The following is a 57,671-nucleotide window of genomic DNA, read 5'->3' as shown; positions in this document are numbered from 1 at the left end:
TAGGAATCCTAGTTGCAATCAGATGTGAATACAAAATAGGCTGGCGAACAACTTACAATCAATTTCACATTAGGTGAGGCTCAGAAGCTTTAAAAATACTATTTAATGATGTCAGCCTTGATAAAATTATCACTCCAAGTATGGTGCAACGTGACTGCACAATAATTATTTTGGAGATTGGTACTACGTCTCAGAGGATATTTAAAAAGTATTATTGCGAACAATACAACCTCGGAGACTAACCCCCTAACAAGCTTTCCTGACAAGAAAATAAGGGTTTCACAGCCTCTCACTCTTGCCATCAGTCTGCCGTTAGGCAAGCAAAAAGAGGAATGGCTGATGGGTGTTTGGTATACTCCAAGACTTTTTAAACATCCTCTAACCGAGATTGATAGAATGAAAATAGTAGGAATTTTCACCATCTAGCCATCGAGACTCATGCCCTCTGAAATTGCTGTCGAGAAAAAAAAGTTAAAAAATCCACCTTTGGAGCTTCATTATTTAGGCGATCGCGTGCTGCGTCAAGCTGCAAAACGGATTTCTAAGGTTGATAACGAACTTCGCCAAATGGTGCGCGAAATGCTGCAAACTATGTACAGCAAAGATGGCATTGGTTTGGCTGCACCCCAAGTGGGAATTCACAAACAACTAATTGTCATCGACCTGGAACCAGAGAACGCAGCTAATCAGCCTTTGGTGTTGATTAACCCCACTATTAAACAAGTCAGCCGCGACATCTCTGTTGCCCAAGAAGGATGCTTGAGCATTCCCAACGTATATCTAGACGTGAAGCGACCCGAAGTCGTAGAAATTGCCTATAAAGACGAATACGGTCGTCCTCGGACATTAAAGGCTAATGACCTTCTGGGACGCTGCATTCAGCACGAGATGGATCACCTTAACGGAGTGGTATTTGTAGACCGTGTAGAAAACTCCTTGACTTTAGCCCAGGAGCTATCTAAGAATGGCTTCTCGTATCAAGCGGTGAAACCAATAGCATAGGGGGGGCAATAGTGTATTTAACTCCAAAAAGCAGTTTATTTCTGGGTGGTTCTTGTGTAAGTGCGATCGCCGCCGTCGGTTCGATTTTTGAACTCGGTTACGGACAACCAGATTTTGGTGTCACAGCCACGGCAATTATCCTGGTATTGAGCATTCCACTCACAGGATTATTTTTCTTTGCCGCAGTTAAGGACGCAAGGGCTAACATGAAATAAGCATCAGGTACATAAAAAAGGTAAAAGGATGAAGGAAAAAGGCAAAATTCATTCTTTTACCTTTTATTTTTGCTCTCCATTTTCCACTGCCCCTAAAGCTTTGAGCGTCACTAACTGCGCTGTGGTTAACCCTGTAACTCCAGTGATATTCATTTTTTCATAGGGTCGTGGCGATCGTAGTGTTCTTACGCACTCGCCCGTCAATACATCCCAAAGCTTAATTGTCTCATCTTGGCTACCACTAATCAGGGTTTGACCATCAAGACTAAAGGCAACTGACTTTACCCAATTAGCCCCCTGCAAAGTTTTCAGGCATTTGCCATTATAGACATCCCATAATTTTATTGTTTGGTCTTCACTGGCACTAGCTAAAATTTGACCATCAGGACTAAAGGCAACTGACCAGATTCGATTAGTATGTTCTTGCAAGGTTGTCAAGCACTTGCCCATATAAACATCCCATAACTTCACTGTTTGGTCATCACTGCCACTAGCTAAAGTTTGACCATCGGGGCTGAAAGTAACTGACCTGATCCGATTGCTATGTCCTTCCAAAATATGGAGACATTTTCCTGTATAAATATTCCATAACCTGACTCTTTGGTTTTCACTACCACTAGCTAAAGTTTGACCATCGGGACTAAAGGCAACCGATCTTACCCAACTGGTATGCCCTTTCAAGGTTTGGAGACATTTTCCGGTGTAGGTATCCCATAATTTCACCGTTTGGTCGTCACTGCCGCTAGCCAAAATTTCACCATTGGGACTAAAAGCAACTGACCTAATTCGATTGGTATGTTCCTGCAATTTTTTTACGCATTGCCCCGTGTGAACATTCCATAATTTAATTGTGTGCTTTTCACTGCCGCTAGCTAAAATTTCACCATCAGGACTGAAGGCAATCGAACGTACCCAACTTTTATGCCCCTCCAAAATTTTGAGAAATTGATCGTTACGGACATCCCATAATTTAACTGTTTGCTTTTCACTGCCGCTAGCTAAAATTTGACCATCGGGACTGAAGGCAACTGACCGGACTCGATTGCTATGCCCCTGCAAGGTTGTCAAAGACTTACCATCTTGAACATTCCATAACTTCACTGTTTGGTTTTCACTACCACTAGCTAAAGTTTGACCATCGGGACTGAAAGCAACTGACCGTATCCGATTAGTATGTCCCTGGAAGGTTTTCAGGCAGTTACCATTACGGATATCCCATAACTTCACGGTTTGGTCGTCACCACCGCTAGCTAAAGTTTGACCATCGGGACTAAAGGCAACTGACCAAACCCGATTGGTATGTCCCTGCAAGGTTTTCAGACATTTACCATCACAAACATCCCATAGTTTTACGGTTTGGTCGTCACTGCCAGTAGCTAAAATTTCACCATCGGGACTAAAAGCAACTGATCTTACCCAACTGCTATGCCCCTGCAAGATTTTCAGGCATTTACCATCACGAACATCCCATAACTTCACTGTTTGCTTTTCACTGCCACTAGCTAAAGTTTGACCATCGGGACTGAAGGCAACTGACATAATTCGATTGGTATTTCCCTGCAAAGTTATCAGACATTTGCCGATGTGGACATTCCATAACTTCACTGTTTGGTCTTCACTGCCACTAGCTAAAGTTTGACCATCGGGACTGAAGGCAACTGACCTGACCCAATTGCTATGTTCCTGCAACGTTTTCAGGCATTTGCCGTCATGAACATCCCATAATTTCACTGTTTGGTCATCACTGCCACTAGCTAAAGTTTGACCATCGGGACTGAAGGCAACTGATTTTACCCAACTGCTATGTCCAATACAGGTAAAAAGTAGTTTTCCATCTTTAACTTGCCACAAGTAAGTCTTGCCATCAGCATCACCTGTAGCCAAAAGTTTTCCATCCGGGCTAAATGCTACTGACGAAATACTAACTAATGTTTCTGAAAAAACGCATTTAGCTAAATCAGCATTGGCAAAATTTACCCGATGCAGATTCACACTTTGCAAATATGCTTGCCAAATAGTCAGATTAGAAAAATCATAGCCGCTAAAATCAGTTTGTAGTTGACAAAGAATATTTAACAGATTTCCACCTGCATATCCTGCTGTTTGGGGAATCTGTCGCAGGGACAATAAAATTTGATATAGATGATGTTCAATATTTTTAGCATATCTAAAAATAGTTGATAACCTATCTATAATTGGTTTAAGAATCAGGGTAATCTGAGTGTTTCTAATATAATCTTTGGCCGTTGCTTCCATTAAAGCATGGCTCATAAATAATCTAATCTCACGAGTGGTAATTTCGTGACAAATTTGTTCAACCAGTCGGTCGGTCATGTATTCCATCACCACAGACTGGAGAGTGAACAGCGCTGTTCTTTGTTCAATTAGCGATCGCCTCCGTAGAGATTCTAGCGCTTCCATCACTTCCCTTTTAGGCAAGTTACGCACAATATCATTTAGCAATTCATCTAGAGAAACTAACTCGCGCTTGATTGCTAGCCAATAAATTATTTCTTTTTCGATCTCTGACAAGCGCTGAAATTGCTGGTCTAGTAAATTTCGGGTGTCGCCAAAAATGATCTCTCCTTCAGCCAGAAAAGCAGCGATATCACCATCAAATAACTCCCGAATTGGCTCAGAAACTAGCTTTAAGGCCAAAGGATTACCGGAATATTTCTCAACTAGTTTGGCCCATTCTTGTTGTGAGCCAAATAACCCTTTATCTTGGAGAATTTCTTGCCCTTCTGTTTTTTCTAAGCCAACTAATGATAATGTTCTAACTGGTGATGCTTTTCCCTCTAAAGAAGCAAATTCTTTTGGTTTTTCACGAGATGTTAGCACCAAGCAGCTTTGATGTGGTTCTTCCCCTACCCGCCTAAGTAGTTGACCATAATCTTTATATTCTTGTCTATATTGTCCAGCGCGATCGCCTTCTTGTAAAATTGTCTCTGTATTATCAAATATCACAAGACAACGATGCTCTCGTAAATAATTAATCAGCAGCGTTACTTTACCATCTACGCTTTCTGGCAAATTTGTTTCCCTCTGATCGGATAAAAACCCGATCAGGTTTGCTAACATCTCTGCGACGGGTGGCGCATTGCAAAGACTTCGCCAAATCAAATACTCAAAGTTTTCCTGAACTTCCTTTGCCAGTTTCACCGATAAAGCAGTTTTACCAATTCCGCCCATTCCCAATATTGCCACTAGTCGGCAATTATCCTCGATTAGCCACTGCGTTAGCCCAGACAATTCTGCTATGCGTCCGCGAAAAAAGCAGACACCAGGCGCTTCACCCCAATCTTGGCGGTTTTGGGTAATATTCAGCAAAGATGCTTGATACTCAGATTCTATAACTTGCTGTAACTTAGTGAGCTTACCTGGGCCGCTACCAGTAACATTAAATTTCTTGTAAACTTCGCTTAATCTTTTGCGTACTGCTTCGGCACTGATTGCCAATTTTTTTGCGATCGCATTTGGCGATTCTCCTTCAACAGCATATAAAAATACCTCTATCTCGCTGTTAGACAAGCAGCGTTTTTCGGCTAAAGCCAAAAGAACGTTTTCGGGAATGACACTCATACTCACACAAAGACACATTACAAAACAAACCAATGTTATCTCACATAGTGAGATAACATTACTGCCAATCTAGATCCCCTCAATATTTCGGGGTAAACATTTGCTGCTCTGGGAATGTTTTCTTGGGCTTTGTCGTTCTTTTTCTGACTTTTGACTTTTGACTTTTAACTTTTGACTTCCCCGTTCGCGCAGCGTCCCGTAGGGAAGGGGCTGACGGGATGGGCGATCGCACGGATGAGTTGAGTGTACCTCACTTAGATACATTAAGTCTACTTTCTTTGTGCAACTGGCTGCACGCGCAAACCCTCTGTCTCATCAACCGTAGGAGTGGCAATCAGCGATTCATTTCCTGTCAGACCTGATGTAATTTCTACTTCAGTACCATAATCTCGCCCAACGGCAACTTTTTAAATAATTTTCTCTACAATTTACCTTGACCTAAGTTACTTAGTTACTTTATAGTGAGTTAAATAGCAGAAACTACGGTTACTTAGTAAGGTTAAGGGTGAATTAAAAGAAACTTAGTGAGTAAGACATAAAGGCAAAGACTGGAACTGCAAATTCTGAAAAAGGCAATTTGTATACAAGTAGGACTTACGCAAAATATAACGAAAGTAGCGGTAATTCATGAATTACCGCTACGCAATAATCAGGTTTTCAGGCACATCTTGCGTAAGTCCTGACAAGTTACCTGTAGGAATTTCGAGGGTTCAATGTGCATAGTACGCCTTCTATGCGATTACGCGCGTTGAGCGCCTAATTTTTGATATCCAGATTGCCCTGGTAATTCATCAAAGAGCTTAATTTTTCATCAGCCACAAATATCAAAACCACCTTTGTTGGTATTCTCACTCCACTTAGGAGTAAGACTTTTGTCTACCTTGACTTGGTGGAAGCAAAACTGTGGAGATTCGCTGTTTCTTTAGTGTGGTCGGGGGAGCGCAAACTGCTACCTAGATTCAACTTTCAAAACAGGAAAAAAACTATGAAACCCAGTCTCAAAGATAACGATAATCTGTTGTTCAAGTGGTTTTGTATAGGACTCAAATATTTTCTGCTGGCGCTGCTGGGGCTGGGAATAGCCTTTGTTGTGTCTCACACTTTTGGGGCAAATGCAATAGTTGGGATGCTTTTATCCGCAAGTCTACGGTCATGGGTTGCGAGGATAGCGATTTTCCTAGTCTGTCTATTTGCGATCGCCATGATGTTCGAGTCTTGGGGTTAACAAAACAGGGTTACTATTCAAGGCTCATGCTCAAACTTAATAAATAGCCTTTGGCTAACTTCCACTCAGTCAAAGGCTTTATAACTTTTAATTTGGAGATTATATCATACCCAATAACAGCAACGGCTCTGGGAAAGAAACGCTTTCGCCGCTTTTACGGCTTCTGAAAATCCCACCTCAGCCGTTAGACCAGTGGGGGTGTTTACTCTTTCAATCAACGGTCATCACTCTCTTGCAGCTCTGGAACGATATTTGGGTATGACTGAGCCACAGAAAGAGAATGCCATCTCTGTCCTAGTGTTTTAAATTAGCAATTTGCCTACGAGTTACTAATTTAAAGCTGAAATTCTTGACTAGAGATGCATTGATATTAAAGACATTTTTTATTTTAAAAAATAAAAATAACCATTAAAAATCTAGTTAAATTGATAACATTTTCTGGAATACTATTCTGTGCATTTGTAGCTTTGTACAGATAGTAAGTAGTACCACCTAAAAAATATGTACATTAGTATTATCGATGATATAAAAAAGCATTTACTTTCATATATATTATGCCTTGCGTAATACGAAAATCAGCTAATACATATTAGAAATTAGCAAAAAATAACTTAAATTAAACTTTTGAATTTTCAATGGAGCCATAAATCATGAACCAAGAATCTGTATTTCTCTGCCATAACTCTCGAGATAAAAAATTTGTGGCAAGAGTTTATAAACATATCAACAAACACTTGTTTTTTAATATTTTTAAAATTGTAAAAATAACCCCTTGGCTGGACGAAGAAAAATTTATTGCTGGAAATCAAATCGATCAGATAATTTCTAAAGAAATTTCTTATTCCAGAATTGGTATTGTTTTTTTAAGCAAGCATGGTATAGGCAATTACCAAATAGATGAGATAATGCAATTTAAAGAGAGATACGATCAAAAAGAAAAATTTACACTAATTCCAATTCTTTTGCCTGGCATTCAAAAAATTGAAGATGTTCAAATGCCATTAATTGAAGATATTAAAAAGGTCTTAGTTAAAAAAAGCAAAGCTAGTATCAATAATATTGATGAGCGAGAAATAAAAAAAACAATTGAGGAAATTCAAAGCTTTTTAGGAATATATCATTGGATAAAAATTGATTTAGTTACTAAACTATTTTGGAAGAAACCATTCTTAAAGAAGTTAGAAGAAGCTATTAAAGAAGCTATTAGAGATAGTATTAAGGATAATATCTCTATAAAAGTACCTTATGCAGTATCTGGAGGAATTGTATTTGCAGGTGGTATTTTATTGGGAAGTATAGTTACAACAATTACCAGTCTTCCTTCTCTTCCTCCTCATTCTCCAACTCCCCTTCCGACATCTGCTGAATTTAAATTTGTTCTAAAACCAGGAAGAAAGGGTGATGGTAATTTTCATAATGGACTCGCAAGAGTAAGAATTAATGGTAAGGCAGGTTATATAGACAGAGAAGGTAAGACTCAAATTTTGCCAAACTTTGATGGAGTTTTAGACTTTTCTAAACCAGATAATTTATCATTAGCATGGAAATATGGAGAAAATAGAGGCTATATTAACAATCAAGGAAACTACCAAATTAAACCTAAGTATGGTTATAATATGGCTGGTCAGTTTTCTGAAGGTAAAGCATATGTATGCATTGTTTCTACTTGTGGATATATAGATAGTACTGGCAAGGAAGTTATTGAGCGGAAATTTACAGGTGCTGGTCGATTTTATGAAACACTTGCTCCAGTTAAAACTGATGGGAAGTGGGGTTACATCAATCAAGCTGGTACTTTTTCCATTCCTCCATCTTTCGAGGAAGCTTACCAATTTAGAGAAGGTCTAGCACCAATAAACAAAGATAATCAATGGATCTACATTGATAAAAACCAAAAACCTGTAATTCAAGAAAATTTTGATAAGATCAGTTACTTTTCAGAAGGTTTAGCTGCCGTAAAACATGATAACAAGTGGGGTTATATTGACCCTCAAGGTAATATCGTCATTCAACCACAATTTGATGAACCCAAAGATACCCCTCGACGATTTGACTGTGATGCCACAGACATCATCGGTAACAAGGCTGAGTGTAAATATCTAGATAATCGACACGACTTTTCAGAAGGTTTAGCTGCTATATACATGAATGGTAAGTGGGGTTATATTGACCGTCAAGGTAATCCTGTGATTCCACCACAGTTTTCTGAAGCTAATAATTTTTCAGAAAGATTGGCTTATGTATGTCAGGGTGAGGATAAGGATAAAAAATGTGGCTATATCTCTCATCCAATCAAAACTCTAATTACCAAAACATCAAATGGGTTTGTAAACTTGCGGGACACTCCAAGTGTTAAAGGAACTTTCCGAGAAAAAATACTAGACGGTAGGTCTATAACCATCCTAAGTGAAAAAACAAATTCCTCTAAAGAAACTTGGTATCAAGTCGAAGTAAACAATAAGGTTGGGTGGATTTACTCAGTTTTACTCAAGTAATTCAGGCTCTTTAAATTTACTTAAGGCACTTCCAAAAAACAAAATCAGCAATAAATAGGATGATAATCCATTTTAAAGGGAGGGAAGATTAGTAAATGGCTGCTCCTTATTACCCCAATACGGTTCAGTTAAGGAAATTTCTCCCTTGAGGCAGGCAGGGGGAGCAGGGGATGCAGGGGAAGCAGGGGGAGAAAAAAAAGCTTATCTGAACCGTATTGCTTATTACCCAAGTTGCCGTAAATTCAATTTATAGAAGGAATTCATGAGAAACTGATGTTATGAGTTGCAGATTATACAGCGTCTTCAAAGTTATTGAAGTACACAACGATTCGTCTCAAAGCCAGGTATAAAGTTTGTTTGACTTTTAACTTCTAAATTCTGAATTCTACTGTAATTTACTTCTAAAATGGAAGAATGCTGTCAACTCCCACTCAACTACTGCGACTGTCTCAAGGACAACTGAACTTACTAGAAGCTTGTCCGCGTAAATTTCAACATACCTATCTCGAAAAACTCAATTCTCCCTCAAATCCAGAACAAGAAGAACGGCTAACTTTGGGTAGTCGTTTTCACTTGCTAATGCAACAGCGAGAAATGGGTTTGCCAATTGATAGTTTCCTGGAAGCAGATGCTCAACTGCAAAGCTGGATGCTGGGTTTTGCTGATGCAGCGCCAGAAATCTTAACGGCTGCATCTGATAATCAAACTTTCCGTGAAAGCGAACACTACCGGACTCTACAAGTTCAGGACTATTTGCTGACGGTTGTCTATGATTTATTAATTGCAGATAACCAACAAGCCCAAATTCTCGACTGGAAAACTTATCCTAAACCACCCAATAAACGCAAGCTAGAATCCAACTGGCAAACACGGCTTTATCTGTATGTATTAGCAGAAACTAGCGACTATTTGCCAGAAAAGATTTCTATGACTTATTGGTTTGTCCAATCTGAGGGGAAACCACAAAATATTAAATTTAATTACAATACTGCTCAACATACACAAACAGCAAAGAGACTTAATCAACTATTAAATCAGTTAACTAATTGGCTGGAAAATTACCAAAATAACCAGCAGTTTCCCCAAGTGGTGGAGGGTAGCAAAACCTGCGATTCTTGTCAGTTTGCCAAACGTTGCGATGCCTACGGCGGTAAACTACGCATCCAAGCTTCTGAAGATGCAATGAAAGACTCATTGCCAAATTTTGACAGTATTCAAGAAGTCTCACTTTGATTTTATTGCCAGGATTTTGCTGCTAAAACAGATTCCTTATATCTGTAGAGTCTTGTGGAAAATAAAAAAGTAATGTAAAGTCCTTTTTTTAACTCTAAAGCATTTGAAAGCATTTTGATTAAAAGAGCTAGATTTGGTAAATGCTCTTTTTTTTTCATTCAACAACATATCTATGTAAATAAATCACAATTTATAAATTTATGTCAACTTTTGATGAAACTGAAGCAATTTATGTGCGCGAATTAGGAATTGATGACATTGCTCCCGTTTACCACTTGGGAGAAGGGTTATTTACCAGCGATTTATATCCTTATTTATACCGCACTTGGGACGAATGGGAAGTGATTGGACTTTACAACACCGATCCAGAATACTGTCTTGTGGCTGAAACAGATGGGGAATTAGCAGGATTTATTTTGGGAACCATCATCACCAAAGCATCTTGGACTTATGGATATATTTTATGGCTGGGAGTTAGCCCGAAGTATCAGCGTCGGGGAGTTGCAGACAAGTTGGTTGATAAAGTCGTCGCTCGGATGATTGAAGATGGAGCGCGGTTTATGCTGGTAGACACTGACCCCACCAATACTTCAGCATTAAAGTTTTTTAATCGCAAAGGTTTTGGCAATATCCGCCAGCATATTTTCTTGTCGATGAATTTAAGCAAGCATGAATATTATGGCAGATTAATTGATTACGAACACCAAAAAGCTGAAAGAGCAGGTTATAGGCGATCGCGTCCGGCAATTCGTGCCCGTAAGCCTGATAGCGTTGCTAATGAAGTCGTCCTTAATCCTCTAGTGAGTGAATCTCAAATAACTGAGGAGCAATCTCCAATTTAACAAAAGTTAGGAGTTTGGAGTTTGGAGTTTAGAGTTAGGAGTTAGGAGTTTGGATGTTCTCTTCTCAACTTTTAATACCACTCTTAGTATAGTAGAGGATTCATAATCGATAATCCAGATATCGATCGCCAGCAAGAGTGTTGACCGAAACAGACTCATGATACAGAGTAACTAAATTTATGGGGATTGTTAATCTTGAATTCGGAGCAAAGTGGCGTGATTTATGTCTATAGAATTTGGACGGGAAATTTGCGGCAATCTTGATATTGCTGAATCGCGGGAGTGGTTAGTTACTAACGGTATTGGTGGTTACGCCTCTGGGACTGTGGCTGGTTTATTGACTCGCCGCTATCACGGACTATTGGTAGCAGCATTGAAACCACCTCTGGGTCGTACTTTAATGCTGGCAAAACTAGATGAAACTGTATTGTATGATACCCGTTCTTATTCTCTAGACACTAATCGCTGGGCAGATGGTATTGTCAGTCCGCACGGTTATCAGCATATTGAACGTTTTTCTCTGGAAGGTACAATTCCTGTATGGTGTTTTGCTGTTGCTGATGCCTTATTAGAAAAACGGGTGTGGATGCAACAAGGCGCGAACACAACTTATGTCCAATATACTTTGCGTCGTGCCACTCAACCGCTAAAGTTGACGCTCAAAGCAATAGTCAACTACCGCGATTATCACAGCGACACTCAAAGCAATGGTTGGCAGATGTCTGTAGAGGAGGTGGAACAGGGGATTTGTGTAACTGCTTATCCGGGTGCTGTACCACTGTATGTGTTGAGTGATGCCTACGGCGGTAAACTACGCGGTAGTACATCTGTTGTCCACAATTGGTATCATGGCTTTGACTTAGCAATTGAACGCTATCGGGGATTGAGAGATAAAGAAGACCACCTCCACGCCGCCACTTTTGAAGTTACACTGAATCCTGGGGAAGCGAGCGCGTTTGTAGCCAGCACAGAAAAACAACCAAATCTCAATGGCGAAGCCACACTTAAGTTACGTCGCGCTCAAGAACAGAAGTTAACAGGATTTTGGAAAACTAATCAATCCCTCAACACTAAGGAATCACCTAACTGGATCAATCACTTAGTACTAGCAGCTGACCAGTTTATTGTCGAGCGCTCATTGCCAGAAGACCCCTACGGTAAAACCATCATTGCTGGTTATCACTGGTTTAGCGACTGGGGGCGCGACACCATGATTAGTCTACCTGGTTTGACAATTTCCACTGGTCGCCCAGAGGTAGCACGCTCAATTCTTCGCACTTTTGCCAGATATGTAAACCAGGGAATGTTACCTAATCGCTTTCCCGATGCGGGCGAGCAACCTGAATATAATACAGTCGATGCCACACTCTGGTACTTTGAAGCAGTCCGCGCCTACTACAGCGCTACAGATGATGATACTTTGCTTGCTGAACTCTTTCCCATACTTGCAGACATCATTGATTGGCACTGTCGCGGTACACGTTACAACATCCATCTCGATGCCGCCGATGGCTTACTTTATGCAGGCGTTGCTGGTGTACAACTGACCTGGATGGATGCCAAAGTTGACGATTGGGTAGTTACGCCCCGAATTGGCAAACCGATTGAAGTTAATGCTCTCTGGTATAATGCTTTACGGACAATGGCAAAGTTTGCCCGTCAGCTTGGTAAACCACACCAAGAATATGAAGCAATGGCAGACCGTGCTCAGTATAGATTTTCTCGCTTCTGGAATGACGAGACGAGTTATTGCTATGACGTTCTAGACAGTCCTGATGGTGATGATTCGTCGTTGCGTCCTAACCAAATATTTGCTGTGTCATTACCAGAAAGTCCGCTCACACCTACCCAGCAAAGAAGTGTGGTGTCAGCTTGCGGGCGATCGCTGCTGACTTCTCATGGGTTGCGATCGCTAGCCCCCGATCATTCCCAATACCAGGGTAAATACGGTGGTAATCAGTATCAACGTGATGGAGCTTACCACCAGGGAACCGTCTGGGGTTGGTTATTGGGGCCGTTCGTCTTAGCACACCTGCGCGTCTACAAAAATCCTGAGCAGGCTCGTCAATTTTTGCAACCAATAGCTAATCACCTCAACGCGCACGGTGTTGGAAATCTCAGCGAAATTTTTGATGGTGATGCCCCCATGACTCCACGGGGATGTATTGCCCAAGCGTGGACAGTGGCAGAGGTTTTGCGTGCTTGGTTGGCGACAGCTAGTTGATATGGAGAATCTCCTGTTTATCTGAACCCTGGTTTGTCTACAAAGTCGATTTTGTCAAGAATTTTTAAGAAATTAACATCTTTCAGAAAAGGAAAGACGTAATGCTGAAGTAATCTTCAAAAGTTGACAGACTACTAGTGTTAGGAGGAAATTATGGCGTCAGGAATGATGATCGAAGGCAAATGGACAACCGATGGGAATAAATCAGATCCCAGCGGTAAGTTCAATGAAACGCCGACAACGTTTCGCCTTCGCATAACCGCCGATGGTTCTAGTGGGTTTAAGGCAGAAGCGGGACGCTATCACCTCTATGTTTCTTTAGGCTGTCCGTGGGCGCATCGCACCTTAATTATGCGAGAAATCAAAGGTTTAAATGATGTAATCTCAGTCTCTATCGTCGATCCGATTATCAGCGACAAGGGATGGATGTTTACTCAAGCACCAGGAGCTATTCCTGACTGGGTGAATCACACTCAATATTTGCAAGAGATTTATCTGAAAGCCGATCCCAAATACACAGGACGAGTCACTGTTCCGGTGTTGTGGGATAAGCAAACTCTAACAATCATCAATAACGAATCTCGCGAAATCATGCGGATGTTTGATGTAGAGTTTGGGGAATTGGCAACACAAAAAATAGACTTATACCCACGCGATCTACAGCATAAGATTGATGAAACGATCAATGCAATCTATCTGCCAATCAATGCTGGTGTATATCGCGCTGGTTTTGCGACTTCGCAAGCAGCCTACGAAGATGCGGTAACAGAACTTTTCGAGAGTTTAGATCGATGGGAAACTATTCTGAACGAGCAGCGGTATTTATGTGGCAATCAACTCACCGAAGCCGATATTTGTATGTTTACAACTCTGTATCGCTTCGACTCAGTGTATTACGGTCACTTTAAGTGTAATTTGCGGCGAATTATCGACTATCCAAATCTCTGGAATTATCTACTAGACCTATATCAGCGTCCTGAGTTCAAAGCGACTTGCAATCTAGACTATACCAAGCGCGGCTATTACATGAGTATGACTGATATTAATCCAAATCGAATTGTGCCGAAAGGGCCGATTGTTGATTTTGACCAACGGCACGATCGCGATCGCTTCACTAAGGTTTAATTAGCTTAACGTACCCCTACTCTTAAGCAAGCTACGTGCAGCGTCTCGTAGAGAAGTTATCGCTGCCTATTCATAGAAAGGAAATTGCACAATCCAACTAGAGTAACACCATGAACCTTGTATCAGGTATCCACCATGTTGCAGTGGTGACAGCAGATATCGACCGATTTATCAACTTCTATACTGATGTATTCGAGATGCCAGTAATCTTTCAACAGACGACCCCAGCCTTTCGTCACGCACTTCTGCTAGCTGGATCGCAGAGCGTGCTTCACGCAGCAGAGATGCCTAATAATATTCATAGTTCTGGATTGCCGGATATGTTTGGACGAGGACACATCGACCACTTAGCTTTGAATGCCCCAACAGAATCAGCATTTCAGATTATCCGCCGCAAACTCATAGACCGAGGTGTGAGTGATGGTGCGATTGCCGACCTCGGCCCAGTACTTAACTTGTCATTTTCCGATCCTGATGGTATGCATATCGAAGTTTGCTTCATCGTCGATGCTTCACTTCAAGGTTTTCACCAACCGCGACCATATCTAGAGACTATCAACCAATAGGTTGAAGTTACCGTTAGCCCCTGTCCTACAGGTTCTGGTCACCCAATTTTAGATTTTGGATTTACGATAGCGAAGCGTTAGCGAGTCTGCGTACTCTGTAAGAGTTGCAAGCTACGCGCAGCGTCTCGTAGAGAGCGTATGCGTGGATTAACCTCTCCTTATAAAGAAGAGGCTTAAATATTGAAAATTTTTAAATTTTCTTCCCGACTTAAGTCGGGGGCTTGAAACCTTTTTTAGATTCTAGATTTCAATTTAATCCCAAATCCAAAATCTAAAATCTAAAATTGTCTCGGTCAAATGATGACACTTTGGGAAGTTGTATCAGAATTATCTCAAAGGTTAACTAGAATTTTCTTGAAAAATGACTCTGCTAAACGTCCTGTTTATGGTGGAATGCAAAAGTTGAAAAACGATCCACACTGGCAAAATTTGATTTTATTATATGAGTATTTTCATGGTGATAATGGAGCCGGAATAGGCGCTAGTCATCAAACTGACTGGACAGGTTTAGTTGCCAAATTAATCCAGCAATTTGGTGAATATGAAGCAAAGCATCAAGAACCAGAAATAGAGAAAGATAAAGACGCGATCGCTTTCACATAACAACATCCAAATCCAATTCTATCTCGCACTCATAAAAAAGGCTTGTTGTTACCACCCCCGTCTCAAAATCAATTTCGAGGATTAAAAATCTTAAGGTGATTCTCAGCAGAAATTAATTTAATTATTACTAAATGCATTTAGATTAGTCTTAGACAAGAATTTGCGGATTTGAGATGGCAATTAAATAAAAATATTTAGCAATTTTTTTAGAATGGATGCACTTTTCACTATAGGTATGCAACAGAGGTAAGTTAAAATCAGCTATAACTAAAGATGTAGCGGTTAACAGTAACTTTACATTTATCGGTCTGATTTTATTTTTAAAGCCTTATTAAACACCTAAAACGCAACCTAAACAGTGAAGCAAATCACAAAATTTGGAATAAATATAGATCCATTTTCCTTACAATCACGCCTCACAGTTGGTATTGCATCATTTTCAGCTTTAGTATTAGGTAGCCTCGCTACATGGACTAGTTGGAAAATGCAGCAAATTTTAGTTGATAGTCATAAATATAATATAGAACAAATTGCCAAGCGCTTGCCGCAAGATGTGCAAATTTATAGTGAAATGATGCAACCTGAAACGGGGTTGCAAAAGGCTATTAATAATTTGGCAAATACCAACATATTATTATGGCTAAAAAGTCCTGATAATAAAATTTTAGCAAAATCTACCACTTTGGATTTATTATCTGATACTACGGTAGCTGAATTAATGTCTTTGACTAAGATGCCGATTAAACCACAAGTTTACAAAGTGAACCAAAGCTACTTTGTTTTATGTGGTAGTTCTGTACGAGTACAGGGTAAGTTACTAGGCGAGTTATTTGTAGTCAAGGATATTACCCGCGAACAGAGAATGTTTGTAATAATGGTGCAGAGTTTAGGTATTACTAGTGTTTTAGCAATTTTTGTTTTAACTGCTGCGATCGCATTTTATATTAAGCGTTCTCTGCAACCTCTGCGCCAGCTAAATCAAATGGCTTCTGTGATTTCTGCTGAAGATTTAGGACAAGCACGGCTATATCTTGAGAATGCACCCAGCGAAGTCAAAGAATTAGCTCAAACTTTAACCATGCTGTTATCGCGCCTTTCCCAATCATGGGAGCAAGAGCGAGAATTTGTGAGTAATGTTTCTCACGAATTACGCACTCCTTTAACGATTGTACATGGTTATTTGCAAAGCGTCTTGCGAAGGCAGAATAACTTAACCCAAACTCAACAAGAAGCTTTAGAAACTGCGGCATCAGAAGCTGAACGCACTATCCGTCTGCTACAAGATTTACTTGATTTAGCACGTGCAGATAGCGGTTACTTATACTTTCAAATGAAATCTTATGTGCTGAATGACTTGGTTGAAGAAGTTGTGATGATGGCAAAAAAATATAGCGATCGCACAATTACAATCGAGTCAAAAATTTATCCAATTGAGATCAAAACAGATTATAGCCGCTTTAAACAAGTGTTACTAAATTTAATTGATAATGCCATTAAGTATTCTGATGCTGACACACCGATAATTTTTAAGTTAGATCGGCTTCAAGAACGGGCTATTATTCAAGTTTGTGACAAAGGTTATGGCATTCCTTTGCAACAGCAAGCACGGATATTTGAGAGATTTTATCGTGTAGATGAATCTCGCTCTCATACTACTGGGGGTTGTGGTTTGGGTTTATCAATTGTTAAGACTCTTGTAGAAGGTATGGGAGGTAGTGTAAGTGTAGAATCAAAGTTAGGAGAAGGAAGTATGTTTACAATCAGTTTACCTATATATAATACCTCTATCTGATTTTTGACACTCCTCAACCTAAAAATACGAGGATTCTTGTTTCAACCGTCCTCTCTAGATACTTGAATCCTTGGGATTTAAGTATCCCCGTTTGGATACGTCCACAAGCCCACACGGACTGCCCGACCGCGTTTGAAAAGGCTTTCAATTTTTTGTTTTTACTCCCACATTTGTGAGCCACTGCTCGACTAGGGTTTCCCGGCTTGTCCCTTGCGCGTCTCCCCTTCTCCCAAAGGGAGAGGCTAGCGCCAAGGGAGAAGCAAGTGGCGGTGCAAGATTTAGGATTTATACTACCTTGCCTCCTGCCCTCTGCCTTTCTTTGGTCAAGTTGATGATAGAGATACTTAACCCTTTGGGAATAATTTCGGTAAGCTGACTGTAACTTTAGTTCCTTGTCCCACTTCACTAGATAAGGTAATATCGCCACCATGTAACTCGACGCAGGCTTTAGCGATCGCCAGCCCTAAACCTGTACCAGGAATTGTGTCAACGTTACTTCCACGGCTGAAGGATTGAAACAAATTTTCTTGATCTGCCATCGGGATACCAATTCCCTGATCTTTAATGTAAAAGATTACTTCTGATTCTTTGCCGATCAGGTGGAATTCTACATTACCTCCATCTGGAGAGTACTTAATTGCATTGGATATTAAGTTAATAAAAATTTGCTGCAAAAGTCCGCGATCGCCCCAAAATTCCTGGTTATTCCCAGTTATTTTAAAAATCAATTCGTGGTGATCGCCTGCTGTTTCTCGCTCTTGTTCGATCAAGTCAGAAAAAAATTGTAGTAAATCGAGCGGGATTGGTTTAAACTTGGGTTTTTCCAGTTCCAATTGGTTAACTAGAAGCATATTATCCACGAGTTTGGACATATATCTTGCTTTTTGTTCAATAATTCCGAGAAATTTTTGCTGTTTATATTCATCCAATTGCTGGCTATGTTTTACCAAAGTTGATGCAGCCGCCAAAATTGAAGTTAGCGGTGTTCGATACTCATGGGAAACTGTTGCAATAATTTGGGATTTAAATACATTGAGTTGCTTTTCTTTAGCAAGGGCTGCTTGAGTTTGGGCTAGCAATTCAGCTTGTTGAATAGCGATCGCTAGTTGCACCGAAACTTCATTGAGCATTTGGGCATCATCAATTTGCCATTGTCGTTCCCCAGAATTCTGGTGAGCAATCAACAAACCCCAAAGCTTGGGGGTTGGGTTCCCATTGTTACTCAGATTAATCGGAACCACCAGATTTGCCTTTGTATTAAATTGCTCTTTTAGGTTGACACAATTACACAAGCCAAGCTCATAGATATGAGGGATTGGGGATGGTGGGGCCCCCTCTGGGGATAAGGGGTAATGGGGATTAGGGAAGGTGGGGCCCCCTCTGGGGATAAGGGGTAATGGGGATTGGGAAAACTCTTCCCTAGTTATCAGTATGTCTCCTTGTCTCCTTGTCTCCTTGTCTCCAGCCCCCAGTCCCCAGTCCCCAGCCGCAACGCGATCGCACAATGCCACAGTCCGGTATGACTCAATTGATGAGGCAACTATTTTACCATCTGTATCTGGAGCAAACTGATACACCATCACGCGATCGCACTTCAGAAGTTGCTGTACCTCAGCTACAGCCGTATTCAAAATTTGCTCTAGATTAAGAGACTGGCGAATTCGTAAAGCAGTCGTGGCAATTAGGCGCTGTCGCTCTTGAGTTTTGAGCAGTTGGGCTTGCAAGCACGATTGCTTAATAGCGTTACGGACTGCTAGTTGCAGCACATCCTGTGTCAAATTTTGCTTGACTAAATAATCCAAAGCACCCCGTTTCATTACCTGCACAGCGATTTCTTCATCACCGCGCCCTGTCAACATAATCACGGGGATAGAAGTCTTAAATATCTCCTGCTGTATGCGATCAAAAAGTTCTAACCCACTCATATCAGGTAGACAAAAATCCAGCAAAATGACATCGCAGCGGACTTTTCGGCACAAAGCAAGTCCTTCTTCTGCACAGTCTGCCTCCAAAATCTGGTAGGACTGGTGCGGATCTTTCAAAAGATATCGACGATAGATTTTCCGATCTGCGGCACAATCATCGATGATAAGTAGCGTCCATGTGTCCAACATAAGGTTATGAGGATCAGGGAGCCATATAGATCCCTTTTATCCAGATTGTGTTTTATTGCTTAATTCTAAAAATAATATAAAATAAGTGTAAATAAAATCTGAATCCTTTAGTGATCCTAAAGAAACACCAAATAGTCAAAAACAGGAAAATGGGGAAAAGGAATCTAACAGAGACAAACAGACACAGTGATTCAAACATGAAAATGTCTCTATGTCCTTTGAGCCATCTTTTTTTATGATTGTTTTTCCCCTACTGCTACATCAACAAAAAATAAATCAATCCAACACAGGCGGCGTATTGGCTTCAAGCCAGTAGTCTACAAATGCTTGAATCGTCTTTTTGAGTTCCTGAACATCCATCGGTTTTACCAGATATCCATTTGCGCCCTTTTGGTAGCACAATTCAATATCCTTGGGGTTAGATGATGTGGTAAAAACAACGATGGGAATTCCCTTGAAACTCTTATCTTGCTTGAGCCGATCTAAAATGTCACGCCCATCAATACCTGGCAAATTTAGATCGAGCAAGATCACAGAGGGTCGTAATGCTACTTTAGAATTAGGTAGGTCTTCGTCCTTAGCGTAGGCATCGTTTCCCTGTTGATCAAGGAATTCTAAAACCTCATCTCCATTAGTACAACGGTGTATGGGGTTCTGGACGGACATCCGCCGCATCAGACGTTGCAGCATCCGAAAATCTTCATTGCTGTCCTCAACAACGAGCAGCGGTTCATGAAGTTTTTTTGTCATTCGTGGTCTTAAAAGAGCTTAACAAATATACATATTTAGTTATTATCTTAAACTATTCCAGCGTAAAATAGAACATCGAGCCAACGCCTAGATTAGATTTCACCCAAATTTTACCGTTATGAAGCTCAACAATCTTCTTAACAATAGCTAGTCCTGCACCAGCTCCTCCACCGTATTTTTCTTGGGAATGGAGCCGCTTAAATAATCTAAAAATAGTTTCTAGGTGATGGTGTGGAATTCCAATACCGTTATCGCGAATATAAAAGATTGGGCATTGGGCATGGGGCATGAGGCATGGGGAATGGATCAATAGTTCATCTCCCCCTGCTCCCCCTGCTCCCCCTGCTCCCCCTGCTCCCCCTGCTCCCTCATCTTCCCCATCTTGAGAAAAGTAGCCAATCTCAACCCATTTCTCCGCCTTATCGTTGTATTTAAAGGCATTACCAATCAAGTTACTGAAGACTTCGTTAACGAGAACTCGATCGCACAGAACTGTTGGTAAAGGCCGAGGAATGCGAATATCCACAAACTGAGAGTCTTGACGACTAGCACGAAAAACGTCAATTACCTGGTTGAGCAATTCGTTGAGGTCAGTTGCTTGCACACGCAGTTGCGCTTGTCCTAACTGCGAGAGTCGCAATAGAGCATTAATCAGAGTTTCCATGCGTACAGACAAGGATACTACTGTTTGCAAACACTCAATTCCCTCATCATCTAATACTTGGGCATAGTCTTCTAGGAGCACTGTTGAGAAGTTATAAATGCCCCGCAAAGGTTCCTTGAGGTCATGGGAAGCGGCGTAGGCAAAGGATGCTAGTTCTTGGTTGCTGCGCTCTAACTCCAGGTTGATTTTAGCTAATTCATCCGCTTTCGAGAATACAATACCAACGATCGCATTCCTGAGAGCGATCGCACTGTCAAGTTCACAAGGTTTCCAAGGTAGAGAAGTTAATCTAACGGTTTCTTGCCATTGTTCAAAAGATTTTCGGGCAGATAGGCTAAAGCTACCATCTGCCTGTGCTTGCATGGATTCCTGTGGATTTCCTGCCCAGTGTACCGTTTGGATAACTTCAGGGCGAAACCAAAGGATGTAATAGCGCCGGATTTTAGAAATCCGCAGTAGCAACAAGCCACTAGCAGTATCTTTAAATATCAGCGCCTCTGGGTAAAGCTTCGGCAGAGAGTCAGTGGAAAACAGGTTGTCACTAACTTGGGTATCCGCCCATTCAATCAGCGCCCGAACTTGATCAATATTCGGTGTTGTTCCTACAAGGGTAATTTCATTATCCAGACAAACCGCCGCTCCTGAAGCACTAACAAGATCCAGCAAGCGAATTTCCGGTTTGATTAGGGCATCGATAAAATTGTCTGCTTGGGAAATAGATTCTAGAAACTCAGACTGTAGCGATTTGAGTTTTACCTTATAATCCCATTCTGAGTAACTAATTTTGTGTGTTAATTCTGAAGACGCAATCTGTCCCAAAAATTCGCACATCTTGCGGACTTCGTAAGAAATATACTTTGGTGTTTCATGGTGACAGGATATTAATCCCCAAAGCTTCTGCTCTTGAATAATTGAAATCACCAAAAGAGCTTTTACTCCCATATTTTGATGATATTTTGCACAACACCAATCAAAACTTCGTAGCACAGAGTAGCTTAAATCAAGATGCTGATGTGTTTTTGGATTTTCTGTTGGAACTAGCTTTACAGGTTCGGCAGTCAAATCAGGGAGAAATCTCAAAAAGCAGCGCGTGTATAACTCTCTAGCCTGTGCCGGAATGTCTGTAGCCGGATAGTGGAGTCCTAAATAAGGTGATAAATCCTCCCGTTTAACTTCTGCAACAACAGAACCCGCTTCCGACTCGTCAAATTGATAGACCATCACCCGATCAAAACCGATGATTTTTTGGATTTCTTCAGCGACCAAATGCAAAAATTCTATCAGATTTGATGTGCTTTGCATTTTTGCGATCGCTTCACTCGCCAAACTATGAAAGTTTAAGAAACTCACCTCAGATTCCGAGTCAGTTGGTTCTAGCTCCAGAATTACAGCTTCTTCTGTATGATGAGCAATAGCATCAAAGTATATTTCCCCATATAACGTATTTATTAATACTTTAAACGCATTAGCGCTGCCAATCTTTTTTACCAAGCACTGCTTGACAATTTCCACTGACTGAGGGTCAATTAAATAGCTCAAAGGTTTACCTAGCAAATCTTCTGGAGCTTTACTCAAATACACTTGGGTATTGTTGCTAACTTGCAGTATCTCTAGCTGAGTACTGAGTGCCAGTAAAACACCATGAGGTTGAATAGAGCCAGGTATGTGAATAGGTTTGCGATCGTGGTTAGTCAGGGCAGTAGCTTGGGCTGTAGTATATTCAGGTTGGCTCATAACTGAACTTATGTAAAGCTGACTTTTACGATAGCGCAATTAAATGTCACATTTCTTTAAAGTATATGCCACTGAGCCTCAAGTCTAAGTACTAGGGAGGATTTATGATGAATAACTAACTGATAGATAATTGGGGCAGAAAGCTATCGCTAAAAGCATGGAAACCAAACAACTAGGAAAAACTGGTATCTTTGTAAGTGCGATCGGTTTGGGTGGTATGCCCATGTCAATTTCTAATCGCCCTCCTGAATCACAATCAATCCAAGTTATTCATCGTGCCTTGGATTTGGGTATTACATTTATTGACACTGCCGATGCTTACTGTAAAGATGAGTCAGATAAGCACCACAATGAGCAGCTAATTCACAAGGCACTTAGTAGTTACAAAGGCGATGTTAGCCAAGTGATTGTAGCAACTAAGGGCGGGTTGATGCGTCCCAATGGCAGCTGGACAAGCAACGGCAACCCAGAACATTTGCGCCAAACAATTCGAGTCAGTTTTGAGGCTTTGGGCGGTGCTAAACCCATCGATGTTTGGCAATACCATTCTCCTGATTCTAATTACACCATTGAAGAATCCCTGGCGGCAGTTAAAGAAGCAGTGGAGGCTGGTTTGATTCGGTTTGTAGGAGTTTCTAACTTTTCCGTTGAGCAAATTAAGCGGGCGCAGGATGTGGTAGATATTGTTTCGGTGCAGAATCAATACAGCCCTTGGCAACGACAGCCAGAAAATGACGGCGTATTAAAATATTGCGAACAGCAAGGATTGACCTTTTTACCTTGGAGTCCCTTTGGTGGTAGGCGTCGCCATCAGGATTTGCAGGATATTTCTGCGATCGCTAAGTTAGCTAAAGAAAAAGGCGTGTCGGTGTATAATATCGTTCTAGCGTGGCTGCGTTCCAAGTCGCCTGCTATTTTGCCTATTCCCGGTGCTAGCAAGGTTTCCAGCATTGAAGACTCAACACGTGCTATCAACGTGAAACTATCTGACGAAGAAGTGCAAAAAATTGATCGGGCAACTTAATCATTCGGCGTTGCTAATTCAATATATGAATCTGGGTGTAAAGACGTTGCAATGTAACGTTTGTTACAAAGATTTGAAAATCACGCAAAATCATTTTCATAGCTGAATTTAGCAACGCCAATTATTCCACCGGCTAACGAAAATGTGGTAGAAGTTGCCTATAAAAAAAGACATGAGAGATGATATTAGAAACACATCGCTTGCTAATGCGTGATTTTGTAGAGACAGACTGGCAGGCTGTTTTCACCTATCAATCCGATCCTTTGTATTTGCGTTATAACTACTGGACACAACGCACACAGAACGATGTTTGCGAGTTTATCCAGATGTTTATCAATCAGCAAAAAGAGCAACCTCGGACTAAGTTTCAGTTAGCTGTTGTCCTCAAAGAAGAAAATCGGCTGATTGGCAATTGTGGTATCCGTGTAAATGACCCAGAAATGCAAGAAGCAAATATCGGCTATGAACTAAATACTCAATATTGGGGACAAGGTTATGCAACAGAAGCAGCACAGGCAATTTTAAAGTTTGGCTTTGAAGAACTGGGAATGCATCGTATCTGGTCTTGGTGTGTTTCAGAAAATGTTGCTTCTATAAAGGTATTAGAAAAAATTCGTATGCGTCGTGAAGGTCATCTGCGCGAAAAAGAGTTAATCAAAGGCAGATGGTACGACAACTTTCTTTATGCGATCCTTGAGCATGAGTGGAAAGCGAACTAATATTGCTTCTTTGAGCTACCTGAGAGACACTCATTTTGTACATCTACCCATCCGCGCATTTAGCAAGAAAATTAGTCTGATTGACGATCGCTACCACCATTAAAATAAGCGATCGCCTAATCTTTGTACACCTTAATTTACCAAATCAGGGAATACCTCTTGTACAGCAGGATGCACTAAGCGATGATTCTGCACATTCACACCCTTAGCTAATGCTGGGTTAACCTCCAGTGCCAAAATTCCCAAATTCGCCAACTGGACAACATAAGGTAGTGTACTATTATTAAGTGCCTGAGTTGCTGTCCAAGGTACTGCTCCTGGCATATTGGGAACGCCATAATGCACTACACCTTCTTCAAGGTATACCGGATTTGTGTGAGATGTAGGGTGTAAAGTTTCTATACAACCGCCTTGGTCAACAGCTACATCAACTATTACTGAACCAGGACGCATTTGTTTGACCAATTCGCGGGATACTAGTATTGGTGCTCTACGTCCTAACACTAAAACTGCACCGATGAGCAAATCGGCTTCAATGACTGCGGCTTCAATATGAGCAGAGTTGCTATAAAGGAATTCGACTCTAGAGCCAAAGAGTGTTTCTAAATAAGATAAGCGCTCGACACTCACATCTAAAATCTGGACGCTAGCACCCATGCCTACGGCAATTTTAGCTGCTTCTGTGCCGACAACGCCGCCACCTAAAATTACTACTTTGCCTGGTTGAACTCCAGGGACACCGCCCAAAAGTACACCTCTACCACCTTGCTGACGTTCTAAGAATCTCGCCCCAAATTGTACTGCAAGCCGACCAGCAATTACGCTCATGGGGGTGAGCAAAGGTAGTCTGTTTGCCCCAGGTTGTTCTACAGTTTCGTAAGCGATCGCAGTTGTGCCACAATCAATTAAATGCTCTGTCAATTTGCGATCGGCTGCTAAATGTAAATAAGTAAATAATATCTGCCCTTTTTGCAAAAATTTATACTCTGAGGTCAGCGGCTCTTTGACTTTAACAACCAATTCCCGATTCCAAGCCTTTTCTGATGTAGGGACAATTTCGGCTCCAGCACTTCTGTAGTCGTTATCAGAGAATCCAGCACCATTACCTGCTTGCGTCTCGACGAAGATGCTATGACCATTTTCTCGCAGCACCCGCGCACTAGAAGGACTTAACCCTACCCGAAACTCTTGATCCTTATTTTCCTTGGGAACACCAATTTCCATATATCGCCTCTGATAATTTTTTTGTTTAACTGTAGCCTTACAATCTCAAGCTTGCTACTTCTATCTTTCTAGTTCCGTATTAGAGATAGCTGGATTAGAGATACCTAATTTCTGTTCTAACTTTCTTAATTCAATCTGAGTAGCCCAAACTCTTACTCTTGACTATTGCCCCAGTATTTATACAATATATAAAGAATAGTAACAATTTATTAAAAAAGCGATTGTATAGCTCCTACTAGGGAGCTATTGCTGAATTTATCAAGTCATCTTGGCATTCCAGCACTGCAATCAGCTTTTAAGTTAACCTGACTTTTCAACGTCATCTGAAAAATTCCAAGTCTCTCTCCTTCTAGGATAGAGATTTTGAGAGAGGTTTTCCAGATACCCTAAAAAGTAAGTAGCGATTATCCCCACTTTCTGTGACTTCTACTAGAAGTCTGATATCAAGTCCCGTTTGCCAAAAAAGGTTTCTTAAAAAATGACACAAACACAACCAACAATTACACCTAAACTAGAAGAGCCTAAGTTTGGCTTTAACGAATATGCCGAACGCTTGAATGGTCGAGCTGCAATGATTGGCTTTGGTTTGATGCTGGTGATTGAATATGTCACCAATCAAGGGGTGCTATCATGGCTGGGTCTGAAGTAGTGCCATTAACAAGCATGATCTTGAAGTTGTAAGCTAGTAATTAAAAGAGTTTCAACCAGCTGGAACAACCAGTTGGTTTTGACTTCAATAATTGATAGCGGAGTACTTCGCCCTACATAGATTAATTAAACTTATTCATAAATAACTGCCCTAGAATGTAAGCAAGAGAGGAATCAAAATACCTATTAGCGATCAAAACATCATAGACTTGCAACTAATATGTGCAAGGCGATTAATGAGTAAATTTCCTCCCCCTACTAAAAAAATCATAAATTAGTGTCTGCCTTGAATGAAAAAGGCAAATTATGGGTGAGGTATTCTTGGTAAATATACACAATAAGGTGAACTGGAACCAACCAAGCTGTGATGAATGCTGTATTACCTCGTTTTTTGAAGTCAACCTACCGAAAAGAGCCACTAATCAGTGTATTGATGACAATGGGTGTTATGGATGCCCTGATTGGCGGATTGAATGATAGCTGGTCGTTGTTTGCTTTTGGTTTGGGAACGGCAGGGATAGCGCTAGGCTTTAAGTTGTGGCGTCTCCAGCAGCGTCGTTCTTTACCAGAGGAGCCTGTAGTGCAACATTATTTGCCCTCTCGTTCTTCTAGTGCGCCTTTACCAATGTTAAGCGTTTCTAAGAAAAAACCACCTCTTTGAGAGTGCTGAGTTATGAGTGCTGAGTTATGAGTTGGTAATTCATAATTCTAGGTGGTTTGTTTGTATATAAAAAGTGAGGAAAAAGAGTGAGTAGTGAGGGAAGAGGTGGCGGTAATTTTCTGCGGCCGAATATTATCCTGGCATTTATGGCAGCTGTTGCCCTTCCAGTGATTACCTGGGAAGGGTTTTATATTCATCAAGCTCATGCTGCCATTGAAGTAATGCCAAACTTCCCAGCTACCAGCAGCTTTGCTAATGCTCAACTACTTTACACACTCATCGGACATAACGGAACCATTAAATCCCTGGCTTTCACTCCAGATAGCAGAATTCTTGTGAGTGGAGGTGCAGAAAACGAGGGTGTAATTCGCCTGTGGAATTTAGCAAAGGGCAAAAAGTTGGCGATTATTAACAAAGCACACAAAGCAGCCGTAGAATCTTTAGTGATTTCGCCAGATGGACAAACCCTCGCTAGTTGTAGCGATGACGATACGATTAACCTCTGGAGCCTGAAAAACTTAAAATTTAGCCGCTCTTTTGTCGGACATACCAGTAATGTATTATCTTTAGCGGTGTCTCCTGATAGTAAAGTTCTCGTCAGTGGAGCTTTAGATGGGATTCGTCTCTGGGACTTGCTACAGCAGCGTCCTCTAGGGACTATAGTACGCTTTGATAATTCGATTTATACCCTAGCTATTAGTCCTGATGGACAGACCTTGGCTAGTGGTGATAATAAGGGTGTAATCAAGCTGTGGAATTTGAGTACTGGTAAATTAATCAGTGAATTTATAGCTCATTCTAGTGCTGTTAGCGCTGTAATCTTTACACCAGATGGACAAACATTAGTTAGTGCTAGCCACGATCGCACCATAAAACTGTGGAATATTAATACTGGAGAATTAGTCCGCACCCTTACAGGACATAATAACTGGGTAAATGCACTCGCCCTTAATCCCGATGGACAAACCCTTGCTAGTGCAGGCAGAGATGGAATTAAATTGTGGGATTTACCTACAGGCGAGTTAATAAATACACTGAATGGACATACAGACTGGGTAAGTGCGATCGCTTTTAGTCCAAATGGTAAAATTCTTGCCAGTGGTGGATTCGATCAAAAAATCAAGATTTGGGGCATTCCAACAAAAGGTAATTAACAGCGATTGGACAAAATAATCGTCAAAGAGTGGACTGTATCCCCGATTTATTTTCAGAAGTCGGGGATATAATTTTTTTGTAGTAAAAAATCAACCAAAGCTCAGATCAAATTTTGCTACAACTAGTCAAAATCAATCATGGTAGCAACCAATAGCGATGTCTACGACGGGCTATGCCTACCCCAAATTTTGAAGAACTGTGAATAGTTGATGAAAATACAGCCAAACTAATATTTTATCCAGCAAATTACTGTAAGTATAAACATAGGTAATTTCAAATCATCTGTGCAGTTACTTGCCCTCTAGAACGGAACAATTTCTGAACTTAGACAATCTTAGAAATGGTCATCGTCAGTAAATGCACTCAGTTAAAAGTCACGAACTCCTGTAAAACCAAGGTTTGTAGCGCTCAACCGTTATTTGTAAGTAGGATAACTTGCTACATAAATGATGTTTAATTTTCCCGAACTGCTTTTGATCCCCATTTCGATAGAATGACTAGGCAGAACCCTAAAACTAAAAACCGCTTTTGACTGCGACGCCCATGAATCAATTGAACAATGGTTTTACGCTATTTTTAAGTCTGCTAGTCGAGGCGATGCCTTTTTTGCTTCTTGGGGTTTTATTCTCCAGTTTGCTGCTATTTTTTGTTGATGAGCGCAAACTAGTAGAAAAAATGCCCAAAAATCCGCTGCTGGGTGCTTTAGTTGGCAGCATGATCGGCTTTTTATTTCCGGTGTGTGAGTGCGGGAATGTACCAGTAGCACGGCGGTTCCTGATTCAGGGAGTACCTACACCAGTAGCAATTGGTTTTTTGCTAGCAGCACCAACAATTAACCCAATTGTAATTTGGTCAACTTGGACAGCATTTCGAGATCAGCCAGAAATAGTAGTCTTACGAGTCGTATTTTCCTTAGTAATTGCCACAATTATTGGGTATGTTTTCAGTTTTCAAAAGGACTTAAATCCCATAGTCCAACCTGCGATCGCTCGTTATCTGAAGTTTAATTCACCCGCGCAGCCTGAAACCAAACGTCGTGGTAAGCGTTACCAAGCACAACCAGAAGAAACAGTACCGAATATCTTGCAATCTGGGACTTATATCTTAGGAGGAAAAGCAGGTATACCTCTACGGATAGATGCTAATTTCGTAGTCCCGCCTACTTCAGTCTCTAGTTCCAATAAACCACTGGCAGCGAAACTGCGTCTAGTTGTGGATAATAGCATCCAAGAATTCCGAGAACTCGGTGGAGTCATGGTTCTCGGAAGTGCGATCGCTGCTGCTATTCAAGTCCTAGCTCCCCGTGAATTAATTCTCAGTTTGGGTGCTGGGCCCATTACCTCAATTGTGGTCATGCTGATCTTAGCGGTAGTCGTGTCTATTTGTTCTACAGTTGATTCTTTCTTTGCCCTATCTTTTGCCTCAACCTTTAGCAGTGGTTCATTGTTAGCATTTCTAGTGTTTGGCCCAATGATTGACATCAAAGGTATTGGTTTGATGTTATCCATTTTTAAACCCAAAACAGTTTTTTACTTATTTGCTTTAGCAGCACAATTAACATTTGTGTTCACCCTTTTCTTGAACTTGCACATCTTTTAAAAAATTATTTGTCATTTGTCCTTTGTCCTTTGTTTAATGACCAATGACCAATGACCAATGACCAATGACCAATGACTAACAAAAATCCCAAATCTAAAATTCCAAATCTGTTACTCCCTTGGCTGGATGCTATAGCAATTACAGCTTGGGGCACTTTGATGTTGAGATATTGGCTAACTAATAAGCTGAACCTGTTGATTCATCCAAATTACATTTGGTTCGTAGTTGTAACTGGTATCAGCTTGATTGTTATTGGTTTCTTCAAAATGCAGGAACTTTGGCAACGTCGTCGCCGTGATGTTACACCAAACGCCCCGCATATTAGTTTATTTCCCCCTGGTTGGGGCAGTGCTTTGTTGTTGACTACAGCGATTCTAGGTTTTATCATTACACCGCAAGTTTTTGCCAGTGATAAAGCACTCCAAAGGGGGGTGACGGCTGATTTATTGGGAAGCACACGTGTCAAACCCCAAGCCTTTCGGGCTACTGTTCGTCCAGAGGAGCGATCGCTTGTAGACTGGGTACGCACCGTCAATGTCTATCCAGAGCCAGATGCATATACAGGGCAAAAAGTCAAGGTGCAGGGATTTGTCATCCACCCACCGGATATAGGAAAAGAATATTTGTTTTTAGCACGATTTGTCTTAACTTGCTGTGCAGCAGATGCTTACCCAGTGGGATTACCCGTCAAACTCCCAAACAATCAAGAGCCTTACTCCACTGATACCTGGCTGGAAGTAGAAGGACAAATGGTGACAGAAAATTTAGCAGGTAAACGCCAACTTACCATTGCCGCTACCTCTCTCAAAAAGATTCCTCAACCCCAAAATCCTTATAGTTATTAGTCATTTGTCATTTGTCATTTGTCATTTGTAGATAACTAACGACCAATGCCCCATGCCCAATGCCCAATACTTCTCTACGAGAGGCTGCGCCAACGACTACGCTCAGTACAAGTGTCCAATGCCCAATGCTCAATAACCAATGACTAAATCTAAAGCATTTATCCAACCACTGGATCGTATAGCGATCGCACTAATGCTACTGCTGAGTGTGCTGATTGGGTTAATCATCTTGCAAGGTGATGTGGTAACTGCTCGTGTCCGGGAATTTACCTGGCAAAATCAACAAATTGGAGCAGAAGATAATTCCTTCACCCTCACCTTCAGCCGCCCAATGGAAGCAAAAAGCGTCGAGGATAACTTGAAAATCGAGCCACCCCTAGCAGGTAAATTCAGTTGGGCAGGGCGGCGGATGGTTTATACACTGGTGACACCAGCACCCTATGGCACAAATTATAAAGTGCAGTTACAAGGAGCTAAAGATAAGTTTGCGGAGTTAGAGGGCAAAAATCGGTTGATACAGCCCTTTGTTGGTAGCTTCCGTACACGCGATCGCGTCATTCTTTACATCGGAACCGATCGAGAAGAACAGGGACGGTTAGTTCTTTACAACTTAACCCAAGAGCAAAAAAGGGTACTTACCCCCAAAGACCTGATAGTAATCGACTTTGAGTCATTTCCTGATGCGGAGAAAATTTTATTTTCTGCTCGCGCTGCAAACAATCAAGACTTACTTTCAGCCCAACTGTATACAGTGACAACAGGCGTTTCTGCTAAATCTGGACAAAAAGCAGAACCAGAAGGCAAAGTTGACCTGACTTTAGATAGTAAAGATTATCAAAACCTAAAATTTGACTTATCACCTGATGGACAAACTATTGTTATCCAGCGGGGAAATAAAACTAATCCTGGCGACTTTGGACTATGGTTTATGCCAGCAACCAGTGATGGTTCAAAAGAAAAACCCACCCCTAAACGTCTAAAAAGCCAACCAGGGGGAGACTTTATGGTGACACCAGATAGTAAAGCCGTAGCAGTTGCCCAAGGACAGGGAGCAGCGATTTTACCACTGCAAGGTGATGCCAGTAAACCCCTAGATTTTCTGCCGCAGTTTGGTTTGGTACAAGCTTTCTCCAAGGATGGCTCTCAAGCCGCGATGGTAAAGTTTAATACAGATTACACGCGGGATTTATTTTTGGTGACAAACCAAGGTGTACAGAAACAGCTATTAAAAACAACAGGTTCAATTCTCAGTTGCCAATTTGACATCGCCTCACCTACCCTTTACTGCTTGCTAACACAGCTAGTATCCAAAGAACAATACATTGAACAGCCTTATGTCGTGGCAATTGATCTGAAAACCGGGCAACAGAAACCACTGTTAGTACTGCCTCCCGCTCAACGAAATGTGCAAATGAGTTTATCTGCCGACGGTTTGGGCTTGTTATTTGACCAAGTAGTACCGCAGACAAACACAACAGCATCATTACCTACAAACACTTTGAAAACTGATGATGGAGATGTTATTGCTACCAGTAGCTTGTGGTTAATGCCTCTGTTGCCCATCGCCGATGCTGCGACTGTGGAAATTAGACCAGAACAACTTCCCTTAGCCGGATTTCATCCCCGCTGGCTACCGTAAAATAATATTCTGAAAATTTCCGTCTAAATGCCTTAAAAGAGACTGGCGATTGGGGAAACCTGTTGAAAAAGCTTAGGTTCCCGACTTATCAGAGAAGTCGGAAATCTTGTTGGTAATAAGTTGACAATTCCTGATTTATTGGGTTTGAAACTATGAATTGATAATTTATCCAAGCTTCCCAAAAAATATAAATTGATAGTATTCCTAAGAAGATACGAAGCACTAAACTCACAGTGGAATCTGGTAGTTTTGGCAATGTGCGAGTACTCATTTGAACGCCTAATAGACCTCCACATCCCAAAACCATACCTTGAGTAAACAGAATATTTCCCTCTAATGTATGTCCTGTGCAGGCAGCTAAAGCAGTGATGACAATCACACCCAAACTAGTTTGAATTGCTACTTTAATTTCTTCTTTTAGTAGCAACATTTGTAGTGGTACCATAATCGTACCGCCACCTAAGCCAAATAAACCTGCTAATATTCCTGCTGCTCCCCCAGTACCAATTTTAGAAACTAATGGGTTAAATGCTGGGGCTGTATTCTCAATTTCCTTGAAGGCTAGTTGCTTGCGAAGCTCAATCAAATAGATATTAGCAAGTAGTATGATGCCAAATGTAAATAGTATGATATAAGATGGAATTTTATTGGCGAAATATACACCTATTCCAGTAGTTAAGAAGGCTGGAATTCCTAAATAAATTACTCGTTTAAAGTCAAAGTAACCCATCCACCAATTCTGCAAACTTCCAGAAATTGAAGTAATTACAATAGCAAGGCTACTAGTAGCGATCGCCTGAACGGGAGTATAACCTAGTGTGACTAAAAGAGGAATTGTGATAATACCGCCACCTATTCCTAAAAGTCCAGCTATGACTCCAGATATTAGACCCCCAGTCACTAAAATCAACCAACTAAAATCAATCATAAATAATTATTTTTCTAGAAAATTGATAGTACTGAATGGGCATTGGGCATTGGGCATAGATTATTCTTCTTGTACCCCTGATCTCCCTTATTTTCTTCATGCCTGTACTGTCACCGGATGGCTAACAACACCTCCATAGAGCAATCCAGAGTCATTCCACGGAACAGTAGTCGGTTGTGTATTACCTAAATTGTCAGTAGCACGAGCTTGGAGAAAGTATTCCCCAGGAATTGGGTTCCATTCAATATCCCAGCGTACCCACGCAAATGGAAAATTTGGTTCTCTCAGTCGTGCAAATTGCCAAGTTTTGCCACCATCTAGGCTGACTTCCACACGTACAATCTTTCCTTTCCCAGACCAAGAACGTCCACGTAGTAAATGGGTTCCAGTCGAAAGTGTAGCAGGCCAAGCCAACTCAAAAGCGCTCTTAACATTTTGATAGGTAATCAGCTTACCTTTATACGGTGCGATCGCTGGGTAATCTGCACCAACCAATACCATCTGCTCTGTCACCCACTGGGTATATATCGGCGTTTCGGAAACTTCAATCCGCTCAATCCATTTAACGTTGGCGTTTCCTCCCCAACCAGGGAATATCACACGGCACGGCTGGCCATGATCTGGAGGTAATGGTTCTCCGTTCATAGCGTAGACAACGAGCGAGTTATCTGCTAATGCTTTGCTAATTGGAACTACACTGCTGAACTTGGATTTATTTGTCTGTTTTGAGTCCAGCGAATCTACATCTGCACCCTCAACGAGTACGTCTTTTGCAGTGGATTTCAGTCCAGCTCGCTCTAATAACATACCAAGTGGTACACCAGTCCACTCAGCCACACCAATAGCCCCAAGCCTCCACCGTGTTCCAGGAAGTGGTGTGTTGTAAGCTTCTTCAAAGAAGCGCCGACCATTAGCAGCACACTCAATGGCACAAGTGACTGAGATGGATGGCATAGCGATGATTTCATCGTAAGTAAACTCGCAAGGTGCAGAAACGCCAGTTCCATGAATTTGTAAACGCCATGTAGACGGGTCAAAGGTTGGAGGTGTACTGCGGTTGTGAACATAAAACCAATCATTTGGTACTAAATAGCCACGCCCATACATCGCTTCCCAGTTCATCTCTAATGTGCCTTTGCTATGAGAGATATACCCTGGTGGCAATGGTTTAAGTATTTTGCTGCCTTTAGTTTTAATAGCTGTCTGACTGTGAGCAGGTGCAGGTTTAGTTAACCCCGCGATGGCTGTAGCACTAACCATAGTAGCTAGTATTTTCAGAAAGCACTGGCGCGAAATACCCGCATCTGTGCTTTTTTGCCAGATGCATTGATCAACCCGTGCCTGTAGATAATCCTCCTGGTGAAAGAGGTTTTTATCGGTCAAGCTTATTACCTCCTTTTAATTCGTAATTCGTAATTAAAATACACAGAACAAGGCTTGATGAGGGAGATAGCGGAGCAGGGAGCAAGGGAGAAGAATTTTCCCCTCTGCCCCCCGCACCCTGCCCCTCTGCCTCTTCCCCATGCCCAATGCCGTGAAAAAACTAGCTGTCTATCACTGTCCAAACACCGGTTATCTGATCTTGTGTGTAGTTGGGCAAATAGTGAGCCAATCCGTTTTTAGCTATTTGAGCGATCGCATCTATAAAACGATCGCAATCTTCTAATGTATTATATACAGCAAAGCTGGCTCGGATAATACTAGGAATGTTGCGTGTAATTCCTCTATCTACTTCCTGAGCAATCTCGCAGTCTTGCTCGTCTGAAACATTCTTAAGTTTGCGAATATATTCATAAGTGCAGAAAGCCCCAGCCCGAACGCCAATGCCATATTCTTGTGCCAGAATTTCTGCTACTAAGCGTCCATCAAATCCATCAATATCAAAGGGAATAACATGGGCTAAATTATCTCCGGGAATATGTATTTTGACACCAGGAATCAGCCCAAGCCGTGTATATGTAAATTCAACTAGAGAGTGTTCATACTGAGCTATGCGATCGCGCCCTACTGCTTCGATAATTTCAATCGCCTTGGCAATGGCGATCGCACCCATTGCGTTTGGTGTTCCAGGGTCATGGGCCCGTTCTGTATAAAAACGCTTGATCTCTAGGTTTCTAGTGATATAAGGCAGGTTTCCACCCCCAATTTGATAAGGGTAGGAGCTATCAAAAAATTCCTTTGGCCCCAACAAAACTCCAGTTCCATAAGGGGCGTACATCTTGTGTCCAGAGAAAGCCACAAAATCTAAATGACATGGGTCATCATCTGCACGCATATCAACTCGTTCATGCTGAATTAACTGACACACGTCGGCGAATATCTTCGCACCATACCGATGTGCTAAAGCTGCGATTTCGTAAATCGGAGGTCTATAACCTGTAATTGTGGAAGCACCTGTAATAGTTACTAACTTAATTTGCTCGGCTTCGGGGAGATTTTGGTGTGCCTTGAAAATATCTTCAATTTCTGCAATACTTACACTCCCATCTGGCTGCGTTCTGTACTGCACAACTTCGTCTCTAGTAACCCAAGGCAGCAAGTTGGATGAATGCTCGATATCAGAAACTAAAATTTTTCCAGGTTTTTTTGCCCAAAGTGTGGCAGCTCCATTAATTGCTTCTGTTGTATTCTTCGCAAAGATTACATAATTGTCTGAAGATGACCCCACAAAGTTGCGAATGATGTTTCGACTGGCGTCATATTCTCGTGTAGTGATGATGGACTTTTGCCCAGAACCTCGATGTACACTGCCATAGGTGTCAAGCATTTTGTCCACGTACTGCTTGAGGGTTGCAAAGGGTGTGGTTGTAGCTCCATTATCCAAGTTGACGTACTTAACATAGTTTCTGTTAAAAGTTTTCACTTTGAAAGATAGAGACTCATCTGTAAATAACGGTCTAATTTCTTTGTCCCAAAAACTGTCACAATTTTTTGCAAACAGCGGTAATTTGACAGCTTCTTGTTTGATATTTGCGCCGATTGCAAGTACGTCGGTCATCTTTAGCACCCCTATTTTAAATTTTGATTTTTTTGAAAAAGTCTAATTGCCACAACGCTTTATTTCGCGTTGCGATCAAATTAATCGCTAGTAATTATGGTCTTTATAATTACTTTGTTTCTAGTAGAAAACTCGGTCAATACAACTATTCTTTAATAAAATAATAAAAATTGTATCCGTAGCAGCGCGTAAAATAAATTAGTTTTTAGTAAATTAAATTACAAAGTAAATAATGTTATTAGGTAGTAAAGTATACTTTAAACGATTTTATCCTAATCATTAAACAAACTTGATGTATTAAAGACAAGTTGATAGAAAAGCTTATAACTAAGAGAACCTGAAATTGCTTGCTAATAATGTATTTAGAGAGAAAAAAGCCCGTACTAAGTTGAGATTACTCTTTAAAAAAGTTTTATGATTTTACTTAGATATATTGCTACTTCTTCAACAATACTTTATAAGTATTTGCTCGTATTGGTCAGAATTTATTAACATCGCAGTTATGGCGAAAGCTCTTAGTTGTTTGCTGACATTAAATAGCGATCGCTTAAGATTAGAGAATTATCATTGAAAAGTAGATACTTATACGGACATCTATACTTAAGTACTCAATAAGGCATTACAAAATGTATTTCTGGAGATAATCATAATTTATCTCTTAAGACAGATGCGATTATAAAAAATAAAGTATAATCTGAGGCAGTTTTTTCATGTAAAAAACTTCATTAGCCAGCCAATACAGTTTAATTTTTAACGTATCGGGTTTCTCCTCTCTCTCGCCTATCCTCAAAGGTGGCCAAAGTTCCCCTTCTACCTCTTCTTGACGGGGCAGAGCATCATAGTGTTATAACGGCATCAGTCTAGATACAAAATGGGGAACACCAATTGATGATTAATTGCTGGTGCTTGGAGAGAGTTAAACTTAGCTTCTAGAGCAAACCCTGATTAGACACAGTTTATAAGCAATGCTAATGCCAGCACTGCTGAATATTTTTAAGCAGGTGAGTCAAGAGTGATGAATGAAGCTGACACCTCAAACAAGGGGGCTGTGATGGAATCCTTAAATTCTGCTAATTCGCCACAATCAGAGCAGGCGAGTTGTCCCTTTTACTCAGTTGTGCCTAATGACAATATGACAGTTAGAAAACTGCCACTCCTCATGCCAGCTGAAGATAGACAATTTTCACAAGATACTCCCCGGCAGGACTGGGTTGCAGAGCCTGAAAGCGGCAAACAAGCACTTATTGACTCAGAATTTCAGAAACTGCTGGCATTGAACGAAGAATTACGTGCGGCTAACAATAAATTGTATGAACAAGTGGAGCAGCTAAAAGACAACCTAGCTGAGTCAGAAAAGGTTTTGCAGTGGCAGAAAACGCGTTCTAGCGTTAGTGAGTCGATGCTCAACCAACACACTCAGGAACTAGCTGCGGCTCAAGAACAGATAAAATCTTTATTTCAACAATTAGAAACTGCTGTACAAACTGTTCAACGTCAGGAAATTTTCACTGATACTTATAAAGCACAGCTACAAATTAGCCAACAACGCCTTGCCCAATTAGAGCGAGAATGTACGTTGCTACACACTAATAACAACGAACAATCTCAGCAGTTATTGCAATCAGAAAATGTTTGTCGGGAGTTACGTACTAGACTGATGCGACAACAACGCCAGACGCTGCAATTCAAAGCAGCTTTGGAAAAATGTCTAGATACATCGGTTCCTAGCTATGACTCCTTAGAGGATGCTGCAAAACATCCTAAAGACATAACTAGTAGCCAAGGAAGATTTTCTAGAAAAGCTCGGTCTTTGTTTCCTAACGCCCAGCCAATTCAACCTTGGTCAGCAGAAGAAGAATCCTTAAGTAACGATTTAGATAATTCTTGGGGTGAACCCTCAGCACCAATCCCATTCCAAAGAAATGAAGCCTCTGCAACACCGCCATCATCTCCTTGGAACTGGACAGTTAAGAAAGACACGCCAACACCAACACAACCCGCGCCATCTCCAGAAGTTGATGATTCTCCAGATACACCAGATACAACTGAAGCGGTTTCACCTTCGGGTTCATCAAATTTAGATCAGCAATTAGATAGTTTAATCCAAATGTTTTTTACCTCTCAGCCTACATCTACATCCCCACCATCTGCTGCGAAAACAGATGTTAGTGATGCCCCTATTTGGGGGACTTTAGCAACAATCTTAGAAGACGATGAAGAACTAGAAAATCCACAGGAGGAACATTTGGAAGCAGAAATTAATCCTCCTGCAACTACCTCTACTTCTTGGACGACGGATTCTGTGCTTTCACCAGCCAATGACTTACTGGTTTCCTCCACTCCATCTCACGCTGAAACGCCTGTTGGAGAAACTGAAGACTACTGGTCAGAAGTTTCACAATTGTCAGCAAGTAATTTGTCCTCAGAGTCATTAGGTGATAACACCAATGATGACAATTCACCTTCACCAGTAGTTTATCCCCAGCGTCCACCCAAGGGGCGTAAGTCATTGGCATCTGTAGAACTGCCGAATTTTCGCCCCAAGAGTCAATAGTTAGTTGTCATTTGTCATTTGTCCTTAGTCATTTGTCTAAAACTAATGACTAATTGAGAATTCTTGCTTCTGACTTCGGAATTATGCCTTCTGGGTTGGATTTTGCCACCTGGCTGGGCGATCGCGGTTTGCCTGTGGCGATCGCATAATTAATCGCCAATAACCACAGCCACAAGCGGGGATTCCGGGGTTCTAGCCAAAAACCTACTCGGTTCAAGAAGTGCCCAAACCACGGACTTAGTAAAGCACTAACCAGGGCATGACGACCGAAGTTGAAATAACTACCAAGCCATCGCACTAAATCTCTAGGGCCAGCAAGTTCCCAAATCCATAAAAGCAAGGCAGGATTTTTTCTAGCTGCCTTCAGTGCTAAACGGTTAAAAGTTAACCAATCACACCGATCTTTGATGAAGTTATCTGCCACCTCTGGCGGTTCGTCTGCTAACAGTCCAAAGAAGGTGTTGAGCATAGAGTTAATCCGCTGCGGTGGTATAAATTTACCAGTGGGTACCATCATGCCTTTGGAAAATAGCCAAGTCACGGAAACGTTGCTTTGGTAAGCACGAATTTGGTTCAAGTGGCGGAAACTCAATAAGTCATGTTTGAGGGCAGTATCCAACAGCGTTGTTAAGCGCTCTAAGTTGCGAACTAGAGAACCAAAGCCGGTGAAAACGAGGGGAGATTGGAGTGATGCTGCATCGCCAATCGCCATCAATCGATCAAAGGCAACTGTGCGATCGCGACTTCCTACACTAAAATGCCCTGGTATATACCCAAATGTCGGCTTCTTCCACACCAATTTATCCATATCGCACCTGCGATACTCTGGCAAAATTGTGAAAAAGTCCTCGTACATCTCCAGCAAGGAACCGGGATTTTCAGCATTTACTTCGTGGTAATGAAATAAATAAATCGTCAGTTCATCATCTGCTGCGGGAAACAATTCCCAAATCAACTGCCTTCCCCGCGAAATATCCCCATGACTGTAAAGAACGTCTCCATATTGGGAATCCCATACTCCCGGCTCAAATCCGCTTTCAATTGCCGCTCCCACTGTCGGGCATACGCTATCAAAGGCACGACCACCATTTAACTGCCAAGCGATGGGTGAGGCAGTTCCCATTGCATCTATTAGCAGCCGTCCACTTACTTGTTTTTCAACCTGACTAGGTAAGTGCTTGACTTGCAATATAACTTGTGATATATCAATATCTGCACGGATAAACTCTGTTTCATCCCAAATTTCACCGCCTGCCGCTTGCAGTTTTTGCCCACACATTTGGAGCCATTTTTCGGAATCCAAGCCTAAATTTAGGACTGTGGGTGTGTGGAGGACGGGCGATCGCAGTTTGGCTGGATTATTAGCATCAAAAAACTTATTGAATCCGTCTTTGTATTCCCTGGCAATGATAGTTTCTAACTCAGCGGGGGTGACTAAACCCAAGTTAACCAAGCTTTGAATCTCGTCGCGGGAAATATTCCATTCTCGGTTCATCCGCCCAAAGGGCATTCGTTCCACCAGCAAGACTTTATATCCCAGTTTTGCCATCAGTGCTGCATGGATTGCGCCTAGTGCGCCGCCGATGTAAATCAGGTCGTAAGTCGGAGATTGGGAGGATGAGGAGGATAAAGGAGATGTTATTTTCTTATCTCCCCCTGCTTCCCCTGCTTCCCCTGCTCCTGTACCTCTTCCCCTGTCCCCTTGACTGGAAAACACCACTTGACGCGGCTGCTGCGGATTCCGCACCCCTTCGCGCCACCGTTTTTCCCACCAATAGGCACGAGTTAGGTCATATTCACCATTGGGCATTTTCTGAAAATACTTGACGGTAAGGGGGTAAGTAGAGCCTAGTGCGGCAAATATTGATTGCTGGGATAAATCAATTGCTGGCGGTTCTGGGTAATGATGCGGAAAACGGCTTCTGATTTCCTTGGTCAAGCGTTGCAGAATTTGTCCTTCACTGGGAAAAGGTTGTTCTGCCCAGCGAAATACTTTCAGATAGGTAGTTCGTTGCACCGACCAGACAAATACCGAAAGTTCTGTAGGCAAGTTTTCGGAAGGAGCCACTCCCGCAGGTGTAGTAGGACTGGGTATTTGAAGGCGAAAGCCTTCCGAGGTAAGCACTTTTTCTCCATTTCCAGGTTCAAAATTTGTTTGTAACCAACTACGCACAGTTTCTGTTTCTGGAGTTGGAACTTCTAAATAAAGGATTTCTTTCATTTTTTCCTGACATCTCCCATCAATCTACTCACTAAGACAGATTTTCTTAAGGCATAAAGTAAGGTAAACTCCGCCCTATTAGTTTCGTAAAGATTCAGTGAAGAAATTTTAAGAGTTTGTCAAAGTTATTGTTCATTTTGTATTTCTGTAAACCCACGCCATGAATTATCCCATTCCAGACAGTCCCCAAGAAATTATTGCTCTGCGACAACAGCCGATTGATGAAGAACTAGTTGCCAGTGCGATCGCTGGAGTAATTAAAATTGTCCGCGCTCAGGGTCAATCTTTGGAAGAATTGACCGCTCAGTTGTTAGCAGACGATCCACTGTTGGATCAGCAACAACGCCGCTGGTTAAGTCAATTAGTTGCCCAATGCTGGGAAAAGTTTTCCTAAAACCTTGCATAAGATGAAGTTTTGGTCGCAGCATTAGATTTCTAGGTCTGTACCTAAATCTTAGCGATGCCTGCGACGGGCTGCGCCTACGCATTTTCGGTATAGGAGTAATAATAATGGTCAGTATGGGATTGGCAATTGGGTTGCTATTTTTGCATTCATGGCATGTGAAGCCACTAAATTAACCATATTAGCGTTTTACGTTACTGATAAATTTTACAATGTTCTGAAACAGAAAGACCTCTGGCGCAAAGCAGAGGTCTTTTTTTTGAGAGCAATCTTCCTGCTGTTTGAGCAACACCTCGGTACATAAATTCAGTTGAGCGCTCGCTAACTAAGTAAGTAAAAATAAATACAACTATGCGACAAATCCATTTGAAAGCCTTGACAATGAATAATCGTAGTCAGCGACTCTAGCCATTTAAAATCTTATGCAGAGCGATAAATCGCTGACTACGAACAAAAGTTTTATCTTAGATTTAATTATGTCTACCTACTTATCCACTGACGATCGCTTTCAACCCATCAACCTTTTTGAGTACGAAAAGCTAGCAAAAAAACATCTGTCTCAAACGACACTTGATTACTACAGCAGTGGTGCTTGGGACGAAATCACATTGCGAGATAATCGTGCTGCCTTTGAGCGAGTCAAGCTGCGACCTCGGATATTAGTCGATGTGAGCGATCGCTATCTAAGTACCTCCATTTTAGGACAACCCCTGCAACTACCTTTGTTAATCGCACCAATGGCTTTTCAATGTCTAGCCCATCCAGACGGAGAAGTTGCCACAGCCCTAGCTGCTGCATCAGCTGGTGTGGGTATGGTGTTAAGTACAATGGCAACAAAGAGCATTGAAGAGGTGGCGACTGCATGTAATCAGTTTCCAGATTCTCTGCGATGGTTCCAGCTTTACATCCACAAAGACCGGGGGTTAACTCGTGCTTTGGTAGAAAAAGCCTATAAAGCAGGCTACAAAGCACTTTGTCTCACTGTAGATGCACCCGTTCTCGGACAGCGCGAGAGAGATAGACGTAATGAGTTTGCCTTACCCCAAGACTTACATCTGGCTAATCTTGCGAGCATCTCAGGGCTAGATATTTCCCATGAAAAAGGCGAATCTGGGTTATTTACCTATTTTGCCCAACAGCTAAACCCAGCAGTCACTTGGGACGATTTGGAATGGTTGCAGTCTTTATCTGGGCTACCTTTAGTTATCAAAGGAGTTTTACGCCCAGATGATGCTGTGCGGGCTGTAGAATATGGAGCCAAAGCAATTGTTGTTTCTAATCATGGTGGCAGACAACTCGATGGTGCGATCGCTTCTTTGGATGCCCTCACTGAAATAGTAGCCGCAGTGGATGGTAAAGTAGAAGTGGTGTTAGATGGAGGCATTCGTAGAGGCACAGACATTCTCAAAGCTCTGGCATTAGGAGCAAAAGCAGTACTGATCGGACGACCCATACTGTGGGGACTAGCAGTAGCAGGACAAATCGGCGTATCTCATATCATCTCACTGCTGCAAGATGAGTTAAATGTGGCAATGGCACTTAGCGGCTGTGCCAAAATACAGGATATTGACCCTAGTTTATTGAACCTGCCACGCCTTTAAGCTGGAGATTCTTAAAATTGTTATTCCAGCAAAACTTTGAGAAATAATTTTCAGACTTGTTACAAAATCTCTTAATTTTAGAGTATACTAGTTAAGGTTAGATAATAAGGGCGGGTGGCGGAATTGGTAGACGCACCACACTCAAAATGTGGCGGCCTTACGGTCATAGGAGTTCGATTCTCCTCCTGCCCACTATCAAACAAGTGCTAAAGAGGTTAAAAACTTATGCGCCTGAAAAGATGGGAATCTCCCCGTAAAGAAGGCAGAAATGATAAAGGTAGAGGCGGTTCTGCTAGGAAGCGTCAACTGAAAAAACAAAGGCAAATGTTACGCCAAAGACTTAAAGAAAGTAACAAGCCAGACAATAATAAAAACCAGAGAGCAGGGAAAGATAAATTTATCTTTCCCTTATTTTTTGGACTTTTATTTCAGAAAAAAATAAAATTTAGAGATTTTTCATCAATACAGAGACTAAATTAAATCTGTAATCAGTAAGTCAACATCAAAAAACCGAACTATGTTATGCAACGTAAACATCATTGAAACCCTTACCAATGACTAATGACGTAGGCGCTTCTCTACGAGACGCTACGCGAACGCCTTCCCGCAGGGTATGACAAATGACGACCTTAGCCAGTTATATTTAATTACACCGATCTACTTAAATTTGTAAATCATCATAAAAAGTTATTAGCTGTTCTTTAACATATACTAATTTTAATTCAACCTCTTAAGCGCATATTTACATATAAAATCGGCAGACTAAGCGGCTAGCATTTTACTTTCATACTTAAGCAATTAAGTAGTATATACTACTTAATATACAGCATTTCTCTAGGAATTTATCGCAATTATAATGCTTGGATGAACTAACCAAAAATTAATTATGAAGGAAGTATGAATTTTGTCAAGCAGTATCTGAAATCCTTAACATAAAACAGTAAGCTAAGACACAGCAGCAAATAATTCTAGTATTACCGATTAAGTCAAAAGTATACTAAAAAGGCAATTGCACCTCCATGTGTTAACTTCCAACAATGACACAAGCCGACAAAAAGTCAGGAGTCATCCAATCCGAATATTAAATAATTTGGATTGGTCTAGGTAATCTATGAATTGTTTTCTTGGATACAGGAGTTATTGATGGTGGCGAGAGTGCTTCTACCTACTAAAAAAGTGCTTGATTTTCCTATTACTGCTTTACGGTTTGACGAGCAGATACAAACAATACTGAAGTGGGCGAGTAGGCGTGAGAGCAAAACTGTATATGTAGCCAATGTACACATGCTTATTGAAGCCCATTGGAATCCAGAGTTTGCCACCGTATTGCGAAATGCAGATATAGTTACTCCTGATGGTATGCCTCTAGTATGGATGATGCGAAAAATGGGAGCGCTTTACCAAGACCGCGTGGCAGGGATGGATATTTTTCTCGCATTGTGTCAGCTAACTCAAACACAAAATCAGAGCATTTTCTTTGTAGGTTCCCAAACAGAAATTCTGTCTAGGATACAAAACAGGTTAGAGAAGGAATTTCCGCAGATCAAGATTGCGGCGATGGAACCTCTACCTTTTCGTCCCCTAACCGAAATTGAAGACGAAGCCTTGGTTCAAAAGATTAACTCTAGTGGTGCTAGCGCTGTCTTAGTGTCACTGGGATGTCCCAAACAAGAAAATTGGATAGCTCAACATAAGGGCAAAATACAAGCTGTAATGATTGGACTGGGTGGAGTTTTCCCAGTTTATGCCGGAATTCATAAACGGGCACCTCGCATAGTTCGAGACTTAGGACTTGAATGGCTATATCGATGGATTCAAGAACCGCGCCGACTTTGCGGCCGCTATGCGAAGACTATTCCACTCTTTATATGGCTGGCTACTAAACAACTACTATCATCAAGTCGGATTGCAGCGGTCTTCCTTCACGAGACTGGAGACTAAAGAAAAAGAAATAAGTGAGCCTGGCTCTAAGGCGTTCACCATTAAAGGAACCAGATTTTAGATGCTAAGAAAAGAATTTTATGCCTGAAGCACGAAGATTCAAAGGTTCACCTCAAAGTGATGAAAGAATCAAAGTGCAAGAATTCCAAGCAATCAATGTCCTGCTGTAAAAACCCATTATCTGAAATCAACTATTAAAGTAGTTGACATTAACCAAGGATTAAGTGTTATACTAACCGTAGTGAAATTATTGGGGCGTCGCCAAGTGGTAAGGCAGCGGGTTTTGGTCTCGCCATCCCTGGGTTCGAATCCTAGCGCCCCAGTTAATCTAAAGACAAGCTATCATGCCTGTCTTTTAAAGTATTTAATTGCATTTTTAAGATGTGTCTCAATGCATCTAATCTTGTAGATGTTACTTGTCAGGCGATTTGAGAGCTTGATCTAGAGTCTGTCGAGCTAATTCTGCTTTAGCTCGCGCTTCTTGGTAGCGCACATTAGCTTGGGCAAAATTTTTGAGAACTTTAAAACCTTCCTTGAGTCGAGTAATTTCCTCTTCTGTCACCGACTCATCAGTGAACAGAATATCAACAGCTTTGCGAATTTCCAACGCTTCAGCTCGTGACTCCTGAACTTTCAGCTTGAGCGTGGCCAAGTTACTCAGAACCTGAACAGCTTGTGTAATGGTATCCTCACCACTAGCAGTATCAATAGTTGACTCTTTTACCTCAATTAATTGTTGAGGGCCAAATCCTTCTTCCAGTTCCGTGGGTAGCTTACCTGCATCCATCAGTTCCATTAGCTGATCCATTGCTTTATCACGGGCTTTGGCTGAATCTTTTCCAGAAACAGTAAGGATAATTTCTGGGCTTTGAGCGAGAGTGTATTGAACCATATTTGAGCAGAAAGTTTGCTGGTTAACCAAGCTGAGGAAAACAATCATAACACGTTGTGTGTCAGGTCATTTGTCAGTTTATCGACTTTAGTGTTGGTTTACCAAATTCATCTAAAGATTTCGTTAATGAACAGCAACTACCTACAGCAGCATTAGCTACTATTCAAACGTTTTCAAAACCTTTAACGAGTTGCCGAGCATTTTCCCGTAAGGCTTCAACGAAATATCCACCCTCTTGCACAAATAGTGTCGGTAGATTCAGAGAGCGAATCATTCTACCGATTTTATAGTAAGAATTAGACTCCAGCGCAAAGCAACCCAGGGGATCAGATTTAAAGGTATCGAAACCTGTCGCCACTACCAAAGCTTCAGCCTTGAACGATAATACCCTGCTGACAGATTTTTCTAGAGCTTTTAGATAAAAAGCCTCATTGCTTCCTTTTGGCAGTGGAATGTTCAAGTTATATCCTTCGCCATCGCCTGAGCCACATTCGTTTTCAAAGCCACTATAGAAGGGATAAAAATCTCTCGAATCGCCATGAATCGAGATTGTTAAAATATCGCCACGCTGATAAAAAATCTGCTGCGTACCGTTACCGTGATGCATATCAATATCAATAATTGCCACTCGGTCAAATTGCTTGCGAAGCTCAACAGCAGCAATGGCACTGTTATTCAAGAAACACATGCCCATTGCCATATCGCGGCAAGCATGATGTCCACTTGGTCTACACAAAGCATAAACAACCAGTTCCCCAGCTTTGATCCGAGATGTCGCTACAATCACCGCAGATACACTACCTAGTGAGTTTTCCCATGTGAATTCCCCGATTGGTGCTGCACAATCAGCAATGTACCATCCTGCTAAAGCAACAGGGTTTTCGTTGAAGTTGACCATATAGCGGTTTGGAGAAATATTGGGAAATATTTCAGTGCTAGCATTCTGAATTTGTGACCAATGCGACCAAGCAACCTTGAGATAGTCAATATATTTAGTGTCGTGTACTGCAAGGATTGATTCGCGAAGGATTAAGATGCAAAGTTCTGGCGGCGGTGCAAATTCTATTTCGCATCCTGCCTCCAACAACCCCAAAAAAATTTGCCGACCCCTTAGCGCTACATCCGGGTGTTCAACGAAGCGTCCTCTTTGAAGAAATTGCGAAGGGCCTTGAGCTTCAAAGTATGGACTGACAATGGCTTTCATATAGATGAAATAGTAAGAATTTCTATTTTTAATGATTTCATGCTTTATTCCTACCCCTGCTAAGTCGCTCAAAATAAAACTTTATACTTAAGAAAAGGGAATAATTTTCAATAGGAGAGGAGAGCAATGGCTCCCAGTCCCACCATCATGCAAGCTGTGGAACAACTGGGCTACCGTGTCACCGTTGGTGATGTGGCAACTCAGGCAGGATTAAACGTCGCTGAAGCTAATCAAAGCTTGTTAGCCCTAGCATCTGATGCTGGCGGACATTTACAGGTAGCGGATTCAGGTGATATAGTTTTCCTTTTTCCACAAAACTTTCGAGCAATTTTGCGTAATAAATACTTTCGGCTACGATTGCAAGAATGGTGGAAAAAGGTCTGGAGTGTTCTATTTTACCTGATTCGCATTTCTTTTGGAATTTTCTTAACTGTTTCCATCGCTCTGATAACTATTACCATCTTTATTATCATTACTGCTGCTAATTCAGATCGTGACGGCGACAATCGGGGCAGTAATTACGGCGGTGGGGGGTTCTTCTATTTTCCAAATTTATTTTGGTATCTTAGCCCAAATTATGACACCCACTACCAAGAACGACGACGTGAAAGGCAAGTAGAAAGCAATCTGAATTTCTTTGAAGCTGTTTTTTCGTTTTTGTTTGGCGATGGTAATCCAAACGCCAACTTGGAAGAACGTCGCTGGCAAGAAATTGCTACGGTGATTCGGAGTAACCGTGGTGCAGTGGTAGCAGAACAAATTGCCCCATATTTGGATGACATTGGCCAGGGATACACAAGAGAGTACGAAGATTATATGTTGCCCGTTCTAACGCGGTTTAATGGGCAACCGGGGGTAAGCCCAGAAGGGCAAATAGTTTATTACTTTCCAGAGTTGCAGGTGAGTGCAGTTAAAAAGCGCCGTCATGCAATATCAGATCATTTAGAGGAATTTCCTTGGCGTTTTAGCGCTGCAAGTTCCGGGCAAATTATGCTGAGTGCTGGATTGGGTATACTAAATTTTGTTGGTGCTTTAATACTGGGAAGTTTGTTGAGAGATGGCACTGTTGCCATCCAGTTAGGTGGACTTGTAGCTTTTGTACAAGGAATTTATTGGCTGCTATTGGCTTACGGAGCAGGTTTTTTAGGCATACCGTTATTACGTTATTTCTGGATTCAGTGGCGTAATCGTAAGATAAACGATCGCAACCGCGATCGCCTTTCCAGAGCAAGGCTATTAGTAAGTCCTGATGCACTTTTGCAACAAAAAATCAACTATGCCCAACAATTTGCCACAGAAAAAGTCATTGGCAACGAAGATTTAGTGTATTCTAGCGAAACTGACTTACTCGACCAAGAAGTTGAACGTTCTGCAAAAATTGACGCTGAATAGCAACGGCGCTTAGAACGTGGGAGTGGGGAATAGGGAGCAGAGGGGCAGGGGGAGCAGGGGGAGCAGGGGGAGCAGAGAGGAAAGTCTTTCTTCCTCATCCCCACTCCCCCATGCCCAATGCCCAATCCCCAATTACTTCGCCTGAATTGGTGTTAGAGCTACACCTTGATAATAATGTCCCAAAATTTGCAGATGGTTCACTCCTTGCCGAGCCAGATTGTACGCCCCCCACTGACTCATGCCTAAAGCATGACCGTAGCCAAGCCCTTGCAGTACAAAACTACCATCGGCCCCCTTTGTGACGCTAAATTTAGTACTTTTTAACTTGAGGGCTGTTCGCACTTTCTCACCTTCTAGCACCTTCGTGCCTTTGTTACCGACAATTTTTAAAACTTTAACACTACGAAAAGGTGAGTATGTCTCTGGAATCATCGCCGTCACACTGCCTACCTCAGGAAATTTAGCGCTAATTTCACTGGGCGAGAAGGTTTTCACCCAATTACACTCGCGGACATTTTGATCATAGTCTTGAACAGCACGCAGGTAAGGAAGGGTATTTCCCCAAACATCTTCCACGTTTTCGGTGTGTCCCCCAGAACAAGCGTGGAAGACTGAGAGAATAATCCGGTTTTTGTAAGTTAGTACCTGCCCTAGAGTAGAATCCACTGCGGTGTAAGTAGCAGGAGATTCACTGATGACACCTTTGTAAATTTGCCAGCGATCGGGGGTATTGCCTAAATCGTAAACGGGATTATTTCGTTGTTTTTCCCGTTCGTAGAGGGCATAAGTGCGGGCTGCGATCGCTTGGGCTTTTAAAGCTTCTTGGGGCCAGCTAGCATCCATTTCGCCACCAAGAACGCTGTAGAGATATTCTTGGTCATCAACCCAGTTTACAGCAGTTAAGCCTTTTTCTGTGGGGACAACCAGAGTTCTGCCTCGATACCAGCGATCGCCAATATAAACAAATCCTTTACCAGTTGGCTCAATCCAAAATAAACCAGACTGCCACTTATCTAAAGCAACTCCACCAGGAACGGCTTGAGCATAATATGCACTCATTGCTGGTAACTGTCCAAGAGTCCGGCCAGTACTATCCTTAACGATCCCAGTGGTGGAACTACCCACTTTTACCTGATTAACGCCCCTCTCAATTGCCACGCGTAAAATTACAGACGCTTGGGCTGGGACAACCAAAGCAATCCACAAAAAGATACTTACCCACCAATAGCGTATTTTAATCTGAGAAAATAAAGAGCCTAAGTAAAGTTGGAATTTCATGCTGATCATCTAATCACACTAGTATCTAATTGACGCTCTGGATTATCGCGTCTACTACTTTAAGATGAGACAGTTCTCCAACGCAGGAGGTTGCCACCTCCTACTAATTATGCATTTTGCTTTAAATATAAGGTAGAAATCAGGTGAAGAAACAGGAGGCAGGGGAAGAATTCCTCTTTTGTGCCTGTTTCCAATACCCAATGCCGCTAGTTATTGCTCTTGTTAGGCATTGCATTAACACCTGCTAAGTTACTTGAGTAGAAGCAGATAAATATACAGTAAAAAGTTCTCATAATTGAGATTAAATGTAAGATAAGTTACCTGATCATCTTCTTAGCTACTTCGTTTAAACCGCCTTCTCTAACACAGGTTGCGCCGAGATTTTCTGTGTAAGCAGCATAGTCTTTGTAATGTTGTTTCTTAATTAAGATGACGTTATTATCGCTCCATTTACCTTTAATTTGGCTGATCTTAAATGTTTTAGGATTAAGAAAATGGTTCAGGTTGCCGCTTAATTTTCCCCACCAGTAAGAGGCCCCAACCATTCGCGTATCAGTAAACTTAACATCAGACATTTTAACGACTGAATTAGTTTTAGTGTTGAAAGAACATGCAGTATTAGTCTTGTTATCTAGTGCGACGATCAAATTGTTATTGCTCTCGAAGAATGACAAGTCGTCATTTGTGCTGCTAGCTACAGCAGTTAGGGGCAATAAAAGTACCAAAATATTAAAAGTTACAAATAGTTTTTTCACTAGCTTTGTTTTAATGTGTTAAACAGTTTACTATCTCAGTTGACCATAACACATCAGTATATTTATTTACTTGCTATCCAGTATAGTAGCCTGAATATTGCTAACTGCCAGTCAGGCAAGCTCCGACTGACCTCGTTATCTTAATATGTAATGCAGATGCAATCACTTAGCGATGGCGCAAGCACCCACCGAAAGCGATCGCATTGCTCAAATATATTCCGATTCGGTTGAGAATACAGTCAAAATATGTTGCAGTAATTAGGGAAAGTGAATCGTCTAAATCTGACTGCTGTGGAAGAGAAACTTTTATTCTTCGATTTACGATGCCAATACCTTTTGAGAATTGCTCGCTTCATTAGCGATAATTCCAATTAAATTCAACTTACTCAAAATTTCTATTGCTTGAGTCAGTTCAGTTCGAGTCACTTTCCCCATGCGCTCTACCATTACAATACCACTGCAAAAGGATGCTACAATCCTGGCATCAACTGTGCCTAAAATAGATGGAGCATCTATTAGTACTAGGTCATAACTTTGCTCAAAGACCTCTATTAGTTCTTTCATCCGTTGAGAACTGAGCAACTTCACTGTGTCTTCTGGTTCTGGCCCAGCAGTCAAAATATCAATGTAGGGGTGAATCGGCTGGATGTAATCTTGAAAATGAGTAGTTGTCTCATCAACTAATAACAGAGATAGCCCCCAATCATTGGATAGTTCCAGAATTTTGTGCAGGCTAGGATTATGTAGGTTAGCATCAATTACTAATACCCGTCGATGCATCCGGGTAGCACTAGCTACAAGACCTAATACTAAGGTTGTCTTCCCTTCCCCTGGTAGTGCTGAAGTAAACATCAGCGACTTGAACACTAAAGGATATTTTAATATTTGAATATTTTGGTAGATCATGTCCAAAGTTTCATGGACGGGCAATTTATTACTGGCTTCTATTACAGAAAAATTTGAGTTTCCTCGGCCATTCCAAGGCAGGCCAAGCCGCCGTTTTTTGATACCACTTGATGGTAATTTTGGTACCGATCCCAGTACACGTAGGTTTGTCAGTTTCTTTAAATCTCCGGCACAATAAATAGCGTCATTAAACTTTTCCAAAATTAGGGCTACTAAGATACCTAAAATCGGCCCAATTACCGCTCCTCCAAGCAAGAGTAATAATCTATTGTTACCCATATAAGTACCGAGAGAAGGTTCTGCCAAAACTTGCCAGTTATATCCTTCCTGAGCAATTTTTAGTCCCAATGACTGTTGTGCCTGGAGTAGTTGTTCAAGGTTTTTGCGACTAGTTTCTACCTTTGGCAGTAGACGATTATACTCTGCTATTAAACTTGGGTATTTATTTAACTCAGAGTGTAGTTGCCGTTCTGACTCGATGAGATTCTTTTCATTGGCAGTTAGTCCTAAAACACTTGTCTGTACTAAAACAAACTCATCTACAAGCGTTGGATCAACCCCTAGCATTTGTCCTTTGAATAAAGGCTTTTCCTTACTAGTATTAGTAATAGTTTTTACCTCTTCTCGTAAGAGGTAAAGTTGACTTTGGCGTTGCTGCTTTAGTTTTTGTACCGATGGGTAATCATCTGTATAGCGGAGCCGCTCCTTAGCCAACGCTAGTTCAGTCTTTTGAATTTCACTTAATAATGCTTGATAGCGGCTTGACTGATTTAAACGAGAAGAAATCAGTGTATTCTGCTGGGACGAAGACGCTATTAGTTGCTCTAGATTATCGTAGCGAGCGTTTACATCTTGAAGGTTGGCACGAGTGGTTTGTAGCTGTTGTTGAATATCGGCTAGAGATTCTAGCAGAATTTTACTTTGGACTTCGGGATCGAGTAATTTATGTTTTTTGCGAAACTGCTCTAAGTTTTTCTCAGCTTTACTCACCTCTTTTTTTACCTCAGGTAGGCGAGTGTTTACAAAAGCTAATCCCTGATTCAGACGTTCTTTTTGCTGCTGTTTGTTGTAGTTTTGATAGACTTTCTGTAGAGCTTGAAGTACTCTTTGTGCTTTTACGGGATCTTGGTCATTAAAAGAAACTTTAAATGCTTGATTAAAAACTTTATTTGCCCCTATGCCTCCCGCTTCTGGAGTTACTTCTAAAGGTGCTTTTTTGTTAGGTTCTTTTTGACCATTGATGTCTTGTAAGGTAATATCAGGATAATCAGAATGGAGTAAATCTACAGCTTTCTGAAGCAACTTAGAACTCAGCATGAGTTTCATCTGAGTAGTGGAATCAACAACTTGAGTATTTGACTGTGCCCTTTCAGATAAATTGGAATTCACTAATATCTGCATATTGCTCTGGTAAGTAGGTTTGGCAATGACAGCCAAGAGGCTAGCAGCTGACATAACTACACAGGAAACCCCAAAGATCAGAAAGCGTCGGCGAAGCAAAATAGTAGATAGTTGTCTGATGTCAGCTGCCCCTTGTGCTGAAGTAGTAACCTGTTGCTCTTGATTCAGACTAGTCTTAGCCACTATTAAACTCCTCTAATATCAAAACACTATATTTATTTGGAAGATTTATGAGAAATATGAAATGATTTTTTTACACCTAATAGCCGCGATCGCATACTTAATTCTTCTTCCAACAATGACAAGCTAATTTGGCACAATATTATGCCAACTGGCGCTTTCATGTTCATCAATTCATGCATATAAATTCTTAATCAGTATTGGGAGGATAAATTTTTAATAAATATTTTATTTAAATCAGAAAAATCTTGACGAAAAATTAATTATTTTTCCTAAGTATTTGAGTATAAAATTATCTGATTCACAACATTAATCTATATTAAAGTTATTTTGATAACTTGTAATATAAAAAACCACACTGAGAAAAATATTTAAACCATACTATTTGTATATTCTTGATACATCTAGTTAACCGTAAATTGTTGGTTAAATAGTTGACTTACTCGGAAAACTAAACTGCTGTTTATTTGCTTGATATTCTGATTGAGACTATTAAAATCTAAGATAGAGCCTGGTTAATTTTAGATTTTAGATTAGAAACGTTCAATAGGAAATCTAAAATCTAAAATTCAAAATTTAAACACCTACCTTGGTTAATTCTACTTCCCGCCGTCTGGGTACTTCATGAATCATAAAATCGTAAGCGATATCAGTACGGGGAAAAATAGCACGAGCTTCTTTGAGGAGATCCTTCAACTCCAAAGTATTTCCGGGAGCATAGCGGGGACTGAAATGACTCATAATCAGTCGATGCGCCCCAGCACCTAAAGCTGTTTGCGCTGCCATTGTGGTTGTGGAATGCAATCGCTGGAAAGCCATATCTGCATCTTGATGGGCAAAGGTTGCTTCGTGAATTAATACATCGACATCATCAGCTAATTCCACTGCACCATCACAATAAATTGTGTCTGTACAATAGGCAATCTTTCGACCAATTTCTGTAGGGCCGCACAATTGAGTGCCATCAATCACCCGTCCATCAGCAAGGGTAACTGTTTCACCACGCTTGAGTTGACCGTAAACTCGACCAGGAGGAATTTGCAACGCCTTGGCTTTTTCCACATCAAAGCGTCCGGCTCGGTCTTTTTCGGCTACGCGGTAGCCGAAAGCTGTAATCCGATGATGCAAATTACCGCAGCTAACGGTGAAGTCATCGTCTTCATAAATTATCCCTGGACGGATGGCGTGAACTTTGATCGGGTAAGAAAAGTGCGTGTAGGAATAACGTGAGGCGGATTGAATGTAATCATTTAATCCAGGTGGGCCATAGATATCAATTCGTTCCACATTACCAGCCAAGCCGCAAGTAGCAAGAAGTCCCATCAAGCCAAAGATGTGGTCGCCGTGCATGTGGGTGATAAAAATTCGGGAGAGTTGACTGATTTTCAGTTCACTCCGCATAATTTGATGCTGAGTACCTTCGCCACAGTCGAATAACCACAGTTCTGCCCTTTGGGGTAATCTCAGAGCGACACTGGAAACATTGCGCGATCGCGTGGGTACACCGGAACTCGTCCCTAAGAATGTTATCTGCACAGTGTTCTTTAGTCTTCCTATTGCTCAATTTGCAGCTCTATTTTCTATAGTGGCACGGTTAATGAGTAAAAGATTTAGGATTTTGGGGATTGGGTATGGGGCATTGGGCATAGTTAGCGATCGCCTTAATAAAGCTTCTAGGTTTATCCAAACCGTAAGCAGAGTGTGAGACATGAGGAGGTATCAATTACTCAATTCTCTTGAGCGATCAATAGTCAGTAGCCAGATTCATCAATCCTTTAAAGAAATCCAGCATAAATATATGAAGTTTTGTTACACAATACGTAATTATTACTAGCCAAGCTGAAGTCATAATTATCGGAGTTCGCAAGAGCTTTAGAAACCTAATGCTTTCGTGCCACTCTAGACTCTGTATCGTTGATTCCTTCGTTGCCAAACTGTACTAATCGAAGTCAGGTTAAATTAGTACATCACAAAATAAGTTTACACATTTACCACTCTGCAAGGAGAGCAAAAGTCATGAATTCTCAAAACACACAACAGCTAACAGACGATATTCAAAAGGAAACTAGTCAGAGCTTGAATAACTCTAAATTTAGTAGTGTAAGCGAAAATGATGGTATATCGGGAGATAATTATCATGACTTGCAGAGCAATATAGACCTTAATAAAACTGAATTGAATGATGCTAATGGAGAGAAGGATGTTCAGGATTTGTCCGAAGGAATTCCACCTAGAAAGAAGGAGCTAAAGAGTTGTGGTTGGTACAATGGTAAATATGTTTGTATACCATAGGTATTAGGAAAAGGTTCGACTTACATTTTTATCGTTTCACCTTATTGAGAGTAAAGGTAATAGCGTCGTTTTTAATTGTGTGGAACACAACATTCTTGTGAACCTACCATATATTATTTACAAATGTGCAACTTTCTGAATTTAGGTAAACGGCAAAACAGAGATTACTGTTTTCGCTGGTTTAAAAGTCTAGGATTTGCAGTATGTGGTGCAATAGCTTTCTGCGGAAACTCTGTTATTGCTCAACAAATTACCCCGGATGGTACTCTAACTACTAATTCTCAGGTTAAAATGCAGGGTAATATCACAATTATTGAAGGTGGAACCAGAGCAGGAAACAATCTGTTCCACAGTTTTGAGCAATTTTCTATACCTACAGGGATTACGGCTGACTTTCAAAATCCTACGGATATTCAAAACATTATTAGCCGGGTAACAGGTAAGTCTATTTCTAATATTGATGGCATCCTGAAAACAAACGGCGCAGCTAACCTATTTCTAATTAATCCCAATGGGATTATTTTTGGTTCCAATGCTTCTTTAAACATCGGCGGTTCATTTGTGGCGAGTACTGCAAGTAGTTTGAACTTTGCCGATGGTACAAAGTTTAGTGCCACAGATCCCCGAACCACACCTCTGTTAACAGTAAGTGTACCCATTGGTTTACAATTTGGAGCAACTGCGGCTTTCATTCGTAATCAATCTCAAGCAAAAAGTTCAGAGAGTACAATTACTAATATCCTCAATCAACCCGTTGGTCTACAAGTCAAGTTAGGCAAAACCTTGGCACTTGTAGGCGGTGATATAACGCTGGAGGGCGGAAATTTAACAGCAACATCGGGACAAATTGAGTTAGGAAGTGTAGCTCCTAGTAGTCTGGTCAATCTGAACCAAACAAACCAAGGCTGGTCATTAGGATATGAAGACGTCCAGAATTTCCAAAACATTCGATTAATCCAGCGAACTGTTGACGGTTCGGAAATTCCATCTACTGTAGATGCCAGTGGCAAGGGTAGTGGCGGGAATATCCAGTTACAGAGTAGGACAGTAGAACTAACTGGCCATCTTGTGGTTTTGACAACTCAGACTACGGGTACAGAAAAAGGTGGAGACTTAACGATTAATACTAGGAAATTAGTTGTTCGGGATGGCGCACAAGTATTCACTAGTACTACAGGCGAGGGTAATGGAGGAAATTTGACCGTGAACGCCTATGAGTCGGTAGAGGTGATTGGTAGCGGTTCTTATCCAAATACTGATTTGGCTCAACCTAGTCTATTATCTACTTCAACTGGTACAGATGGAAAGGCAGGTGACATGACGATCAACACCCAGAGGTTGCGTATTCAAGATGGTGCAAAAGTAACAACAGAATCAAATGGTATATTACAGCTAGGACAGGAGGGCTTTCAATTAGTACCAGCTAAAGGAAATGGCGGAAATTTGACTGTGAATGCCTCCGACTCCATAGAACTAATTGGAGCCTCGGAATCTGGTAGTCCCAGTAGCTTGATTGCTTTGACTAACGGTTCCGGAGATGCCGGGAAAGTGAGAATCACCACAGGAAAATTGATAGTCCAGAACCAGGCTACAATAGCTGTGAACAGTGAATTTTCCACATTTACCTACTTAGGAGCTTTACCCAATTTAGGTCAAGCAGGCGATCTAAATGTAACTGCTCGCTCTATACTTTTAGACACCAAAGGAGAACTCACATCTAATAGTAAGTCAGGTAAAGGCGGGGATATTACACTACAAGTGCAAGACATATTACTGATGCGTCGCAATAGTCAAATATCCACTAACGCAGAGGCTAAGGGAGATGGCGGTAATATCTTCGTCAATGTACCTAATGGCTTCATCATCGCTGTCCCCAGTGAAAATAGCGACATCAGTGCTAATGCTGTCGGTGGCAATGGTGGTAATGTCAAAATCAAGGCTTTTGGTGTCATAGGCACGCAATATAGAGAAAAACCAACTAATTATAGTGATATTACTGCTAGTTCCGAGTTTGGATTAAACGGTACAGTCCAAATCAACTCACCAGATGCTGACCCCAGTAAAGGATTAGTGGAATTGCCCGTAAATCTGGTTGATGCTTCGCGGCAAATTGTTGCTAGTTGTAGTACTGGTGGAAAAATAGCACGAAATTCATTTATTACCACTGGACGTGGAGGACTAGTAGCCGATCCCACCCAGCCATTGATAGCTGATGATGCGGTGCTGGCAGATTGGATCGCGCTCCCTCCAGAGAGTCAGAATCGTGCTGGCGGTATTCAGAAAAGAGCTGTTGTTCAGGCGCAGCGAAACACAGAAGAAAAATTACAGAAAGTTAATTCTGTCAATGAACCTGCTCAAATTGTAGAAGCCCAAGGGTGGATAATGGATGCCAATGGGAACGTAGTTCTGGTTGCTCAAGTACCTACTGAATCGCCCCATAACTCCTCGCTTTCCGCTACATCTTGCGCTGCTCATTAAAATTTGAGATATGGCGATATTTCGTAACTTTGTTATGCACAATGCCTACGGCGGGCTACGCCTACGCAATTGCTGCTCTTGTTGCGATCGCTGTGCTTTCCACAAATCATGATGCAATGAGATTATGAAGAATTCACAGGCTTCTGAATTCTGCAACAACGCAGATGATGACTTGCTTCCAGAGTACAACTTTGACTATCACAAAGCCTTGCCCAACCGTTTTGCTAGTCAGCAAGAAAAAGCTCCTTTGACAGTTACTCTTGATGCTGATGTCGCTGAGATATTCAAAACATCAGAAGCTGTTAACAACGCTCTCCGTGCCTTACTCTCAGCAATTCCAAAGATTGAAAGATAAACTGCGATCGCCGAAATAACAAATGAGGTCGCCGAAATAACAAATGCGTAGGCGTAGCCAGCCGTAGGCATCGCCGATATAGCAAATGTGTAGACGTAGCCAGCCGTAGGCATCGCCTGTTATTGGTCTGTTTTACACCAAAGATAAACTGCGATCGCTATTAGACCCGTCCTAAAACTTGCAAGCAAGTATATATAAGGCTTTGAGACCGC

General features: G+C 41.4%; 44 protein-coding genes, 2 tRNA genes and 1 pseudogene. 30 read left to right on the top strand and 17 right to left on the bottom strand.

Annotated elements, in window-relative coordinates; translation table 11 throughout:
- Window positions 1-438: 438 nt before the first annotated feature.
- Both def and RMY63_RS17545 read left to right on the top strand, forming a co-directional pair.
- Window positions 439-1,002, top strand: a complete 564-nt coding sequence (gene def / locus RMY63_RS17550; protein ID WP_322729919.1) for a peptide deformylase — start codon at window positions 439-441, stop codon at window positions 1,000-1,002.
- Between the two features lie 11 nt (window positions 1,003-1,013).
- Window positions 1,014-1,217 (top strand): hypothetical protein, encoded by a 204-nt coding sequence (locus RMY63_RS17545; RefSeq protein ID WP_289798204.1) that lies wholly within the window; start codon window positions 1,014-1,016, stop codon window positions 1,215-1,217.
- 63 nt (window positions 1,218-1,280) lie between these two features.
- On the opposite strand, the gene RMY63_RS17540 is transcribed toward RMY63_RS17545, so the two are convergent.
- Window positions 1,281-4,799 carry an NB-ARC domain-containing protein gene (locus RMY63_RS17540; RefSeq protein WP_322729918.1) on the bottom strand — a complete coding sequence of 1,173 codons (3,519 nt, stop codon included), beginning with the start codon at window positions 4,797-4,799 and terminating at the stop codon, window positions 1,281-1,283.
- 985 nt (window positions 4,800-5,784) lie between these two features.
- Here RMY63_RS17540 and RMY63_RS17535 point away from each other — a divergent pair.
- The 3 genes from RMY63_RS17535 to RMY63_RS17525 all read left to right on the top strand — a co-directional run bounded on the left by RMY63_RS17535 (window position 5,785) and on the right by RMY63_RS17525 (window position 9,752).
- Complete coding sequence (locus tag RMY63_RS17535) at window positions 5,785-6,024, top strand: hypothetical protein (protein ID WP_194043392.1); 240 nt, start codon at window positions 5,785-5,787, stop codon at window positions 6,022-6,024.
- 650 nt (window positions 6,025-6,674) lie between these two features.
- Window positions 6,675-8,519 (top strand): WG repeat-containing protein, encoded by a 1,845-nt coding sequence (locus RMY63_RS17530; RefSeq protein ID WP_322729917.1) that lies wholly within the window; start codon window positions 6,675-6,677, stop codon window positions 8,517-8,519.
- 414 nt (window positions 8,520-8,933) lie between these two features.
- Window positions 8,934-9,752, top strand: coding sequence for a PD-(D/E)XK nuclease family protein (locus RMY63_RS17525; protein WP_322729916.1), 819 nt, complete (start codon window positions 8,934-8,936; stop codon window positions 9,750-9,752).
- 2 nt (window positions 9,753-9,754) lie between these two features.
- On the opposite strand, the gene RMY63_RS17520 is transcribed toward RMY63_RS17525, so the two are convergent.
- Window positions 9,755-9,910: a hypothetical protein gene (locus RMY63_RS17520; protein ID WP_322729915.1), complete on the bottom strand. Its 156-nt coding sequence runs from the start codon at window positions 9,908-9,910 to the stop codon at window positions 9,755-9,757.
- A 42-nt stretch (window positions 9,911-9,952) separates the two neighbouring features.
- On the opposite strand from RMY63_RS17520, the gene RMY63_RS17515 reads away from it, so the two are divergent.
- From RMY63_RS17515 to RMY63_RS17490, 6 genes and pseudogenes are all read left to right on the top strand, one after another.
- Window positions 9,953-10,594: a GNAT family N-acetyltransferase gene (locus tag RMY63_RS17515; protein WP_322729914.1), complete on the top strand. Its 642-nt coding sequence runs from the start codon at window positions 9,953-9,955 to the stop codon at window positions 10,592-10,594.
- A 223-nt stretch (window positions 10,595-10,817) separates the two neighbouring features.
- Window positions 10,818-12,818, top strand: coding sequence for an amylo-alpha-1,6-glucosidase (locus tag RMY63_RS17510; RefSeq protein ID WP_322729913.1), 2,001 nt, complete (start codon window positions 10,818-10,820; stop codon window positions 12,816-12,818).
- Window positions 12,819-12,971: 153 nt separating this feature from the next.
- The gene (locus RMY63_RS17505) at window positions 12,972-13,943 is read left to right on the top strand and encodes a glutathione S-transferase family protein (RefSeq protein ID WP_322729912.1); all 972 of its coding nucleotides are present in this window, start codon (window positions 12,972-12,974) and stop codon (window positions 13,941-13,943) included.
- A 110-nt stretch (window positions 13,944-14,053) separates the two neighbouring features.
- Entirely contained in the window at window positions 14,054-14,509 is a 456-nt protein-coding gene (locus RMY63_RS17500) for a VOC family protein (protein ID WP_322729911.1), read from the top strand.
- Window positions 14,510-14,800: 291 nt separating this feature from the next.
- Window positions 14,801-15,112 (top strand): annotated as a pseudogene (locus tag RMY63_RS17495) (glucosidase); the annotation flags it as partial.
- A 358-nt stretch (window positions 15,113-15,470) separates the two neighbouring features.
- A complete protein-coding gene (locus tag RMY63_RS17490; RefSeq protein WP_322729910.1) occupies window positions 15,471-16,904 on the top strand; it encodes a HAMP domain-containing sensor histidine kinase in 1,434 nt (477 codons plus the stop codon).
- 344 nt (window positions 16,905-17,248) lie between these two features.
- On the opposite strand, the gene RMY63_RS17485 is transcribed toward RMY63_RS17490, so the two are convergent.
- The 3 genes from RMY63_RS17485 to RMY63_RS17475 all read right to left on the bottom strand — a co-directional run bounded on the left by RMY63_RS17485 (window position 17,249) and on the right by RMY63_RS17475 (window position 22,166).
- On the bottom strand, window positions 17,249-19,018 hold the full coding sequence (locus tag RMY63_RS17485; RefSeq protein ID WP_322729909.1) for an ATP-binding protein: 1,770 nt from the start codon (window positions 19,016-19,018) through the stop codon (window positions 17,249-17,251).
- A gap of 276 nt (window positions 19,019-19,294) precedes the next feature.
- The gene (locus RMY63_RS17480; protein ID WP_322729908.1) at window positions 19,295-19,768 is read right to left on the bottom strand and encodes a response regulator; all 474 of its coding nucleotides are present in this window, start codon (window positions 19,766-19,768) and stop codon (window positions 19,295-19,297) included.
- Window positions 19,769-19,820: 52 nt separating this feature from the next.
- Window positions 19,821-22,166 (bottom strand): ATP-binding protein, encoded by a 2,346-nt coding sequence (locus RMY63_RS17475; protein WP_322729907.1) that lies wholly within the window; start codon window positions 22,164-22,166, stop codon window positions 19,821-19,823.
- Between the two features lie 157 nt (window positions 22,167-22,323).
- Here RMY63_RS17475 and RMY63_RS17470 point away from each other — a divergent pair, with 157 nt between their 5' ends.
- A complete protein-coding gene (locus RMY63_RS17470) occupies window positions 22,324-23,190 on the top strand; it encodes an aldo/keto reductase (RefSeq protein ID WP_322729906.1) in 867 nt (288 codons plus the stop codon).
- Window positions 23,191-23,369: 179 nt separating this feature from the next.
- On the top strand, window positions 23,370-23,909 hold the full coding sequence (locus RMY63_RS17465; RefSeq protein ID WP_322729905.1) for a GNAT family protein: 540 nt from the start codon (window positions 23,370-23,372) through the stop codon (window positions 23,907-23,909).
- A gap of 132 nt (window positions 23,910-24,041) precedes the next feature.
- Here the strand turns inward: RMY63_RS17465 and ald are convergent, their stop codons facing one another.
- A complete protein-coding gene (gene ald / locus RMY63_RS17460) occupies window positions 24,042-25,133 on the bottom strand; it encodes an alanine dehydrogenase (protein WP_322729904.1) in 1,092 nt (363 codons plus the stop codon).
- Between the two features lie 478 nt (window positions 25,134-25,611).
- Here ald and RMY63_RS17455 point away from each other — a divergent pair, with 478 nt between their 5' ends.
- The 6 genes from RMY63_RS17455 (at window position 25,612) to RMY63_RS17430 (ending at window position 31,680) form a co-directional block, all read left to right on the top strand.
- Complete coding sequence (locus tag RMY63_RS17455) at window positions 25,612-25,782, top strand: hypothetical protein (RefSeq protein ID WP_099099534.1); 171 nt, start codon at window positions 25,612-25,614, stop codon at window positions 25,780-25,782.
- Between the two features lie 366 nt (window positions 25,783-26,148).
- Window positions 26,149-26,442 (top strand): hypothetical protein, encoded by a 294-nt coding sequence (locus RMY63_RS17450; RefSeq protein WP_292776335.1) that lies wholly within the window; start codon window positions 26,149-26,151, stop codon window positions 26,440-26,442.
- A 146-nt stretch (window positions 26,443-26,588) separates the two neighbouring features.
- Entirely contained in the window at window positions 26,589-27,596 is a 1,008-nt protein-coding gene (locus RMY63_RS17445) for a WD40 repeat domain-containing protein (protein WP_416212528.1), read from the top strand.
- A 544-nt stretch (window positions 27,597-28,140) separates the two neighbouring features.
- Complete coding sequence (locus tag RMY63_RS17440; protein ID WP_322729902.1) at window positions 28,141-29,196, top strand: permease; 1,056 nt, start codon at window positions 28,141-28,143, stop codon at window positions 29,194-29,196.
- Window positions 29,197-29,267: 71 nt separating this feature from the next.
- Window positions 29,268-30,041: a TIGR03943 family putative permease subunit gene (locus tag RMY63_RS17435; RefSeq protein ID WP_322729901.1), complete on the top strand. Its 774-nt coding sequence runs from the start codon at window positions 29,268-29,270 to the stop codon at window positions 30,039-30,041.
- 139 nt (window positions 30,042-30,180) lie between these two features.
- The gene (locus RMY63_RS17430; protein WP_322729900.1) at window positions 30,181-31,680 is read left to right on the top strand and encodes an Ig-like domain-containing protein; all 1,500 of its coding nucleotides are present in this window, start codon (window positions 30,181-30,183) and stop codon (window positions 31,678-31,680) included.
- Window positions 31,681-31,768: 88 nt separating this feature from the next.
- On the opposite strand, the gene RMY63_RS17425 is transcribed toward RMY63_RS17430, so the two are convergent.
- The 3 genes from RMY63_RS17425 to RMY63_RS17415 form a co-directional block, all read right to left on the bottom strand.
- Window positions 31,769-32,608: a sulfite exporter TauE/SafE family protein gene (locus tag RMY63_RS17425; protein WP_322729899.1), complete on the bottom strand. Its 840-nt coding sequence runs from the start codon at window positions 32,606-32,608 to the stop codon at window positions 31,769-31,771.
- Window positions 32,609-32,704: 96 nt separating this feature from the next.
- Window positions 32,705-33,991, bottom strand: a complete 1,287-nt coding sequence (locus RMY63_RS17420) for a sulfite oxidase (RefSeq protein WP_322729898.1) — start codon at window positions 33,989-33,991, stop codon at window positions 32,705-32,707.
- Between the two features lie 160 nt (window positions 33,992-34,151).
- Window positions 34,152-35,606 (bottom strand): aminotransferase class V-fold PLP-dependent enzyme, encoded by a 1,455-nt coding sequence (locus tag RMY63_RS17415; protein WP_322729897.1) that lies wholly within the window; start codon window positions 35,604-35,606, stop codon window positions 34,152-34,154.
- Window positions 35,607-36,621: 1,015 nt separating this feature from the next.
- On the opposite strand from RMY63_RS17415, the gene RMY63_RS17410 reads away from it, so the two are divergent.
- Entirely contained in the window at window positions 36,622-38,160 is a 1,539-nt protein-coding gene (locus RMY63_RS17410; RefSeq protein WP_322729896.1) for a hypothetical protein, read from the top strand.
- A gap of 49 nt (window positions 38,161-38,209) precedes the next feature.
- Here the strand turns inward: RMY63_RS17410 and RMY63_RS17405 are convergent, their stop codons facing one another.
- Window positions 38,210-40,381: a flavin-dependent dehydrogenase gene (locus tag RMY63_RS17405; protein ID WP_322729895.1), complete on the bottom strand. Its 2,172-nt coding sequence runs from the start codon at window positions 40,379-40,381 to the stop codon at window positions 38,210-38,212.
- A 160-nt stretch (window positions 40,382-40,541) separates the two neighbouring features.
- On the opposite strand from RMY63_RS17405, the gene RMY63_RS17400 reads away from it, so the two are divergent.
- From RMY63_RS17400 to RMY63_RS17375, 6 genes are all read left to right on the top strand, one after another.
- Entirely contained in the window at window positions 40,542-40,775 is a 234-nt protein-coding gene (locus tag RMY63_RS17400) for a hypothetical protein (RefSeq protein ID WP_322729894.1), read from the top strand.
- A 485-nt stretch (window positions 40,776-41,260) separates the two neighbouring features.
- Window positions 41,261-42,385, top strand: coding sequence for an alpha-hydroxy acid oxidase (locus RMY63_RS17395; RefSeq protein ID WP_322729893.1), 1,125 nt, complete (start codon window positions 41,261-41,263; stop codon window positions 42,383-42,385).
- A 108-nt stretch (window positions 42,386-42,493) separates the two neighbouring features.
- Window positions 42,494-42,577: transfer RNA gene (locus RMY63_RS17390), tRNA-Leu, on the top strand.
- 33 nt (window positions 42,578-42,610) lie between these two features.
- Window positions 42,611-42,865: a hypothetical protein gene (locus RMY63_RS17385; RefSeq protein ID WP_322729892.1), complete on the top strand. Its 255-nt coding sequence runs from the start codon at window positions 42,611-42,613 to the stop codon at window positions 42,863-42,865.
- A 663-nt stretch (window positions 42,866-43,528) separates the two neighbouring features.
- Window positions 43,529-44,326 (top strand): WecB/TagA/CpsF family glycosyltransferase, encoded by a 798-nt coding sequence (locus RMY63_RS17380; protein ID WP_322729891.1) that lies wholly within the window; start codon window positions 43,529-43,531, stop codon window positions 44,324-44,326.
- 251 nt (window positions 44,327-44,577) lie between these two features.
- Window positions 44,578-44,649, top strand: a tRNA-Gln gene (locus RMY63_RS17375).
- Between the two features lie 89 nt (window positions 44,650-44,738).
- Here RMY63_RS17375 and RMY63_RS17370 read toward each other — a convergent pair.
- On the bottom strand, window positions 44,739-45,218 hold the full coding sequence (locus RMY63_RS17370) for a hypothetical protein (RefSeq protein ID WP_322729890.1): 480 nt from the start codon (window positions 45,216-45,218) through the stop codon (window positions 44,739-44,741).
- Between the two features lie 163 nt (window positions 45,219-45,381).
- Entirely contained in the window at window positions 45,382-46,422 is a 1,041-nt protein-coding gene (locus RMY63_RS17365) for a histone deacetylase family protein (protein WP_322729889.1), read from the bottom strand.
- A 126-nt stretch (window positions 46,423-46,548) separates the two neighbouring features.
- Between RMY63_RS17365 and RMY63_RS17360 the strand changes: the two genes are divergently transcribed.
- Window positions 46,549-47,814 (top strand): hypothetical protein, encoded by a 1,266-nt coding sequence (locus RMY63_RS17360; protein ID WP_322729888.1) that lies wholly within the window; start codon window positions 46,549-46,551, stop codon window positions 47,812-47,814.
- Between the two features lie 132 nt (window positions 47,815-47,946).
- Here the strand turns inward: RMY63_RS17360 and RMY63_RS17355 are convergent, their stop codons facing one another.
- From RMY63_RS17355 to RMY63_RS17335, 5 genes are all read right to left on the bottom strand, one after another.
- Window positions 47,947-49,092, bottom strand: coding sequence for a SpoIID/LytB domain-containing protein (locus tag RMY63_RS17355; protein WP_322729887.1), 1,146 nt, complete (start codon window positions 49,090-49,092; stop codon window positions 47,947-47,949).
- 317 nt (window positions 49,093-49,409) lie between these two features.
- A complete protein-coding gene (locus RMY63_RS17350) occupies window positions 49,410-49,847 on the bottom strand; it encodes a hypothetical protein (RefSeq protein ID WP_322729886.1) in 438 nt (145 codons plus the stop codon).
- A 318-nt stretch (window positions 49,848-50,165) separates the two neighbouring features.
- Window positions 50,166-52,337, bottom strand: coding sequence for a polysaccharide biosynthesis tyrosine autokinase (locus RMY63_RS17345; protein WP_322729885.1), 2,172 nt, complete (start codon window positions 52,335-52,337; stop codon window positions 50,166-50,168).
- A 32-nt stretch (window positions 52,338-52,369) separates the two neighbouring features.
- Entirely contained in the window at window positions 52,370-52,498 is a 129-nt protein-coding gene (locus RMY63_RS17340) for a hypothetical protein (protein ID WP_322729884.1), read from the bottom strand.
- A 412-nt stretch (window positions 52,499-52,910) separates the two neighbouring features.
- The gene (locus RMY63_RS17335) at window positions 52,911-53,870 is read right to left on the bottom strand and encodes a ribonuclease Z (RefSeq protein WP_322729883.1); all 960 of its coding nucleotides are present in this window, start codon (window positions 53,868-53,870) and stop codon (window positions 52,911-52,913) included.
- A gap of 480 nt (window positions 53,871-54,350) precedes the next feature.
- Here RMY63_RS17335 and RMY63_RS17330 point away from each other — a divergent pair, with 480 nt between their 5' ends.
- The 3 genes from RMY63_RS17330 to RMY63_RS17320 all read left to right on the top strand — a co-directional run bounded on the left by RMY63_RS17330 (window position 54,351) and on the right by RMY63_RS17320 (window position 57,459).
- Entirely contained in the window at window positions 54,351-54,626 is a 276-nt protein-coding gene (locus RMY63_RS17330; protein WP_322729882.1) for a hypothetical protein, read from the top strand.
- Window positions 54,627-54,749: 123 nt separating this feature from the next.
- Entirely contained in the window at window positions 54,750-57,104 is a 2,355-nt protein-coding gene (locus RMY63_RS17325) for a filamentous hemagglutinin N-terminal domain-containing protein (RefSeq protein ID WP_322729881.1), read from the top strand.
- Window positions 57,105-57,228: 124 nt separating this feature from the next.
- Entirely contained in the window at window positions 57,229-57,459 is a 231-nt protein-coding gene (locus RMY63_RS17320; RefSeq protein WP_322729880.1) for a hypothetical protein, read from the top strand.
- The last annotated feature ends 212 nt before the right edge of the window (window positions 57,460-57,671 follow it).

Source organism: Nostoc sp. ChiQUE01b (assembly GCF_034531255.1).
Lineage (GTDB): Bacteria > Cyanobacteriota > Cyanobacteriia > Cyanobacteriales > Nostocaceae > Nostoc.
Note: the sequence above shows the minus strand (reverse complement) of the source record. Positions and strands in the feature narration are given on the sequence as shown.

Coding starts and splice junctions, on each gene's coding strand:
- def (WP_322729919.1), top strand. CDS start 439: ATGCCCTCTGAAATTGCTGTCGAGAAAAAAAAGTTAAAAAATCCACCT.
- RMY63_RS17540 (WP_322729918.1), bottom strand. CDS start 4,799: ATGAGTGTCATTCCCGAAAACGTTCTTTTGGCTTTAGCCGAAAAACGC.
- RMY63_RS17535 (WP_194043392.1), top strand. CDS start 5,785: ATGAAACCCAGTCTCAAAGATAACGATAATCTGTTGTTCAAGTGGTTT.
- RMY63_RS17530 (WP_322729917.1), top strand. CDS start 6,675: ATGAACCAAGAATCTGTATTTCTCTGCCATAACTCTCGAGATAAAAAA.
- RMY63_RS17525 (WP_322729916.1), top strand. CDS start 8,934: ATGCTGTCAACTCCCACTCAACTACTGCGACTGTCTCAAGGACAACTG.
- RMY63_RS17520 (WP_322729915.1), bottom strand. CDS start 9,910: ATGAAAAAAAAAGAGCATTTACCAAATCTAGCTCTTTTAATCAAAATG.
- RMY63_RS17515 (WP_322729914.1), top strand. CDS start 9,953: ATGTCAACTTTTGATGAAACTGAAGCAATTTATGTGCGCGAATTAGGA.
- RMY63_RS17510 (WP_322729913.1), top strand. CDS start 10,818: ATGTCTATAGAATTTGGACGGGAAATTTGCGGCAATCTTGATATTGCT.
- RMY63_RS17505 (WP_322729912.1), top strand. CDS start 12,972: ATGGCGTCAGGAATGATGATCGAAGGCAAATGGACAACCGATGGGAAT.
- RMY63_RS17500 (WP_322729911.1), top strand. CDS start 14,054: ATGAACCTTGTATCAGGTATCCACCATGTTGCAGTGGTGACAGCAGAT.
- RMY63_RS17485 (WP_322729909.1), bottom strand. CDS start 19,018: ATGTTGGACACATGGACGCTACTTATCATCGATGATTGTGCCGCAGAT.
- RMY63_RS17480 (WP_322729908.1), bottom strand. CDS start 19,768: ATGACAAAAAAACTTCATGAACCGCTGCTCGTTGTTGAGGACAGCAAT.
- RMY63_RS17475 (WP_322729907.1), bottom strand. CDS start 22,166: ATGAGCCAACCTGAATATACTACAGCCCAAGCTACTGCCCTGACTAAC.
- RMY63_RS17470 (WP_322729906.1), top strand. CDS start 22,324: ATGGAAACCAAACAACTAGGAAAAACTGGTATCTTTGTAAGTGCGATC.
- RMY63_RS17465 (WP_322729905.1), top strand. CDS start 23,370: ATGATATTAGAAACACATCGCTTGCTAATGCGTGATTTTGTAGAGACA.
- ald (WP_322729904.1), bottom strand. CDS start 25,133: ATGGAAATTGGTGTTCCCAAGGAAAATAAGGATCAAGAGTTTCGGGTA.
- RMY63_RS17455 (WP_099099534.1), top strand. CDS start 25,612: ATGACACAAACACAACCAACAATTACACCTAAACTAGAAGAGCCTAAG.
- RMY63_RS17450 (WP_292776335.1), top strand. CDS start 26,149: ATGAATGCTGTATTACCTCGTTTTTTGAAGTCAACCTACCGAAAAGAG.
- RMY63_RS17445 (WP_416212528.1), top strand. CDS start 26,589: ATGGCAGCTGTTGCCCTTCCAGTGATTACCTGGGAAGGGTTTTATATT.
- RMY63_RS17440 (WP_322729902.1), top strand. CDS start 28,141: ATGAATCAATTGAACAATGGTTTTACGCTATTTTTAAGTCTGCTAGTC.
- RMY63_RS17435 (WP_322729901.1), top strand. CDS start 29,268: ATGACTAACAAAAATCCCAAATCTAAAATTCCAAATCTGTTACTCCCT.
- RMY63_RS17430 (WP_322729900.1), top strand. CDS start 30,181: ATGACTAAATCTAAAGCATTTATCCAACCACTGGATCGTATAGCGATC.
- RMY63_RS17425 (WP_322729899.1), bottom strand. CDS start 32,608: ATGATTGATTTTAGTTGGTTGATTTTAGTGACTGGGGGTCTAATATCT.
- RMY63_RS17415 (WP_322729897.1), bottom strand. CDS start 35,606: ATGACCGACGTACTTGCAATCGGCGCAAATATCAAACAAGAAGCTGTC.
- RMY63_RS17410 (WP_322729896.1), top strand. CDS start 36,622: ATGAATGAAGCTGACACCTCAAACAAGGGGGCTGTGATGGAATCCTTA.
- RMY63_RS17405 (WP_322729895.1), bottom strand. CDS start 40,381: ATGAAAGAAATCCTTTATTTAGAAGTTCCAACTCCAGAAACAGAAACT.
- RMY63_RS17400 (WP_322729894.1), top strand. CDS start 40,542: ATGAATTATCCCATTCCAGACAGTCCCCAAGAAATTATTGCTCTGCGA.
- RMY63_RS17395 (WP_322729893.1), top strand. CDS start 41,261: ATGTCTACCTACTTATCCACTGACGATCGCTTTCAACCCATCAACCTT.
- RMY63_RS17385 (WP_322729892.1), top strand. CDS start 42,611: ATGCGCCTGAAAAGATGGGAATCTCCCCGTAAAGAAGGCAGAAATGAT.
- RMY63_RS17380 (WP_322729891.1), top strand. CDS start 43,529: ATGGTGGCGAGAGTGCTTCTACCTACTAAAAAAGTGCTTGATTTTCCT.
- RMY63_RS17370 (WP_322729890.1), bottom strand. CDS start 45,218: ATGGTTCAATACACTCTCGCTCAAAGCCCAGAAATTATCCTTACTGTT.
- RMY63_RS17365 (WP_322729889.1), bottom strand. CDS start 46,422: ATGAAAGCCATTGTCAGTCCATACTTTGAAGCTCAAGGCCCTTCGCAA.
- RMY63_RS17360 (WP_322729888.1), top strand. CDS start 46,549: ATGGCTCCCAGTCCCACCATCATGCAAGCTGTGGAACAACTGGGCTAC.
- RMY63_RS17355 (WP_322729887.1), bottom strand. CDS start 49,092: ATGAAATTCCAACTTTACTTAGGCTCTTTATTTTCTCAGATTAAAATA.
- RMY63_RS17340 (WP_322729884.1), bottom strand. CDS start 52,498: ATGAAAGCGCCAGTTGGCATAATATTGTGCCAAATTAGCTTGTCATTG.
- RMY63_RS17330 (WP_322729882.1), top strand. CDS start 54,351: ATGAATTCTCAAAACACACAACAGCTAACAGACGATATTCAAAAGGAA.
- RMY63_RS17325 (WP_322729881.1), top strand. CDS start 54,750: ATGTGCAACTTTCTGAATTTAGGTAAACGGCAAAACAGAGATTACTGT.
- RMY63_RS17320 (WP_322729880.1), top strand. CDS start 57,229: ATGAAGAATTCACAGGCTTCTGAATTCTGCAACAACGCAGATGATGAC.